Origin of the sequence: Lentzea sp. NPDC059081, assembly GCF_042738015.1 — a bacterium.
GTDB lineage: Bacteria > Actinomycetota > Actinomycetes > Mycobacteriales > Pseudonocardiaceae > Lentzea.
On record NZ_JBHYGW010000005.1, the window covers coordinates 239,973 to 296,953 of the forward strand.

A 56,981-nucleotide genomic window follows, 5' to 3' on the forward strand; every position below is an offset into this window, starting at 1 on the left:
CCGCGCCACCGGAGTGGAACGGCGCGGAGAGCAAGCGGTACGAGGCGGACGCGGTGCCGGAGATCCGCGCCCGGTACGCGGAGGCGGCCCAGAAGTACCTGAACCGATGACCGCCCGGCGATACTGGGCGCGATGACCACCGTCGACCACCTGCGCCAGGTCCGCCTCGGCAACCTGCGGACGGTCCTGCTCGCGCTGGTGGACCGGCCCGGCTCCCGAGCGGACCTGGCGGCGCGGACCGGCCTGACGAAGGCCACGCTGTCCAACCTCACCGAACCGCTGCTCGCGGCCGGCGTCCTCGTCGAGGACCCGGCCACGGGCGCCGGCATGGGCAGGCCGTCCAAGCCGTTGCGGTTCCACCCGGACGGTCCCGTCGCGGTCGGCGCGGAGATCAACGTCAGCCACCTCGCCGTCGAGACCCTGGGCCTCGACGGCGAGACGCTGCGCCGCCACCTGGTGCCGGCGGACATCCGCAAGGCACCGGCGGACGAGGTGCTGGACCGGGTCGCCGAGCTCATCCGCGAGCACACCGGCGGCAAGAAGCTCCTCGGCGCGGGACTGGCCGTGCCCGGCGTCGTGCACGACGGCGTGGTGGTCAGGGCGCCGAACCTGCCGAAGCTCGTCGGCGTCCCCCTCGCCGAGGGTCTCGGCGCGCGCCTCGGCACCGAGGTCGAGCTGGACAACGAGGCCAACCTCGCGGCCCTCGCCCACCTCTGGCCGAAGCACCTGGCGGGCGAGGACTTCGTGCACGTGTCGGCCGACGTCGGCATCGGCGCCGGGGTAGTGCTGCACGGCGAGGTCTACCGCGGTGCCAGCGGGTTCGCCGGCGAGCTGGGGCACGTCGTGATCGAACGAGACGGCGTGCGGTGCACGTGCGGCAGCAAGGGCTGCGTGGAGCGGTACGCCGGCCTGGACGTCATCCTGCGCGAGGCGGGACGGCGCAGGCTCGACTCCCTGCAGAAGGCCCTCGCCGCGGGCGACCCCAGGGCGGTGCGGGCGACGCACCAGGCCGGGCAGGCGCTCGGGGTCGGGCTCGCCACGCTGATGAACCTCTTCGACGTGCCCACGGTCGTGCTCGGCGGCAGCTACGCCGTGCTGCACGACCACCTGAGCGCGGCCATCCAGTCCGAAATGGACACCAGGGTGCTCGCGGGCGGCGAGCGGCACACCCGGCTCGTCGCCTCGCCGCTGGGCGAGTTCGCGGTGGTGCGGGGCGCGGCCGGGCTGGTCACGCGGCGCGCCGTGCTGCAGCCCGAGCGCCTCGTCGGATAGCGGCACAGGCCACCACCAGCGCGGCCACGCCGACCACCAGCGACAGGTAGCCGCCCACGATGCCGTACCCGGTGCCGGGACCGCCCTTGGCCATCAGCACGACGACGGCGCCGAGCACCACCCCGATCACCCCGGAGACCAGCGCGACCACACCGCGCTGTCCCCGTCGCAACGCCCGCACTCCCAGGACCAGGCCGAGCACGCCGAACGCGACGCCGACCAGTGACCACGCACGACCCGCTGTCAGTTCATAGGCAAGTGTCATGCCGAGAAGCGTGGCCACCGGAAGCACGGACGTCGTCGTGCGAGCGCAGACAACGACTACCACGGGCGCAGTAGTCCAAAAGTGGTCCCTGCGCAGGATCTACCAGCGCGAACAGCGGTTTACAGTGCTCCCATGAACGCGCGCCGGCTGGACTGGGCGATCGCCGCCGGGGTGGCGGTGAGCCTCGTCGTGGCCGGTCACGGTGCCACGCCGGTGGGCTACGTCCTGCTGGCCGCGAGCGGGCTCGTGCTCGCGAAACGCCGGGCTGCGCCCATCGCGACACTGGTGGCCACCGGCCTGTTCTCCCTGGCGTACCAGGCGACCGGGGCCGACGTGCCCGTAGTCGCGTTCCTGTTCGCGGTCTACTCGACGATGAAGGCGGGCCACCGGGTCGTCACGCTCGCCGGATCCGTCCTGATGCTGGCGACCCTGCCGGTGGCGGCGATCCTCTCCCCGCGCGACCTCACGACGTACGAGGCGTTCGCGCAGACCCGGGACGTCCTGCAGATCGCCTGGCTGATCGCCGCCGCGGCCGCCGGGGAGGCGCTGCGCCAGGCCGAGCAGCGCGCCGACGAAGCCGAACGCACCAAGGAGGAGGCGGCACTGCGCCGGGCCGGCGAGGAGCGCCTGCACATCGCGCGCGAGCTGCACGACTCGCTCACCCACCAGATCTCCGTGATCAAGCTGCAGGCCGAGGTCGCGGTCCACCTGGCGCACAAGCGCGGTGAGGACGTCCCGGAGGCGCTGCTCGCGATCCGCGACGCCGGCCGCGAGGCCTCGAAGGAGCTGCGGGCGACGCTGGAAGCGTTGCGGGACGACGACAAGACCCCGCCGCACGGCATCGACGACGTCGAGCAGCTCGTCCAGCGGGCCAGGGCCACGGGACTCGACGCGCGGCTGACCGTCGAGGGCCGCAACGACGACGTCCCCGCGGCCGTCGGCCGCACCGCGTACCGGATCGTGCAGGAGTCGCTGACCAACATCGCCCGCCACGCCTCCGCCGCGACCGCCCAGGTCCGCATCGACTACCGGCCCGACGCCCTGCTGATCCGCGTAGACGACGACGGCACGGCCCCGCCCAAGACCACGGCGCCGGGCGTCGGGCTCCTCGGCATGCGCGAACGCGTCACGGCGCTCGGCGGCAGCCTGCAGGCAGCACCCCGCAGCGAGGGCGGGTTCAGCGTGCGGGCCGAGCTTCCGGTGGCGCAGCCGTGATCCGCGTCCTGCTGGTCGACGACCAGCCGTTGATCCGCAGCGGGTTCCGCGCCCTGCTCGACGCGGAGGACGACATCGAGGTCGTGGCCGAGGCGACGAACGGCGACGAGGCGCTCGCGCTGGCCCGCACCCATCTCCCGGACATCGCGTTGATGGACGTCCAGATGCCGTTGGTCGACGGGATCGAGGCCACCACGCGCATCGCCGCCGACCCCGCGCTCGCGGGCGTCCACGTCGTGATCCTCACCAACTACGGCCTCGACGAGTACGTCTTCCACGCCCTCAAGGCGGGTGCCGCGGGGTTCCTCGTCAAGGACGTGCTGCCGGAGGACTTCCTGCACGCCGTGCGGGTGGCGGCCCGCGGCGACGCCCTGCTCGCCCCGTCGATCACGCGGAAGCTGATCGACCGGTACGTGAGCGGGCCGCGGCAGCGCGACGTCGACCTCGCGCACCTCACCCACCGCGAGTGCGAGGCCGTCGTCCTAGTCGCCCGCGGCCTGTCGAACGACGAGATCGCCGCGCGCATGGTGATCAGCCCGCTGACGGCGAAGACCCACGTCAACCGCGCGATGACCAAGCTGCACGCCCGCGACCGCGCCCAGCTCGTGGTGATCGCCTACGAGTCGGGCCTGGTCGTGCCGCAGGCGTCGGACCGCGGGTAGGTCTCCGCGCAGATCCGCGTCTCGGCGTCCGTTGTGGACAGGGACCAGCGGATGATCCTGGCGTCCCCGGCGCCGGACACCAGCTCGTCCTCACGGGTGAACGCGACGGCCCGCACGGGACCGGCGTGACCCGTCAACGTCGTGCCCGTGCGCGTGGCGAGGTCCCACACGACGACGGCGTGGTCCTCTCCCCCGGACGCCAGCGCGTCGCCGGACGGGCTGAACGCCAGCGCCACCACCGGCGCGGAGTGGCCGGTCAGCGTCATCAGCTCGGCCCCGGTGGCCACGTCCCAGACCTTGACCGTGCGGTCCGCGCCCGCCGTCGCGAACCTGGTGCCGTCCGGGCTGACCGCGACCGTGCGGACGTCGCCCTGGCCGGTGCTGACCCGCCGTGCGAGCCTGTCCGCGGTGACGTCCCACAGCAGCGCGCCGCCAGCGGGGTCGGTGGAGATCAGGAGGCGGCCGTCGGGCGTGAACTCGACGGCGCTCGCGATCTGCGGTCCGCCGGCGAACGGCCGTGGCGCGAGGTCCGGCAGGCTCCAGCGGAACCGGCCGAGCGACGCCGTGACGAGCGCGCGCCCGTCCGGCTGGAACGCGATGTCGGTCGAGGCGCCCAGACCGCTGGAGGTGAACGAGGTCAACCGTTCGTGCCGTGGCACGTCCCAGATCGTGACGACGTGGTCGCGGGTCACCGCGGCGAGCCGGGCACCGTCCTGGCTGAAGGCGACCGACTCCACCCTGCCCGCGTGACCGTCCAAAGTGGCCAGAGCGGCGCCGTCGAGGCTCCACAACCGCACGGTGCCGTCGTCCCCGGCGGACGCCACGACGGTCCCGTGCACGGCGATGTCGGTGACGCCGTCGGCGTGGCCGGTGAACGCGGGCACGGCGTCCTCCCGCACCACGACGGTCCGGCCGGAACCCCCGGAGACCAGCAGCGTGCCGCCGCGGCCCAGTGCCAGCGCCTTCGACTCGGTGCGGTCCCGGTCGCGGTAGGAGGTGATCGGGCGGCCGGTGCGGACGTCCCTGATCGTGATGAGCCCGTCCTCGTCCGCCACCGCCATCCTGCCGCCGGCCTGCGCGGAGGCCTCCCACGCGCCCTGCCCCGGCAGCTCCGACAGCAGCCGCCCGCCGAGGTCCCAGAACCGGACGGCTTCGCCGCGCGTCACGGTGACGACCGCGGCAGCGCCGTCGAAGTGGACCGTGCCGACGCCCGGCGCCGGGATCTCGCCGATCTTCGCGCCGGACCGGGCGTCCCAGATCACCGGGCGGTCCTCGCCGTTCGCGGTCACGAGCGCCGTGCCGTCGTCGTTGAACGCCAACGAGGTCACCTCGTGCTGGTGACCGGCGAACACCCGTTTCGTCTTCGGCGCCACGTCCCACACCTCGACCGCTCCCCCGGCGACGCCGACCGCGACCGACGTCGCGGCGGGGTGGAGGGCGAGTCCGGTGGTGAGGACCTCGAAACGTTGCGCGAAAACGGGTTTCGCGGTCTGCAGGTCCCACACGACGACGTCGCCGGGACCGCCGGCCGCGGACGGTGCGGTGGCGGTGGAGGCGAGGAACCGGTCGTCCGCGCTGAACTCGACCTGCCGCGCGTAGCCGCCCTCGGTGAGCGCGGTGTGGTCGGACAGCACGAGTCTGCGGGCACGGGCGCGCAGGTCCCACACCGTCACGGTGCCGTCGCGGTCGGCCGTGGCGATCACGTCGCCCTGGTGCGAGACGGCCACGTCCAGCACGGGCGACCCGTCGGCGTTGAGCTCGATGCGCCGCCTCGGGGCGGACGCGGCGCTCAGCAGCGCGCCGCGGGTGTCGTCGTCGGCGTGCAGCCGGAAGGCGTTGAGCGCCAACGGCCCTGCCACGTCGGGAGCCGTCTCCACGAGGCCGCGCGCGGACAACGCGAGCTGGTGCGCGCGCTCGACCCGTTGTCCCAGCTGGGCTTCGCGCCACTGCCACCACGCCACGCCGGTACCGCCGCCGGCCAGCAGGAGCAGCACGCCCATGATGCTCGCCAGCCGGCCCAGGAACCGGGTGCGGCGCCGGACGCCCGCCTGCTCCGCCTCGTCGCGCTCGCGGCTCGCGGTGAGGAAGGCGTCCTCGGCCGCGTTCAGCTCGCCGGGGTGGTCCTGGGCCCAGGCGGACGCCAGCACGAGCTGCGCGCCCCGGTAGAGCGCGCCGTCGTCGCGCCCCAGCTCGGTCCACGTGTGCGCGGCCGCGGTGAGCCTGCGGTGCACCAGCAACGTCGAGCGGTCGTCGGAGAGCCAGCGCTGCAGCCGGGGCCAGGCCCGGATCAACGCCTCGTGGGCCAGCTCGGCGGTGTCCTCGTCCAGCACCACCAGCCGGTCGGCGACCAGCCGCGCGAGCACGCCGTCGACCACCCCTGCGGCGGCGATCCCGTCGAGCTCGGCGCGGCGGATCGGCCTGCGGGTGTCCTCGGTGCCGTCGCCGAACGCGGTGAGCCGCACCAGGATCCGGCGCATCGCCTGCCGTCCGGCGTCGTCCAGCTCGTCGTGGGCGCGTTCGGCGGTCTGGGCGATCGCACCGCGGACCCCGCCACCGGACCGGTACGCGGCCAGGGTCAGCTCGGTGCCGGACCGCCGCCACGTCTCGGCCAGCGCGTGCGACAGCAACGGCAGCGCGCCCGGTCCGGCCTCGACGTCGGCCAGGACCGTGGCGAGCAGGTCCGCGGCGACGGACACCCCGCTCAGCGCGGCCGGGCGCAGCACGATGTCGCGCAGGTCCGCGCCGGACGGCGGCCCGACGAGCACCGTGGCCTCGTCGGCGAGCGCCTCGACCAGGCCGGGGTGCCGCGTGACGTGGGCGAGGAAGTCGGCCCGCACGCCGAGCGCGACCCGCGTGCGCCGTCCAGGTCCCCTGGCCGCGTCCAGCAGCACGGCGAGGAACTGTGAGCGTTCACCTTCGTCGTCGCACAAGGTGAACAGCTCCTCGAACTGGTCGACGACGAGCAGCACGCGCACGTCGTCGGGACCGTTCGCCAGCTCGTTGCGGACCTCCACGTCGAACGCCTCGGGGTGCGCGCTCAGATCGGGCCGCTGGTTCGTGAGCGTCGCCAGCGCGTGGCTCAGGGCTTCGAGCGGACGCGCGGTCGGCGTGATGACGACCGGTAGCCAGGTCTCGCCGAGGCCGCCCACCACCCCGGCCCTGAGCAGCGACGACTTGCCGCTGCCGGAGGCGCCGAACACGCCCACGACCGGATAGCGGTCGATCCTGCGCGCGACCAGCTCGACGAGGTGGTCACGGCCGAAGAACCGCGAGTGGTCCTCCGGCTGGTACGCCATCAGTCCCCGGTACGGGCAGTCGGCCTTCGCGGTCTTCGCGGGAACGTCCGCCACTTCGCCGCGCAGCATCGTCTCGTGCAGTCCGCGCAGCTCGGGACCGGGCTCGACGCCGAGGTCGCCGACGAGCCGTTCGCGGGCGGCGCGGAACACCTCCAGCGCCTCCGCCTGGCGGTGCGCGCCGTAGAGCGCGGTCATCAGCTTGGCGTGCAGCGGTTCGCGGTACGGGTGCGCCTGCGCGAGCTCGGTCAGCTCGCCGACCACCTCGGCGTGCCGTCCCAGTGCGAGGTCGGCGGTGACCCGAGCCTCGACCACCCGCAGCCGTGCCTCGTCGAGCCGGGCACCGAACTGGCCGGGCAGGTCCGGGTAGGCCGGTCCGCGCCACAGCCCGAGCGCCTCGGCGAGCAGAGCCGCTGCGGTCGCCGGGTCGCCGTCCGCGAGTGAGCGTTCACCCGCTTCCGCCATCTGGACGAACCGGTCCTCGTCCAACTCGCCCACCTCGACCCGGAGCCGGTAACCACTCGGTTCGCGACTTATCCGCTCGCCCAGGTCGAGCGCGCGCTTGAGCTGGTAGACGTGGAGCCGCACGTTGTCCTGGGCGGAGGCGGGCGGGACCTCCCAGAGGACCTCGATCAACCGCCGCGGCGGGACGGGGGTGTTCGCGTGCCGCAGCAGCATCGCCAGCACGATCCGTTGCTTGGCCGACCGCAACGGCCGCTCGTCGCCACCCGCCACCACGACGAGCGGACCGAGCACGCGGAACTCCACACGCCCTCCCCAGGATCGGCGGAACGGTAGCAACGACCAGGTGTTATACGCAGCCGATACGCGGAATTACGGTCCGTTCCCGACCGTGGGCGCGTGCGCAAAATCCACGTCGTGCTGTCGCTGCACAGCACGTTGCTGACCGACAAGATCCTGATGCGCCTGGCAGCCGTCCCGTGGGCGGTCCCCGGCACCCCTGCCGACGTGTCCGTCGTCGACGAGTCCGAGGCGATCGGCCCGCGGACCGTCGCCGTGCTGTCGTCCCCCGACGCCGTGGAGGGCCTGGTGCGGCTCGGCGTGACCGGCCTCGTGCTCGCCGACGACCCCGTGGAGGACGTCGTGCGGGCGATCCACGACGTGCACCGGTTCGGCGGCTGGGTCTCCCCGCGCCTGGTGCCGGCCCTGCTGCCCGGTCCCCCGCCGGCGACGCTCACGTCGCGCGAGCGGGAGACGTTGCGGCTGCTGGCCGAGGGCTGGGAGAACGCCGAGATCGCCGCGGCCATGTTCATCACGGTGAGCGCGGTCAAGTACCACGTGTCGAACCTGCTGCGGAAGTTCGGCTGCCGCGACCGCACACAACTGGTCTCGCGACTAGGGCGGCCGATGTCGGTCCGTTCCTAGCGTGCACGGCATGAGAATCCTCGCTGCCGCCCTGCTGTCGCTCTTCGTCCTGATAGGACTGGTGAGCCCCGCGCAGGCGGCCCTGCCCTCGTGGCCGAACGTCAAGGAGGGCGCCACCGGTGACACCGTGCGCAGCGCCCAGCACCTGCTGCGGCACCGCGGCTACGACATCAGCGCCGACGGCGAGTTCGGCCCGGCCACCGAAGCCGCGGTGAAGCAGTTCCAGAGCGCCAACGGCCTGTCCTCCGACGGCCAGATCGGCCAGAACACCTGGCCGAAGCTGATCGTCAGCGTCAAGCAGGGCAACAACAGCGAGGCCGTCAAGGCCGCCCAGGTGCAGCTCAACCGCTACGGCTACAACCTGTCGGTCGACGGCGACTTCGGCGGCGGCACCCACAGCGCCGCGGTGGCGTTCCAGAGCTCGAAGGGCCTGTCCGCCGACGGTATCGTGGGCCCGAACACGTGGCAGACCCTCGTCGGCGGCTCGGGTTCCGGCGGCGGAGGCGGCACCTACAGCCTGCCGCTGTCGAAGAGCGCCCTGCCCCGCAGCGAGTACGACGACCCGCACCACGACTACCCGGCCATCGACCTGCCGGTGAACAACGTCCCGGCCTACGCCATGGTCACCGGCACCGCCTACCGCATCAGCGAGCCCAGCGGCTGCGGCAACGGCCTGCGCATCGTGAAGAGCGGCGTCGACTACCTCTACTGCCACCTCTCGAGCTGGTCGGTGTCCAACGGCACCTCCGTGACCGCAAGCCAGCGAGTCGCGACGACCGGCAACACCGGCAACTCGACCGGCCCGCACCTGCACATCGCGATCAAGATCAGCGGCACGTCGTACTGCCCGCAGAACTTCCTGCTGGCCCTCTACGACGGACGCACGCCGCCGGCGCCGTCCTCGTTGCCGCGGACGGGCTGCTTCTACTGAGCCGCAGCGGTTTTCGATCGTGGGCGAGCGGTTCACCTGGTTCCAGGGGTGAACCGCTCTGCGCACCGTGAGCGACCACACAGATCAAGTGCGAAACACTTCGGGCCCGGATCCCGTTGTAAGGGTTGGTTGGTGCGGTCCGTGTCCCCCGGGCCTCACCTCAAAGCCTTCGCGGAAGACCGTCCGGCTAGTACCGCGTCGAGCCACTCGCCGAGAGGCGACCGCCGCGCCGACCTCTCCACATTAGCCCTCAGACCGTCTTTCTCCCCCGACGGATGGTCTGAGGGCGTCCTGGTAACGCCCTCGCGCCGCCATTCCCCCGACGGCCGAGGGCGACCCGCCGAACGCCCCCGGGCTGCCGTCCTCCCCCAGGCAGCGTGGGGGCGTTCGCCCAGCTTCCCCTGGCGGGCAAAGCTTTCCGGCCCACCGGCGGTGACGGACCACACAGATCACCTGGAAACACAACGGATCCCCGCGCCGTTGAACAAGACGGTCGGTGCGGAACGAGTCCCCGGGCCCCACCACAAAGCCTTCGCGGAACACCGTTCGGCTGGTACCGCGTCGAGCACCTCGCCGAGAGGCGACCGCCGCACCGACCCCCACACCACGCCCTCAAGCAGTCCACCCCCAGACAGCTTGAGGGCCTTCCCACACACAGCCAAACCCCTTACACCACAAGACCCACACACCCACCACCGGTGACCGACCACACAGACCACCAGGAAACACAACGGATCCCCACACCGTTGAACAAGACGGTCGGTGCGGAACGAGTCCCCGGGCCCCACCACAACGCCTCCGCGGAACACCGCTCACCCGGAACCGCGCAGAGCCACTCGCCGAGAGGCGACCGCCGCACCGACCCCCACACCACGCCCTCAAGCAGTCCACCCCCAGACAGCTTGAGGGCCTTCCCACACACAGCCAAACCCCTTACACCACAAGACCCACACACCCACCACCGGTGACCGACCACACAGACCACCAGGAAACACAACGGATCCCCACACCGTTGAACAAGACGGTCGGTGCGGAACGAGTCCCCGGGCCCCACCACAACGCCTCCGCGGAACACCGCTCACCCGGAACCGCGCAGAGCCACTCGCCGAGAGGCGACCGCCGCACCGGCCACCAATCCTGCCCCCACGCTGCCGCTCTCCCCCGTGCAGCGCGGGGGCTTCCTGCGTCCGGGGGTCAGGCGACGCCGGCGGCGATCAGCTTCTCCCAGATCTCGGCCTGGTCGACGACCTCGACGCCGAGCTTCTCCGCCTTCGTCAGCTTGCTCGCGCCCACGCCCTCGCCGGTGATCAGCAGGTCGGTGGTGGCCGACACCGAGGAGGCGGCGGTGGCGCCGGCTCGTTCGCACATCTTCTGGAACGTCGGGCGCGTCACCTTCTCGCCCGAGCGGGGGTCGCTGATCGAGCCCGTGATCACGACCGACTTGCCCTCCAGCGGGGCGCCGGCCACGACGACCGGGGGCAGGTCCTCGGAGCGGACCTCCAGGGAGACGCCGCGCTCGCGGAGGCGTTCGATCTCCGGGCGCAGGCGGGCCAGGTGGGCGTTCAGCGACTCCGCGACCTTCTGGCCGATGTCCTCGACGGCCACGAGCTTCTCGACGCCCGCGTCGGCCACCTCCTCCAGGGAGCCGAAGCCCGCGCGGCACAGGCGGGCGGCGGTGCCCTCGGAGGCCATCGGGATCGACAGGCCGATCAACGCGCGGCGCAGGCCCACGGAGCGGCTGCGGTCGATCGACTCGATCATGCGGGTCGCGGAGACCTCGCCGACGCGGTCGAACTCCAGCAGGCGTTCCTTGGTGAGCGTGTAGAAGTCCGACGGGTTCACCAGGTCGCCGGTCTCGGCGAGGCGCTCGATCCACACCTGGCCGATGGCGTCGATGTCGGCGGCGGCGCGGGAGGACCAGTGGATCAGGCGGCGCACGGTCTGCGCGGGGCAGACGGCGTTGGTGCAGAAGAGCTCGCGGCTGTTGCCCTGCTCCGTCAACGGTTGCGCGCACGACGGGCACGACGACGGCGGGACGATCTCGCGTTCGTCGCCCGTGCGCTTCGACTCGTCGAGCACGCCCGCCACGAACGGGATCACGTCGCCCGCCCGGCGCACCAGCACGGTGTCGCCGATCTTGATGCCGCGCGAGCGGATGACCTCCTGGTTGGCCAGGGTGGCGCGGGTGACGGTGGTGCCGCCGACGAACACCGGCTCCAGCCAGGCCACCGGGGCGATCTTGCCGGTCTTGCCCACGTCCCACTTCACGTCGAGCAGGACCGTCGTCTTCTCCTCGGCCGCGAACTTGTAGGCGATCGCGCCGCGCGGGGACGACGACCGGGTGCCCGCGGCGGCGAACGCGTCGCGGTTCGCCAGGCGCAGCACGGCGCCGTCGAGGTCGTAGTCGAGCGAGTTGCGGGCCGACTCGATCCCGCCGATGAGCTCCTGGGCCTCGGCAGCGGTGGTGCAGTGCCTCATCTCGGCCACGCTGAAGCCGAGCTTGCGCAGGCCCGCGTCGAGGTCGGAGTCGGCGCTCTCCGGCTCGGTCGTCAGGTCGAACGCGAAGAACTGCATGCGCCTGCCCTCGACCGCCTTGGGGTCCTTGGCGCGCAACGTGCCCGCGGCGGCGTTGCGCGGGTTGATCAACGGCTTGTCCGGGTGCACCTTGTTGTAGGCGTCGAACGTCGAGCGCAGCATCACGCACTCGCCGCGCACCTCGACCCGGCCGGGCGCCTCCACCTTGTCCGGCACGCCGTCGCACAACGCGCGCGTCAGGAACGTGACGTCGTCGCCCGTCGTGCCGTCGCCCCGCGTCACCGCGCGCGCCAGCCGGCCGTTCTCGTACACCAGCGCGAGCGACAGGCCGTCGAGCTTCGGCATGACCACCACGGGCTGGCCGGGGAACCGGGAGAAGAACGACTCGACCTGCTCCGGCTTGTTCGCCTTCTCCAGCGACAGCATCGGCCGCGAGTGCCGCACGGGCGCGTGCAGCACCGACGGCGCACCCACGTGGTCCAGGGGGTTGTCCTCCGGCGCCAGCTCCGGGTGCTCCGCGACCAGCCCGCGGAACTCGTCCTCGATCGCGTCGTACTCGGCGTCCGCCACCAGCGGCTCGCCCTGGTAGTACGCGTCGCGCAGCTCGACGATCCGCGCGGCGAGCTCCTGAATCCGGTCCCCAGCAGCACTCATGGGGAGGACGTTACCTCGCACCCCTGACAATTTTCGTGCAGTCGCGATCGAGCGTCGCTCAAGCCGTCGTGTGCCGCACGAGCGCGTCGACGAAGACCGGCCACACCGGACGCGGCACGTCGTGCCCCACCGAGTCCAGCACGAGCAGCGACGCGCCGGGCACGGCATCCCGCACCGCCTCACCGTGCGCCAAGGGGAACACGGGGTCCAGCGACCCGTGCACCACCAGCACGGGCGCGACGAGATCAGCGAAACCACCGCCAGGAGCGTCGAACTCGATGCAGAAGTGGTTCGTCATCGCCGACTGGATGTTCACCGTCCGTGCGACGTCCTCCACCGCCAGCCGACGCACCGCCTCCTCGTCGAAGTAAGGCGACGAACCCGCGTACGCGCGCAGCACCGTCACGATGTTCTCCACATCGGACGGAGACCGCGCTGAAGAAGCCTCCAGGAACTCAGGAGTCATCTCAGGCAGCGAAGGGTCACCGGTCGTGGTGCACACGAACGTCAGCGATTCCACCCGATCGGGGTGGTCGACGCCGAGCGCCAGCGCGATTGCACCGCTCATCGACCGCCCGACCACATGCGCCCGCGACACGCCCAACGCGTCGAGAATCCCCACGGCGTCGAGGACCATGTCCGCCAGCGAGTACCCCGGCTCCCCTGGCGGGTAGCTGGTCGACAACCCGGTGTCACGGTTGTCGTAACGGATCACGAACCGGCCGCGCGCCGCGATTGCCACGCACAGTTCTTCTTCCCACCACAACATGGACGCGCACGCGCCGTGGATCAGCAACACCGCCGGGTCGGAAGAATCCCCAAACGTCTGAACGCACAACTCCACTCCGTTGACACGCATCACCGCACCGCCGGTCCGTCGCTCAGCACGCCCCGCACGTGGTCCATGGACAGCGATGCCGGCTCAAACGCCGTCAGACACCACGTCGCCCCAGCGGCGGCATACGGCGCGACATCCGCACCAGGTTCGACCTCGCACACGTAGTCGAACGGCCCGTCATCCGACCGCAACGCCTCCACCTGCCCGACGGCGTCCGCGAACTCCTCCGCCGACGACAGGTTCACGGGGAAGAACCCGTCCAGCCGAGCCGCACGGCGCATCGGGCGCACGTTGCCGGGAAACCCCGCCGCCCACACCGGCACACCCGGCCGTTGCACGGGACGAGGCAGGAACGTCACACCGTCCACTGTGTAGTGCTCGCCGCGGAAGCGCACCTCCTCGCCCGACCACGCCGCCCGCAGGACCTCCAGCGACTCGTCGAGCATCCGCCCGCGCACCCGGTCGTCGCACTCCTCGCCGAAGCGGGAGAACTCACCCGCGAACCGGTCGCTGCCGAGCCCCACGCCGAGCACGAGCCGCCCGCCGCCGAGCAGGTCCAGCGACGCCGTCTCGCGGGCGAGCTTCGCGGGCCGGCGCCGGGTGAGCGCCGAGACCATCGGCCCGAACCGCAGCCGCTCGGTGGCGGTCGCGACGGCGGCCAGCGTGATCCACGGGTCGGCCACGTGCGTCACCGGCTCGCGCCAGCGCACGTGGTCCCAGACGAACAGCCCGTCCCAGCCCGCCTCCTCGGCGTCGGCGGCGAGGCGGGCGACGGCCGGCGGGTCGGCGAGGCAGTCGAAGAGCGGCAACCAGAGCGCACGTTTCATGGGTGTGACGCTAGAAAGCACAGAGCATTAACAAAAGCGATAGAATCTGCTCAACTCAACAAGGCACACTTATGTTCATGCTGGACCTCCGCCACCTCGCCACCCTGGAAGCCGTGGCCGCCGAGGGCACGTTCGGCCGCGCCGCCGACCGCCTCGGCTACACGCAGTCGGCCGTGAGCCAGCAGATCGCCGCACTCGAACGCGCCGTCGGCGGCACGGTGTTCGACCGTCCCGGCGGCCCGAAGCCCGTGCGGCTGACCCCGTTGGGCGAGGTGCTGCTCGCCCACGGCCGCGACCTGCTCGCCCGTGCCGCCGCGACCACCGACGCGGTCGAACGGTTCAAGGCCGGCGAGGGCCGCGTCGACATCGGCACCTTCCAGAGCGTCACCAACGTCATCCTGCCGACCGTCGTGCGGCGACTGCTCGACGAACAGCCCACCGCCGACATCCGGCTCTTCGAGGAGGAGACCGACCAGCCCAGCGCCGACGGCCTCGACCTGGTGTTCTTCGACGGCAGGCTGACCGGCGACGTCGAGCAGACCAAGCTCCTCGACGACCCGTACGTGCTGGTCGCCCGGCGCGGCCAGTTCGACGGCGACGTGGTCCCGCTGGCCGCCCTCGACGGACTGACCATGGTCGCCCAGCCGCCGATCTGCGACCAGGCCCGCGTCGAGCGCGTCTACGCCGAGGCGGGCGTGCGGCCGCTGATCGTGTTCCGCACGGCCGACAACCGGGGCGTGGTGTCGATGGTGCGCGCCGGGATGGGCATCGCGGTGATGCCGAGGCTGGCGCTGGACCTGCAGCCCGACGACGTGCTGCGCACGCACGAGCTGGACCCGCCGCCGGACCCCCGCGAGATCTACCTGGCCTGGCAGGCGAACCGGACGCTGTCGCCACTCGCGACGCGTGTCATCCGGCTCACCGAACAGGCGGTGCGCGGCCTTTAGACGCTGCGGGTCTCCGCGAGGCGCAGCACCGTCCGCCTGGGCAGAGCCGCGGCCGCCCGCCCCAGCCACCGGTTCGTGCTGCCGGAGATCACGCTGACCGGCGGCCGCTTCCGGTCCAGTGCGGCGAACGCGGTGCCGACGACCTGGGCCGCGGTCTGGAACCGGACGCCCTCGGTCTCCGTCCCCGAGACCTCGTAGAACTCCGTGCTGGTCGGGCCGGGCGACAGGGCCAGCACGGTGAGGCCGGAGCCACGCGTCTCGTGCGCGAGCGCCTCGGTGAACCGGACGACGAACGACTTCGCCGCCGAGTACACCGCCATGCCCGGCACGGGCAGGTAGCCGGTGAGGCTCGCGACGTTGACCAGCGCCCCGCGGCCGCTCCCGACCAGCCGGGGCAGGAACGCGTGCGAGATGTCGACGACCGCGTCCACGTTCACGCGCAGCTGCACGTGGATCTCGTCCTCGGTCAGCTCGGCGAACGGCTTCGTGTGCGCCACCCCCGCGCAGTTGACGACGGTGTCGACGGCCACGTCGAGCTGCTCGGCCAGGCGCTGCCCGCTGCGCTCGCCGGTGAGGTCGAACGGGACGACGTGCACGGTCCGCCCGGTGTCCGCGCGGATCTCCGCCGCGAGCTCGTCGAGCGCCGACGCCCGCCGTGCGACAAGGACGAGGTCCGCTCCCCGTTCGGCGAACCGCCGCGCGAACTCGGCGCCGATGCCCGAGCTCGCGCCGGTGATGAGCGCAGTGGTTCCCGCGTACCGCATGGAGACCCCGATCCGAGTGTAAGAGGTTCTTACATCGAGGCTACGCGAGCAATGTGAGAGACTGCAACATCGGAGGTGCGGACATGGAGCCGAAGCGCGGCTACCACCACGGCGACCTGCGCAACGCCCTGCTCGTGGCCACCACGGAGCTGGTGCGGGAGCGCGGGGCGCGGGGCTTCAGCGTGTCCGAGGCCGCCCGCCGCGCCGGGGTCTCGACGTCCGCGCCCTACCGCCACTTCAGCGACCGGGACGCGATGCTCGCCGCCGCGGCGCTGCTGGGTTTCCAGGCGCTCGAGGAGCGGTTCGCCGACCTGACGGACGACGCGACGCTCGCCGACCGGGCCGCGGCGATCGCGGTGTCCTACCTCCGCTTCGCCCGCGAGGACCCCGCGCGGTTCGAGACGATGTTCGCCAGCGGCATCGACAAGGAGCGGCACGGGGACCTGGTGCGGCAGGCCGTCGTCGTGCAGGACCTGCTCAACGCGGCACTGCGGCCGTTCCTGGGTGAGGCGGACGTGGTGAGCAGGGCCGCGCAGCTCTGGTCGCTCGCGCACGGCGTCGCGACCCTCTCCCTGGAGGGAAGGCTGCAGCACGTCGTGGACGCGGACCAGGTGGAGGCGGTGGCGGAGAACGCCGCCCGTGCCTGGGCGGCAGGGCAGAGCTAGTCCCGCGGTCCCCGCAACGTCAGCACCACCCGCAGCACGTGCTCGACGGCCGCCGGGAACACCGCTCCCCGCAGCTCGTCGCGGTGCGCCAGCGTCAGGCCCGCGAACTCCAGCATGCGCTCCGGCCCGACCCGGCGGACCACGAGCCCGGCGACCTCCTCCAGGTCGAGACCGGGGTGGTCGAGGCGGGTCAGCGCGAACTCGACGATCAGCTCGTCCTCGGTCACCAGCCACCTCCGCGATTCGTCGAGTTCTCCCACCGGTACACGTCGAGAACGTGCGCTGGACCGATGATCCGCACCACCCGCACGCTGTCGGTCATGATGTTCTCGCAGCCCGGCGCCCGCGACTGGACGTGCCCGCCCGCGCCCACCGGGGTGCGGGAGTTCCACGCACGGCTGCCGGACCACGCGCCCACGCCGTTGCGGGAGCTCCCCGCCCTCGCCGCGGAGCTCGGGGCCGGTCGCCTGTTCGTCAAGGACGAATCCTCCCGCCTCGGCTTGCCCGCTTTCAAGGCTCTGGGCGCCTCTTGGGCCGTTCACCGCGTCCTCTCGGGCCGAACCGGGCAGGTCACGCTCACCACGGCGACCGATGGCAACCACGGCCGTGCCGTCGCACGCATGGCGCGGATGCATGGCCAACGCGCGCACGTCTTCGTTCCCGGCAGTGTGCCTACGCCCGCTATCGATGCCATTCGCAACGAAGGCGCGCAAGTCACGCTCGTCGACGGCACCTACGACGACGCCGTGAAGCAGGCCGCCGCAGCCGACGGTGTTCTCGTCCAGGACATGGGGTGGCCCGGCTACGAGGAGGTTCCTGCCTGGATCGTCGAGGGCTACAGCACGCTCTGCCACGAGATGGACGAGCAGCTGGACGGCGAACCCGGCCTGGTCGTCGTCCCGGTCGGCGTCGGCTCGTTCGCCCAGGCCGTGGTCACCCACTACCGCTCCCGCGCCTCCCGCACGCGGCTGCTCGCCGTCGAACCCGACACCGCCGCCTGCGTGCTGGCGAGCCTCGAAGCGGGCGAGCTCACCACGGTCCCCACCGGCGACACGATCATGGCCGGGCTCAACTGCGGCACGCCGTCGGCCACCTCCTGGCCGTTCCTGCGCCACGGCCTGGACGCCGCGGTGGCGATCTCCGACGCCGACTGCACCAGGGCGATGGCCGACCTGCACGCCCTCGGTGTCCACTCCGGACCGTGCGGCGCGGCATCGCTCGCCGGGCTGCGCGCCGCCCGCGACGAGCTCGGCGACCTCACCACGGTCGTCCTGATCAGCACGGAAGGACGTCCATGACCCCACGTGACCTGCTCGCCCGGCTCGTCGCCATCGACTCGGTCAACCCCGACCTCGTCCCCGGTGGCCGCGGCGAGGGCGAGATCGCCGGCTTCTGCGCCACCTGGTTCACCGAGCGCGGCTTCGAGGTGCACCGCCTGGAACGACGACCCGGCCGACCGTCGCTCGTCGCGGTCAGGAAGGGCAGCGGCGGCGGGCGGTCGTTGATGCTGAACGGTCACCTCGACACGGTCGGCCTCGCGGGCTACGACGGCGACCCGCTGGAGCCGGAGGTCAGGGACGGCAGGATGTTCGGCCGCGGCACGTTCGACATGAAGGGTGGCGTGGCGGCGATGATGGTCGCCGCGGCGAGCGCCGAGAACCTGCGTGGTGACGTCATCGTGGCGTGTGTCGCCGACGAGGAACACGGCAGCTCCGGCACCGCCGAGGTCCTGGAGCACTTCACCGCCGACGCCGCGATCGTCACCGAACCCAGCCACCTCGAAGTCACGTTGGCGCACAAGGGTTTCGTGTGGTTCGACGTCGAGGTGGAGGGCAGGGCCGCGCACGGCTCACGGCCGGAGCTGGGCGTGGACGCGATCGTCAAGGCCGGCCACTTCCTCGTCGCCCTGGAACGGCTCGGCCACGACCTCGCCGCCGGCCCCGGACACCCCCTGCTCGGCACCGGAACCGTCCACGCGTCGTTGGTCAGCGGCGGTGAGGAGGCGTCCACCTACCCGTCGAGCTGCCGGATCACGCTCGAACGCCGCACCGTTCCCGGCGAGTCGCCCCAGCACGTCGAGGACGAGCTGCGCGCCGTCCTCGACCACCTGCGCGCCACCGTCCCGGACTTCCGCGCGACGCTCACCCGCGGCCTCGCCAGGGACCCGTTCGAGGCAGACCCCGAGGCGGAGATCGTCCGCACGCTGATCGCGAACCTGGGCGAGCCAGCGGTGATCAGGGCAGAGCCGTTCTGGACGGACTGCGCGCTGCTCGACGCCGCCGGCATCCCGTGCCTGCTGTTCGGGGTCGACGGCGCGGGCGCCCACGCCGCGACCGAGCACGTCGACCTCGCGTCGCTCGACCGGCTCACCGACGTCCTGACGCGCACGATCACCGGCTTCTGCGGCTGAGGCGGTCAGGGAGCGAGCATCCGCTTGAAGTCGGGGCACTCGACGAGCGGTTCGTGCGTGCACGTGGTGGCGTGGTCGAGGCTGTCGCGCATCCGTTGCAGCCGGGCGATGTCCTCGTCGAGCGCCCGCGCCTTCTCGGCCATCTTGCCGCGGGTCGCGGCGTCCCCCGGCATCGCGACCAGGAACCGGCTGATCTCGGCGATGGTGAACCCGGCCCGGCGGGCGCAGGTGATCATCGTCAGCCGGGGCAGCACCTCCGGGTCGTAGGTGCGGCGCAACCCGTTGCGGCCGCTCGGCGAGAGCAGGCCCCTCTTCTCGTAGAACCGGAGGGCGGACGGTGCCAGCCCCGACTTCTCCGCGACCTCGGCGATGTCCAGCACGACGCCGAGCGTAGCGGCTTGACTTGAACCGCGCTTCAAGTCGCACGATCACCGTCATGCGGATCCACCACCTGAACTGCGGTTCCATGCGCCCCATCGCGCCGACCTACGAGGGTCTGCCGAGCACGGCCGCCGTGAACCACTGCCTGCTCGCCGAGACAGACGACGGCCTCGTCCTCGTGGAGACCGGCCTGGGCCTCGACGACGTGCGCGACCCCGCCGGCACGCTCGACCCGTCCTGGACCGAGATGGTCGAACCGGCGCTCAAAGAAGAAGAGACCGCCATCCGTCAGATAGAACGCCTCGGCTTCAACGCTTCTGACGTCCGGCACGTCGTCGTCACGCACCTGGACGTCGACCACTGCGGTGGCCTCCCCGACTTCCCGCACGCCACCGTCCACGTGCTGGCCGCGGAACTGGAAGCGGCCCTGCACGAGGCTCCGAGCCGCCGTTACCGCCCCGCCCACTGGGCACACGGTCCACAGTGGCGCACCTACGAGTCCACGAACGACAAGTGGTTCGGACTGGACGCCATCAGCCCGTCAGACCTGCCCGGCTTCGTGCTCGTCCCGTTGGGCGGCCACACCGCGGGCCACACGGGAGTGGCGGCGCACAACGGCGACAAATGGCTCTTGCACTGCGGCGACGCCTACTACTACCACCGCGAACTGGACGAGGTCCCCGAACCGCACCCCGTCCTCGACATCGTGCAGACGCGGTCCGCGGTCGACCACGACCGTCGTATCGGCACCCAGGCCGCGTTGCGCACGCTCGCCCGCGACCACTCCGCCGAGGTCACGCTCTTCAGCGCACACGACCCGTGGGAATTCGGCAAGATGACGAGGTGACCCGACTGAGGACGACCTGACGTGCACGCCGCCGGCCTGGTGCTGCACCCGCAACGAGACTCCGCCGCCGCCGTGGAGGCCGTGCTCGGCTGGGCGGCCAACCGCGGTGTCGAGATCCTCGGCATCTCCGACGAGATCCAGCGCCTGCGCTGCGAGGCCACCCCGGTCTCGCCGCAGGAGCTGGGCCGCAGGGCCGACCTGGTCGTGAGCCTCGGCGGCGACGGCACGATGCTGCGCGCGATGCGCCTGGCCGACGGCGCGCACGCCCCGGTACTGGGCGTCAACCTGGGCAAGCTCGGCTTCCTGGCCGAGGTCGACGTGCCCGACCTGCCCGCCGCCCTGTCCGCCATCGACGCCCACGACTTCTCCGTGGAGCCCCGCCTCGCCGTGGACGCGATCTTCGGCGACCAGAAGGTCACCGCCTTCAACGACATCGCCGTGGTCCGCACCCCCGGCGAGGGCAGCGCCCGCGTGGCCGTGCAGGTGGCGGGCCAGCCGTTCGTGAGCTACGCCGCCGACGCCGTAATCGTCGCCACCCCGACCGGCTCGACGGCCTACAGCTTCTCGGCGGGCGGCCCGATCACCAGCCCGTCCGTGGAGGCCCTGCTCGTCACCCCTGCCGCACCGCACTCCGCCTACAGCCGCGGCGTGGTCCTGTCGGTCAACGACGAGGTGGACCTGGACCTCCTCCCGTCGAGCGGCCGCCTGGCCGTGGAGGTCGACGGCATGGTCGCGGGCTACGTCGAACCCGGCCAGCGCGTGTCGCTGCGGGGCCGCGCCGGTGCCGCGCGCGTGGTGCGGCTGGGGATGACGACGTTCTACCAGCGGGCGCGGCGCAAGCTGCGGCTGACGGACTCGGCCGAGCTGGGCTGACCCCAGCTCGTCACCCCACCTCCAGCCGCTCTCGAGCGCCGCTTGTTCGGATGTCCGCGCCGAGCAACGGATGGGGGTAGAGGGGTCATGGAACTGAACAGGCGCAAGGTGTTCGCGCTGGGAGCCGGTGCCGCGCTCGCCGCGACCGCGGGCACCGCCGACGCGGACACCGCCAAGCACGAGGAAGTCGACCTTCCCGGCTTCCGGCACAACTACGCGCAGGTCAACGGGGTGCGTCTGCACTACGTGACCGGCGGCAGAGGCGAGCCGCTGGTGCTCTTACCGGGATGGCCGCAGACGTGGTGGCTGTACAACAAGATCCTGCCCGCGCTCGCGGCGAGGTTCCGCGTCATCGCGGTCGACCTGCGCGGGCAGGGCGGGTCGGACAAGCCCGCGGGCGGCTTCGACAAGAAGACGATGGCCACCGACATCCACGAGCTCGTGAAGAAGCTCGGGTACGACTCGGTGAACATCGTCGGGCACGACCTGGGGAGCATGGTCGCGTTCTCGTTCGCCGCCAACTTCCCCGCGGCGACCCGCAAGGTCGCGGTCATGGACGTGCTGCACCCCGACGAGAGCTTCTACCAGATCCCGTTGCTGCCGCGGCCGGGCGGTTTCAGCGTGTGGTGGTTCGCGTTCAACCAGGTGCTGCAACTGCCGGAGCAGCTGCTGACCGGCCGGTTCCGGTACATGGCCGACTGGCTGTTCGAGCACACGGCGTTCACGCCCTCCGCGATCGACGAGCGGTCGCGGTCCATCTACGCGCGCGCCTACAACTCGTCGGAGGCGATCCGCGCCAGCAACGGGTGGTACCAGGCGTTCCACCAGGACATCGCGGACGGCAAGACCTACGCCAAGCTCGTGCCGCCGGTGCTGGGGCTCGCCTCGGTGTCGTCCTACGACCAGTTCGCGGGGACGTTGCCGAACGTCGCCAACCAGTTCGAGCTCGTGCGGGTCGACGGGTCCGGCCACTGGCTCGCCGAGGAGCAGCCGGACCTCGTCACCCGCGAGATCATCCGCTTCTTCAGCTGACGGGACGACCCGAGGGGATGAAGGCCGCGATCGCCACCGCCGCCATTGCGGTCGCGGCCCCCAGGCCCATGATCAGCTGGAAGCTCGAGGGCGCGGCCACCTGCGTGAGCACGACTCCCGCCACGGCGCTGGAGACCGAGGTGCCGATGGCGCGCGACAACGTGTTGAGGCTGTTGGCCGCGGCCGTCTCCGACGTCGGCACGGCGCCCATGATCAGGGCGGGCATCGCGCCGTAGCCCAGGCCGATGCCGGCCCCGATCACGGCCGAGACGACCACCAGCTGCCAGATCGCGGTCAGCATGAAGACGCCCAGGAGGTAGCCGAAGGCGACCACGAGCGCGCCCAGGATCAGCGTGATGCGCGGGCCGCGGGCGTTCGAGACCCGTGCGGACACCGGCGCCATGAGCATCATGACCAGGCCGGACGGGACCAGCACCAGGCCCGTGACCAGCAGCGACTGGCCGAGGCCGTGCCCGGTCGACGCCGGCAGCTGCAGGACCTGCGGCAGCACCAGCGACTGCGCGAACAGGGCGAACGCGAACGACACCGACGCGATGTTGGTCAGCAGCACCTGGCGCCGGGCCGTCGTGCGCAGGTCGACCAGCGGCTGCGGCGACCTCAGCTCCCACCAGCCCCACAGGCCCAGCGCGACGGCCGCGGCGGCGAACAGTCCCGTCACCTCACCGCCGCTCCACGTCGAGGCCTTGGACACGCCCAGCAGCAGGCACACCAGCGCCACCGAGAGCCCGAGCGCGCCGAGCAGGTCGAACCGGCCGCCGCTGCGCACCGGCGACTCCGGCACCCAGACCAGCACAGCGACCAGGGCGAGCGCACCTGCGGCCGCCGACGTCCAGAACAGCATGTGCCAGTCGCTCTGCTCGACCAGCAACGCCGCCGCGGGCAGGCCGAGCGCGCCGCCGACCCCGAGCGACGCGCTCATCAACGCGGTCGCCCCCGCCAGCCGTTCGCGCGGCAGCTCGTCGCGCATGATGCTGATGCCGAGCGGGATCACGCCGACCGCCATGCCCTGCACGACGCGGCCGACGATGAGCGGCAGCAGCGAGTCGCTCAGCGCTCCGATCACCGAGCCGACGACCACCATGACCAGGCTGACGAGGAGCATGCGGCGCTTGCCGTACATGTCGCCGAGCCTGCCGACGACGGGCGTGGCGACCGCGCTGGCCAGCAGGGTCGAGGTGACGACCCAGGTGGTGTCACCGGGCGACGAACCCAGGAGCTGCGGGAACCTCGGCAGCAGCGGGATGACGAGGGTCTGCATCAGGGAGACGACGATGCCGCCCATCGCGAGCACGGCGACGACGACGTTGGGGCGCGTCACGGGACGCGTCTCTTCGAGGAGCACACCCCGAGTCTAAGTCAGTCACTTGACTTAACCTGGAGCGCGTGGAGGATGTCCGCGATGTCCGGAGCGGCTCCAGGTGGAAGATGGTGGCGTGATGAGCAAGGTCGACAGTCCGTCGAGGACCGAACGGGCCCACGCCACCCGTGAGCTGATCCTGACCGCGGCCGAGCGGCTGTTCGCCGAGCACGGGGTGCTGGCCGTGTCGAACAGGCAGGTCAGCGAGGCCGCCGGGCAGGGCAACAACACCGCCGTCGGCTACCACTTCGGCACCAAGGCCGACCTCGTGCGGGCCATCGCGCGCAAGCACTTCGCCCAGGTCGAGGAGATCCGGCAGCGCATGATCGCCGGCCTCGGCCAGGAGCCCGGCCTGCGCGACTGGCTCAACTGCCTCGTTCGTCCCCTCACCGAACACCTGGAAGCCGTCGGCAGCCCGACCTGGTTCGCGCGGTTCGGCGCCCAGGTGATGACCGACCCGACGCTGCGGACCGTCATCACCGAGGAGACGCGGTCCTCGCCGTCGCAGATGCGGATCCTGGCCGGCCTCAACGCGTGCCTGGCGGACCTGCCGGACGACGTGCGGGCCGAACGCCACGACATGGCCCGGCAGCTGCTCGTGCACATGTTCGCCGAACGGGAACGCGCTCTCGCCGAGAACACCCCCACCCCGCGAGCGAGCTGGCAGGACGCGGCGACGGGCCTGGTGGACGCGCTCGTCGGGCTGTGGCAGGCGCCGGTCAGCGGCTAGGTTCGCTGTCCCGCAACCGCCGCAGCATCAACGCGAGGTGCAGCCGGAACCGCCCCGGCGCCTCGTCGAGCCCGAACCCCAGCACCGCCTCGGCGCGGGCGAGCCGCGTGGTCATCGTGCTGTGGTGCCGGTGCAGCACCACCGCCGCCTTGCGCACCGAACCGGTGGCGCACAACGCGTCCAGCGCCGTGATCATGTCCGGTTCGGCGGCCAGCCGGTCGAGCGCGCGCACGTCCGGCAGCGCCGAGACCTCCGCGGGACCGGTCGAGGCCAGCAGGGTGAGCCCGCCGAGCTTCTCCCACCACACCACCGGTTCGCTGTCCGCGGCGAACCGCAACGCCGCCCGCGCGGCCCGCCACGACTCCGCCGCGTCGATCGCCGGCAGCAGCGGCCCGACGCCCATCCGCCCGGAGGACTCCGGCACCTCGGTGGCCAGCACCGCCCGCACGGAACCCAGCAGCACCGACCGGCCCGGCACGTCCGAGGTCGCCGCCAGCACGCGCAACGGCGTCGTGGCGTTGATGCCGAGCAGGTGCAGCGCACGCGAACGTTCCGCCGTACCCACGCTTTCCGAGAGAACCAGCTCGATCAGCGCGGGGTCACCCAGTTCCGGCAGCGGCACGCTGGAGTGCTCCAGCAGCACGGCGGCGGCGATCGCGAACCGTTCCAGCAGCATGTCGTCCAGCGGCGCGGGAGCACCGGACCTCAGCACCCAGACCTGCACCCCGCCTTCCAGCGCGCGGACCGAGGCACGCGCGGGCACCGGTCCCGTCGTGACGGCGCCGCCCGAGTCCGCGACCAGGCAGAGCCCCTGGCCGGGCGCGTGCAGGCCGACCGGGCACCCGGCGAGCTCGGACGTGCTGCGCACCAACGCGTCCAGGCCCGCGCGCTCGGTGATCAGGCGGTCGAAGAACCCGATCACCCGCACCGCGCCCTCGGCGTCGGCGTCCAGCCCGGACAACCTCAGCAGCAAGCCCTTCATCCCGCCACGATAGCCCTGGCCGGGGTGGGAGAACGCGAAGCCCGGACGGTGGGCAGCGCCGTTTCCGCCCTTCGCGGGTCAGCAAACCGCGTCGGCGATCGGGCCCGCCGCGGCGGCGGTCTTCTGACAACCGGCGTCCAGCTCCGTCGGAGCCTCGACCTCGATGATCCCGCCCGCGGTGGTGTCGAACGCCGCGGTGCAATGCGCTGAGCTACGGACGACCTTGATCTCCACATCTTCGGGACTGCGCACGGTCAAGTCGACACGTCCCAGCGAGCGGGCCCACTGGTCCAGCGACATCGACACGCGACGTGCCACGACCTGAGCGCTCGTGGCTCCCTCGCGCCACACGCATCCCTTGCCGTCCTGATACCGGCCGACGACGGCGCCGACGAGCGTGCGGACCTCCGCCGGCGCGGGATCGTGCTCGCACACGGACCGGAGCCTCTCGTCCAGCGACTGCTGCCGTTCCTGCTCACCACCGCCGAGCAGCAGCCGGAGCGCGGCTCCTGCCAGCACCACGACAGCGAGCGCCACGACGAAGTAGACCGGCCACTTCTGCTTGCGCGGCAACCAACTCGGGTGACTCATCGGCGCCGGTAGGTCTCGTCGCTGAAGTCACCGTCGTCCTCGAGCCCCCACATCTGCAACCACCCACTCGCTCGTCAGCCACACGCCACCCGCACGAATGAGCGCGGCTGTTCGAGGTCTACCACCAGTCGATGAACCCAGGTCACGGAGCAACTCGACCGGGTGACCCCCTGCCGTCGAGAACTCCGTGGCGATGTCGCACAGACGGCCCGCGAGCGACGGCCCCCGACAGGTGGTGGGCGATGGCCTTCGATCCCCCGCCACGTGTCGGATGCCCGCATCCACCACCGCAGGCCAGGATCAGGTCATGAGCTACGACGTCGACCCCGAACTGCTGCCCTGGCTCGACATGCTCCCCCAGCTCGCGCTGCGGGACCGCGAGTCCGTGCTGGCCGCCCGCGACCAGCAGTCGCACATGCAGGAACTCATGCCCACCTACGAGCCGGCCAACCCCGTCGACGTCCGGGACACCACCGTGCCCGGTCCGTCCGACGCGCCGGACGTGCCCGTGCGCGTCTACTCCCCGGCGAACCGGCAGGGTCTCGTGCCCGGCCTGCTCTACATCCACGGCGGCGGCTTCGTCGTGGGCGACTTGGACATGTTCCACGCGCAGGTGCTGCGCTTCGCGGACGAGCTCGGTGTCGTGATCGTGTCGGTGGACTACCGGCTCGCGCCCGACCACCCGTTCCCCGCCCCGGTCGAGGACTGCTACGCCGCGCTGAGGTGGCTCGCGGAGAAGGCCTCCGAGCTGGGTGTCGACCCGGCCCGCATCGGCGTCGCCGGGGAGAGTGCCGGGGGTGGGCTGGCGGCGGCGACCGCGCTGCTGGCGCGCGACCGCGGTGGGCCCGGGCTGTGCTTCCAGCTGCTCGGCATCCCCGAACTGGACGACCGCCTCGCCACCGACTCGATGACGGACTACGTCGACACCCCGCTGTGGAACCGCCCCAACGCGGTCTACAGCTGGACGGCCTACCTCGGCACGGAGCCGGGCGGCGAGGACGTGTCGCCCTACGCCGCGCCGGCCCGCGCCACCGACCTGGCCGGCCTGCCGCCCGCGTTCGTGACGACCTGCCAGTACGACCCGCTGCGCGACGAGGGCGTCGAGTACGCCCGCCGGCTCGCCCACGCGGGGGTGCCGACCGAGCTGCGCCTCTACCCCGGCACGTTCCACGGCTCGTCGCTGGTGGAGAGCGCGGCGGTCTCGCGCCGGATGGCCGAGGACGAGATCGACGCGCTGCGCCGGGGCCTGCGCGTCACGGAGTCCCGGTGACGGTGCTGCCCGACCGGGTGACGGAGTAGGTGGCGGTGGCGCCGCTCCAGTAGTGGAACGTCAGCGTCACCCGCGCGTTGTCGTTGACCTCGGCGAAGAACGCCGGGGTCAGCGTCGTCGCGCCACCGGTGTAGTCCGGCGCGAACGCCACGTCGAACTCCTTGAAGGAAGTCCAGTTGTGCGGTCCGGCGTTCGAGCCGTCCGCGTACTTCGCCTCCATCGTGGCCAGCACGTCGCCGCGGAAGTTCGTCGGGATGGTGAACGCGCTGGTGGTGCCGGAAGCGGCCGACAGCACGGGGACGTCGTAGGTGACCAGGTTGATCCGCCACGGCACACCGGCCGAGAAATGGGCTGTGAGAACGGCGTTCGTGCCGTAGGCGCGTGATCCGCTCAGCCTGGTCAACGCCGACGCGCTCAGCGTGAGCTGGTCGCCCGAAACCGTGTAGTCGGTGCCGCGCACCAGCTCCGTGCCGCCCTGGCGCAGTGCCGAGAACGTGGTTCCGTTGGGGTTCAACGTGATCGTCTTGGCGCTGATGGAGCTCGCCCTGGCGCTGAACACCTGGTCGCTCGACGCGGTGCCGGAGCGGGTGGTCCAGCTCGACCTGATCTGCGCGATCAGCTCGGGATCGCTCCACGCGAACGAGGTGCGGCCGAAGTGCTGGCCGTTGTCCCACAGCATCGTCGTGATCTTCTTCGTGCGCGCGTAGTAGCCGAAGAGCTCGAAGAACTTGAGCTTCTCGCCCTGTTCGATGGTGCCGGTGTGCCGGTCGAAGCCGAGCAGCCCGTACTCGCCCAGGATCACCGGGATGCCCCGCGACACGAAGGTGGCCGAGACGCGGTCGAGCGAGTCCGTGAGGTCCTTCTGCGCGGTCGCGTCGAACCGGAAGCCGCCGGCGACGTTCACGCTGAACGGCCAGTAGCCGTAGTAGTGCACGGTAGCGGCGATGTTCTTGTCGCCGAACCCGCTGATCGACGTCGCCAGCTCGTCGAGGCGCGCCTGGTCCGACGACGTGTGCAGGGTCGGCAGCACGAGGAGGCGGCTCGCGTTGTTGCCGCCCGAACCCCGCACGATGCCGCGGAACGACGCGTTCAGCTCGTGCAACAGCTGGGCGTTCTGGGCGTCACCGGAGCTGCCGGTGAACTGCGGCTCGTTCACGCTCTCGAAGACCAGCTTGGCCGGGGAGTCCTTGAACGCGGCCGCGAGCTGGGTCCAGATCGCGTTGTAGCGGGCGAGGACGGTCGTCCGGTCGGACGGCATGGCCGAGATCCACTGCCACGAGTCGTGGTGGATGTTGATCATCACCTGGAACCCGTCCGCGAGCGCCCAGCCGACGACCTCCCGGACGCGGGCGAGATACGCCGCCTCGATGGTGTAGCTCGGCGCCGAACCCTGGTGCTGGCCCCACGTGACCGGGATGCGGATGCTCTTGAAGCCCTGCGCCTTCACGTTGTCCAGCAACGCTTCCGTGACTCGCGGGTTGCCCCACGAGGTCTCGTCGCCGCCCGTCGAGTCGAGCGTGTTGCCGAGGTTCCAGCCCGGCTGCATCGCGGCGACCTGGGCCATCGCGTCGCTCGGCGGCGGGGTGGTGGTTGTCGTGGTGGTGGTGGTGGTGGTGGTTGTCGTACCAGGGCTACCGGTGCACGTGACACCGTTGAGAGCAAAGGAAGTCGGTGCCGTGTTCGCACCCGACCAGGTGCCGTTGAAGCCGAACGAGACCGTGCCGTTCGTCTCGATCACCGCGTTGTAGCCGACGTTCACCGCCGTGGCCTGGCCGCCCGACGACGTGACCGTCGCGTTCCAGGCCTGGGTGACCTGCTGGCCGGACGGCCACGCCCAGGTCAGCCGCCAGCCGTCGACCCGGTCGCCGACGTTCGTCACGGCGACGCTCGCGGTGAAACCGCCGCTCCACTGACTGGGCACCGCGTAGTCGACCTTGCACCCCGATGCCGCTGCCGCCGGGGCCGCCACCGCGAAGCCGATGCTCGCCGCCATCGAGACGAGAGCCGCCAACAGCGCCGCGCCGCGCCGTCCGCCCATGATCCACCTCCGAAGTCTGGGAACGCTCCCAGGTCGGTTGGGGACTGTAGCCATCCCGTTGCGCCGCAGGAAGAACGCGTCGAATCGGCCGGGACCACCGTCGAACCGTGGTCGAACTCCCGTCGAAGATCTCGTTGCGCCCCTTGCAATTGTGTCGAACTGTCGAACAGGGGCGGATTTTCGCTTACATGACCGTTACAGTCCCCATTCTGGGAGCGCTCCCAGTCTTGCCAAGCCCGGTCTTGCGAACCTCAGCCATCGGAGGCTCACGTGCGCATGTCGAGAGCTGTGCCGGCCGTCGCGGCCGCCTTGCTGGCGGCGTTGTCCGGTCCGCTGGTGTCGCCGTCGGCGGTGGCCGCGCCCGCGTTCAACTACGCGGAGGCGTTGCAGAAGTCGATCTGGTTCTACGACGCGCAGCGGTCGGGAGATCTCACGGAGACCAACCGGGTGAGCTGGCGGGCCGACTCCGCCCTGCGCGACGGCGCGGACGTCGGGCTCGACCTGTCCGGCGGGTTCTACGACGCGGGCGACCACGTGAAGTTCGGGCTGCCGTTCGCGTTCAGCATGTCGATGCTCGCCTGGGGCGCCGTGGAGAACCGGAGCGCGTACGCGACCTCCGGCCAGCTCCCGCACCTGCTGGCGAACCTGCGGCACGGCACCGACTGGATCATCAAGGCGCACCCGTCCGCGAACGTCGTCTACGGGCAGGTCGGCGCGGGCAACCCCGACCACGCGTGGTGGGGCTCGGCGGAGGTCATGCCGATGGCGCGGCCTTCGTACAAAGTGGACGCCTCCTGCCCCGGCTCCGACCTCGCGGGCGAGTACGCGGCGGCGATGGCGTCGGCGTCGATGGTCTTCAAGGAGACCGACCCGACCTACTCGGCGACCCTGCTCACGCACGCCAAGCAGCTCTACTCGTTCGCGGACACCTACCGCGGCAAGTACAGCTCGTGCATCACCGACGCGTCGAACTTCTACAACTCGTGGAGCGGCTACCAGGACGAGCTGGTGTGGGGCGCCATCTGGCTGCACCGCGCCACCGGTGACGCGAGCTACCTGACCAAGGCCAAGACCGAGTACCAGAAGCTCGGCACCGAACCGCAGAGCACCGAACGGTCCTACAAGTGGACCATCGCGTGGGACGACAAGTCCTACGGCGCCTACGTGCTGATGGCGAAGCTCACCGGCGAGCAGACCTACATCACCGACGCCAACCGGTGGCTCGACTTCTGGACGACCGGCTACAACGGCAACCGGGTGCGCTACTCCCCCGGTGGCCAGGCGGTGCTCGACAGCTGGGGTTCGCTGCGGTACACGGCCAACACGGCGTTCGCGGCGCTGACGTACTCGGACTGGCTGTCCACACGCGACAGCACGCGCGCCAAGACCTACCACGACTTCGGCGTCCGGCAGGTCAACTACGCGCTCGGGGACAACCCGCGCAACTCCAGCTACGTCGTCGGCTTCGGCACCAACCCGCCGCGCAACCCACACCACCGCACCGCGCACGGCTCGTGGGCCGACAGCATCCAGGAACCCACCGTCAGCCGGCACGTGCTCTACGGCGCTCTGGTCGGCGGCCCCAGCACCAACAACGACTCCTACACCGACAGCCGCAGCGACTACGTGATGAACGAGGTCGCGCTCGACTACAACGCGGGCTTCACCAGTGCCCTCGCCCGCGTCTACGGCGAGTACGGCGGCACGGCGCTGACGAGCTTCCCGGTGACCGAGACGCCCGACGGTCCCGAGCTCACCGTCCAGGCGTCGGTGAACCAGAGCGCCGCCCAGTTCACCGAGGTGAAGGCGTTCGTGCTGAACAAGAGCGCGTGGCCGGCGCGGACCTTCAACGGCACCCTGCGCTACTACTTCACGCTCGACGGCTCGACCACGCCGAGCCAGATCGCCGTCACCACCAACTACAACCAGTGCAGCGCCGCGAGCGCGCCCGCGCAGTACCGGGGTTCGATCTACTACGTGGAGATCCCGTGCACCGGCGTCGCGCCGGCCGGGCAGTCCGCGTACCGCAAGGAGGTCCAGTTCCGGATCACCAGCTCGGGCACGTGGGACCCGTCGAACGACTGGTCGTACACCGGACTCGGCAGCGGCAACACCGTCGCCCAGACCGACCGGATCGTGCTGCGCCAGGACGGGAGGAACGTCTGGGGCGAGGAGCCCGGCGGCGGCGTCGAGGACAGCCAGCCACCGTCCGTCCCCAGTGGACTGACCGCGGGGACCGCGGCCGCCACGAGCGTCCCGCTGAGCTGGACGGCCTCGACCGACAACATCGGCGTGACCGGGTACGAGATCGTCAGCGGCAGCACCGTCGTCGCGTCGTCCGCCACGACCAGCGTGCAGGTCACCGGCCTCACCCCGGACACGGCGTACACGTTCGCGGTGCGCGCCAAGGACGCGGCGGGCAACGTCTCCTCGCTCAGCTCCGCGGTCACCACCCGGACGATCCCCGGCGCGAGCGGCACGCTGTCCGTGCAGCACAAGGGCAGCGGCCCGGCCACGTCGAACCAGATCGGCGCCACCCTCCAGCTGACGAACCGCGGCACCTCGGCGGTCAGCCTCGCCACGACGACGATCCGGTACTGGTTCACCGGGGACGCCGCATCGCCGACGTACCAGGTGTGGTGCGACTGGGCGCAGATCGGCTGCGCGGGCGTGCAGGTGCGCGTGGTGAGGCTCGCCACAGCGCGGACGGGAGCCGACGCGTACCTGGAGGTGTCGTTCAGCTCCGGGAGCCTCGCCGCCGGGGCGAGCACCGGCGAGATCCAGGTGCGGACAGCGAAGTCCGATTGGTCCACTTTCGACCAGTCCGGCGACTACAGCTACCGCGTGAGCAGCGCTCTCACGGACTTCGACAGGGTCACCGCGCACACCGGCGGCACCCTCGTGTGGGGCAGCGAGCCCTAGAGGTTTCGGGGCGGGACGTTCTGCGCGCTCAGGCGTCCCGCGCCGACCCCAGCCGCGTTCCCGGCACAGCGGCGTGCCGGGAACGCGCTCTCACAGCTCTACGATGAGCGCATGACGGAGATCGACCGGCACCGACGGCCAGGCCCGCGCATCGAGGAGGTGGCGCGACTGGCCGGCGTCTCGAAGTCGACGGTCTCCAGGGTGATCAACGGCGAGCAGTACGTGAGCGCCAGGGCCCGCGACGCCGTCCACACGGCCATCACGAGCCTGCGCTACAGCCCGAACCAGGCGGCGCGCGCGCTCGCGGGCAGCAAGGCCAACGCGATCGCGCTGATCGTCTCCGAGCAGAGCGGCCGCGTCCTCGGCGACCCGTTCTTCGCCGGCGTGCTGCGCGGCGTCCACGCCGAACTGGCCGGGCACCACGTGCAGCTGCTGCTGATGCTCAGCCGCCCGGAGGACCACGACGACCTGATGACCTACCTCGCGGGCGGCCACGTCGACGGCGCGCTGCTCGTGAGCCTGCACGGGGACGACCCGCTGCCGCGCCGGCTGCAGGAGATCGGCCTGCCGGTGGTGGTGGGCGGCCGGCCGCTCGCCACCACGTCCGTCCCGTTCGTCGACTCGGACAACTTCACCGGCGGCCTGGACGCCGTGCGGCACCTCGTCTCGCTGGGGCGCAACAGGATCGCGACCGTGGCGGGCCCGCGCGACATGGCGGCGGGCCTCGACCGGCTCAGCGGCTGGCGCCGGGGCCTGGGCGAGGCGCGGCTGGCCGCGGACCTCGTCGCGGAGGCCGACTTCACCCCGGAGAGCGGCGCCCGCGCGGCGGAAGAACTGCTGGACAGAGCTCCTGACATCGATGCCATCTTCGTCGCGGCCGACATCATCGCCCTGGGCGTGCTGCAGGTGCTGCACGCGCGCGGCCGGCGCGTGCCGCAGGACGTGGCGGTGGTCGGGTTCGACGACTCGCTGCTGGCGTCGACCGCGACCCCGCCGCTCACGACGGTCCGGCAGGACGTGGAGCAGCTCGGCCGCACGATGACGTGGCGGCTGCTGGGCGAGCTGGCGGGCGAGGACGGGCTTCCGCCGTCGTTGTTGCTCCCGACGTCCCTGGTGCGCCGCGCCAGCGCCTGACCGCAGCCCGCCCTCGCGCCTTGCGGGCGCCTGAACCGGGACGAGGCTCACCCGTTCGGCTGCGGCCCCTTCGGGACCACTCCCCCGCGCATTTCCCGCCGGGCGACCTCCGCTCTGCGTGCCGACCTCGGCACGCACTGTTAACCCAAAGGTCACAGTTCCGGGAACGCTCCCAGGTTTCCCAACTGTGACCTGAGCCATGAACCACGAGGTCACCCGGTTTCCGCTGCCCGCAAACGCCTGGTGTACCCCGGAGTGTGTCTTGACACACGTTCGAAGCCAGTACGACACTCCTCCGCATCTGGGAGCGCTCCCAGAACCCGCCGCCGAGACCAGAGGAGTTCTCCCGTGCGACACCGTTGGGTCAGCGTGCTGATCTGTGCCGCCGTGTCCGCCGCCGCCACCACCGCGTGCGGGTCAGGCGGGGCCACCCAGTCGGCAGACGGCAAGACCGAGCTGACGATCGCCACGTTCAACGAGTTCGGCTACGAAGACCTGTTGAAGGAGTACGAAGCCGCTCACCCGGACGTCAAGATCACGCAGCGCAAGACCGGTCAGGGCCAGCCCCACCACCAGAACCTGTTCACCAAGCTGGGCGCGGGCTCCGGCCTCGCCGACATCGAGGGCGTCGAAGAGGGCTACCTCAGCCAGTTCATGTCGAAGTCCGGGCAGTTCAACGATCTCAAGGAGATCGGGCCGAAGGTCGAGGACGGCCGCTGGCTGCAGTGGAAGACCGACGCGATCACCAAGGACGGCAAGCTCTTCGGCTACGGCACCGACATCGGTCCGCTGGCCATGTGCTACCGCAAGGACCTGTTCGCGCAGGCCGGTCTGCCGTCCGACCCGGAGGGCGTGAAGGCGCTCTTCGCCACGTGGGACAGCTACTTCGCCGCCGGTGACACGTTCATCGCCAAGGTTCCGGGCGTCGCGTGGTTCGACAGCGCCGCGCAGGTCTACAACGCGATGCACAACCAGCTCGACACGGGCTACTACGACAAGTCCGACAAGCTGGTCGTCGACTCCAACGCCGACATCAAGAAGAACTGGAACACCGTGACCGCGGCGGTCGGCAAGGGTCAGTCGGCCCGGCTCGCGGCGTTCAGCAACGAGTGGAACACCGGCTTCAAGCTCGGCAAGTTCGCCACCAAGACCTGCCCGTCGTGGATGCTCGGCGTGGTCGAGTCGCAGGCGGGCCCCGAGAACAAGGGCAAGTGGGCGGTCACCGACGCGTTCCCGAACGGTGGCGGCAACTGGGGCGGTTCGTACCTGACCGTGCCGAAGCAGAGCAAGAACGCCAAGAAGGCCGCCGAGCTCGCCGCCTGGCTGACCGCGCCCGAGCAGCAGATCAAGGCGTTCAAGGCCAAGGGCACCTTCCCCAGCCAGGTCAAGGCGCTCGACGCGCCCGAGCTGCTGGAGCAGACCAACGCCTACTTCGGTGACGTCAAGGCCGGCGCGCTGTTCGCCACGCAGGCCAAGAAGATCAAGGCCGCGCAGTACAAGGGCCCGGCCGACGGCCAGATCCAGGAGACCGTGTTCAGCCCGGCGCTGCAGTCGGTCGAGCAGGGCAAGAACTCAGAAGAGGCCTGGAAGGCCGCCGTCGAAGGCGCCCAGAAGGCGGCCAAGTGACCGCCGTTCTCTCCAAGGTCGACCGCGGCCGGGACGAGCAGTCCCGGCCGCGGCCGCCGCGGCGGTACCGGATGTCCGCTGTGGACACGAAGGTCTCGCCGTACCTGTTCGTCGCGCCGTTCTTCGTGCTGTTCGGCACCATCGGGCTCTTCCCGTTGCTGTACACCGCCTACGTCTCCCTCTTCGACTGGGAGGTCGGCGACGACGAGCCGGCGTTCATCGGCCTGGAGAACTACAAGACGCTCTTCCAGGACGACCAGTTCTGGAACGCGTTGTTCAACACGTTCAGCATCTTCCTGCTCTCCAGCGTCCCGCAGGTCATCGTCGCGGTGGTGCTCGCGGCGCTGCTGAACGCCAACCTGCGGGCCCGCACGGGCTGGCGGATGGGCGTGCTGCTGCCCTACGTCGCCTCGCTCGTCGCATTGACGATCATCTTCGGCAACCTGTTCGGCCCGCAGTACGGCCTGGTGAACGACGTGCTCACGGCGGTGGGCATCGGCCCGATCGACTGGCAGGCCAGCACGTTCGGCAGTCACGTCGCCATCGCGTCGATGGTCAACTGGCGCTGGACCGGCTACAACGCGTTGATCGTCCTCGCCGCGATGCAGGCGATCCCCCGGGACATCTACGAGGCGGCGGTCGTGGACGGCGCGAGCGCGCTGCGGCAGTTCTTCAGCATCACGCTCCCGATGCTGAAGCCCACGCTGATCTTCGTGATCATCACGTCGACCATCGGCGGCCTGCAGATCTTCACCGAGCCGAAGCTGTTCGAGCCCGCGGGCGGCAGCGGCGGCGGCACGGAGCACCAGTACCAGACCGTCGTGCTCTACCTGTACCAGTCGGCGTTCCAGGGCCTCGACCTCGGCTACGCCTCCGCCATCGCGTGGGTGCTGTTCCTGGTCGTGATCGCCGTGGCCGCACTCAACTTCCTCATCACCAGGAGGGCCGTTCGATGACGACCCGCAGGCCCTCGTTCGTGATCTACGGCCTCCTGGGCGCGTTCGTGCTCGGCTCCGCGTTCCCGTTCTACTGGTCCTACCTCGTCGCGAGCCGCGACAACTCGGTGCTGACGGGTGACTTCACGCTGATTCCCGGCGGGAACTTCTTCAGCAACGCCATGCGGGTGTTCGACACCATCCCGTTCTGGAAGGCGCTCGGCAACAGCTTCATCGTGTCGGGCACGGTGACGCTGTCGGTCGTGCTGCTGTCGACGCTCGCCGGCTTCGCCTTCGCCAAGCTGCGGTTCCGCGGCCGGGGCGTGCTGTTCCTGTTCGTGGTGGCGACGCTCGCGGTGCCCACCCAGCTCGGCATCATCCCGCTGTACATGGCGATGGCCGAGTTCGGCTGGGCGGGCGAGCTGGAAGCCGTGATCGTGCCCAACCTCGTGACCGCGTTCGGCGTGTTCTGGATGCGGCAGTACCTCCTCGACGCCATCCCCGACGAACTGGTCGAGGCTGCGCGCATGGACGGGTGCAGCCTGTGGCGGACCTTCTGGCACGTCGCACTGCCCGCCGCCCGCCCGGCTGCCGCGATGCTGGGCGTGTTCACGTTCATGCAGTCCTGGAACGACTTCCTGTGGCCGCTGGTCGTCCTCAACGCCGACAACCCGACGTTGCAGGTCGCCCTGGAGAAGCTGCAGAGCGGCTACTACGTCGACTACTCGCTCGTCCTCGCCGGAACGACGCTCGCGACGATTCCGGTGCTCATCGTCTTCCTCGTACTCGGGCGGCAGATCGTCGCCGGTGTCATGCAGGGCGCCGTCAAGGGGTGAAAATGGAGAACATTGCTTTCCCACAGGGTTTTCTGTGGGGATCCGCGACCGCGGCGTTCCAGGTGGAGGGTGCGACCGGAGCAGACGGTCGCACCGACTCCATCTGGGACGAGTTCTGCCGGCAACCCGGCAAGGTGGTGGGCGGCGACTGCGGTGAACCGGCCGCCGACCACTACCGGCGGTTCGAGCAGGACGTCGCCATGATGGCGGACCTGGGGCTGCAGGCCTACCGGTTCTCGATCGCCTGGCCGCGCGTGCGGCCGGACGGCGGCGAGGTCAACCAGAAGGGTCTCGACTTCTACAAGCGGCTGATCGACACGCTGAAGGCGCACGACATCGTGCCGTGGCCGACGCTGTACCACTGGGACCTGCCGCAGGCCCTGGAGGAGAAGGGCGGCTGGGCGAACCGCGACACCGCGTACCGCTTCGCCGACTACGCGGCCGCGACCGTCGAGGCGCTCGGTGACCGCGTCGAGAACTGGACGACGCTGAACGAGCCGTGGTGCTCGGCGTTCCTCGGCTACGCGGCCGGCGTCCACGCTCCCGGCCGCACGGACCCGCGTGCCGCCGTCGCCGCGGTGCACCACCTGCTGCTCGGCCACGGCCTGGCCAACGACACGATCAGGGCCGCCTCGCCGGGTGCCAAGGTCGGCATCACGCTCAACATGTACCCGATCATCCCGGTCGACCCGCGCGACCCCGCCGACCTCGACGTGGCGCGCCGGCTCGACGGCCTGCAGCAGCGGATCTTCCTGGACCCGTTGCTGCGCGGCGAGTACCCGGCCGACATCCTCGCGGACCTGGAGCCGTTCGGGTTCGGCGAGCACATCCGCGACGGCGACCTCGGCATCATCTCCGGGCCGATGGACATGCTCGGCGTGAACTACTACACCGAGCACTACGTCAGCTCGGCGGCCAACGGCAGCGAGCCCGGCCCGTCGCCGTGGGTGGGCGTGCGCCAGGCGTCGTTCCCCCAGCGGGACGCGCCGATCACCGACATGGGCTGGGAGGTCAGGCCGGACGGGCTGACGTCCGTGCTGCTGCGGGTGCACCACGACTACCCGAAGCTCCCGCTGTACATCACGGAGAACGGCGCCGCGTTCCGCGACGACTTCACCGGCAACGGGGCCATCGACGACGTGGACCGCACCGGGTTCATCGCCTCCCACCTGCGCGCCGCGCACACGGCGATCATGGCGGGCGTCGACCTGCGGGGGTACTTCTGCTGGTCGCTGCTGGACAACTTCGAGTGGGCAGAGGGGTACGCGAAGCGGTTCGGCATCGTCCACGTGGACTACGACACCCAGGTCCGCACGCCGAAGATGAGTGCGAGGTGGTACAGCCGGGTGGCGCGGGACAACGCGCTGGTCTCCGTCTCATGACGGAAGGCAGGAGTCGCCGCCCCGGCCCGCGCATCGAGGAGGTCGCGCGCGTGGCCGGGGTGTCGAAGTCGACCGTGTCCAGGGTGATCAACGGCGAGAAGTACGTGAGCGAGCGGTCCCGCCAGTCGGTGCACCGCGCGATCGCGCTGCTCGGGTACAGCCCGAACCACGCCGCCCGCACCCTGGCCGGCAGCAAGGCGAACGCCATCGCGCTGGTGATCTCCGAGCAGGGCAGCCGCGTCCTCGCGGACCCGTTCTTCGCGGGGATCCTGCGCGGGGTGCACGCCGAGCTCGCCGGACGGCACGTGCAGCTCCTGCTGATGATGAACCAGCCGCTCGACGGCGAGGACCAGGTCGCCTACCTCACCGGCGGGCACGTCGACGGCGCCCTGGTCGTCAGTCTGCACGGCGAGGACCCGTTGCCCCGCACGCTGCACGAGACGGGGCTGCCCGTGGTGTCGGGCGGCCGTCCGCTCGCCGGCGGCGGGGCGCCGTTCGTCGACTCGGACAACTTCAACGGCTCCCTCGGGGCCGTGCGCTTCCTCATCGGGCTGGGCCGGCAGCGGATCGCGACGATCGCCGGCCCGCGCGACATGGCGGTCGGCATGGACCGGCTCAGCGGCTGGCGGTGCGGCCTGGCCGAACACGGCATGCCCGTGGAACTGGTGGTGCACAGCGACTTCACGCCGGAGAGCGGCGCGCTGGCGATGGAGGAGCTGCTGCGGCGCGCGCCCACTCTCGACGCGGTCTTCGTGGCCGCGGACATCATGGCGCTGGGCGCCCTGCGGGTGCTGCAGGCGAAGGGCTACCGGATCCCCGACGACGTGGCCGTGGTCGGGTTCGACGACTCGGTGCTCGCCGCGACCGCGACCCCGCCGCTCACGACCGTGCGGCAGGACGTCGAACAGCTCGGCCGCACGATGACGTGGCGCCTGCTGGCCGAGCTGGGTGGCGAGGAGAAGCTGCCGCAGTCGATGCTGCTGCCCACTTCACTCGTGCGCCGCGCGAGCGCATGATCGCGGGATGAGCGGATTCGCGGCCGGCGAGGAGACGTGGCGGGCCCGGCTGGGCACGCTCCGGCAGGTGGTCCGCCAGGAGCTGGTCTCCCGGCAGCTCGCGGCGCACCTGCCCGCGGCGCCGGCGCGGGTCCTCGACGTGGGCTGCGGCCAGGGAACGCAGCTGGTCCGGCTCGCGCGCGCCGGGCACGACGTGACGGGGCTGGACTCGTCCCGGACCCTGCTGGACGACCTGGAACGCTCGCTCGGCGGTGTCCGGGCGCGGACCGTCCACGGCGACCTCGCGCACCTCGGTTCCCTGTTCGGCGCGGGGAGCTTCGACGTCGTGCTGTGCCACGGGGTGCTGATGTACTTCGACGATCCCGCGCCGGTGCTGGCCGACCTGGTCCGGCTGGTGGCGCCGGGCGGTCTGCTGTCCCTGCTGGTGCGCAACGGGGACGCGCTCGCGATGAGGCCCGGCCTGCGGGGTGACTGGGACGCCGCGCGGCGTGCGTTCGACGACCCGGGCTACGCCAACCGGATCGGCGTGACGGCCCGTGCGGACCGCCTCGACGACCTGGTCGGCGCGCTGACGGCCCGCCGGATGCGGGTGCAGGCGTGGTACGGCGTCCGGGTCTTCACCGACACCGCGGCCGACGACGCTCCCCTGCCCGACGCCCACGAGTTGGAAGCGTTGCTGGCGTCCGAAGAACGCGCCGGAGCGACCGACCCGTACCGGCGCGTCTCCGCGCTGACGCACGTGGTCGCCCACCCGAGCGGGTAGGCGACCACGGGTCGTGCCTCGTCAGACGGTCGCGACGGCGCGCGACGCCAATCCCTCGAGCACGCCGGACAGCTTCTCGGTGACCTCGGGGTCGTCGACCGGGTGCAGCTCGGCGAAGCGGACGACGGAGCCCGGGATCGACAGGGTCAGGTCCTCGGCCACCGCGGCACCGGCGATCTTGACGGCCTTGCGGGCCTCGTCCTGCGCCCACACACCGCCGTACTGGCCGTACGCGGTGCCCACGACGGCGACCGGCTTGCCGTTGAGGGCACCGGCGCCGTAGGGGCGGGACAGCCAGTCGATGGCGTTCTTCAGCACGGCGGGGATGGTGCCGTTGTACTCGGGCGAGACGAGCAGGATGGCGTCGGCGTCGCCGGCCGCCTCGCGCAGCCTGGTCGCGGCGGCGGGGACGGTGCCCTCGACGTCGACGTCCTCGTTGTAGAACGGCACGGTGTCCAGGCCCTCGAACACGCCGACCTCGACGTGCTCGGGCGCGATCTGGACCGCGGCCTCGGCGAGCCGGCGGTTGTGCGACCCGGACCGGAGGCTGCCGACGAGCGTGAGGATGCGGACGGCCATGGTGTGACTCCCAGGGTGAAGGCTTCGAGTGGACTGATGGCGTAAACGGGACGCGGCCCGTTTATCTTCCGGTTAGGCTGGTGGAGTGATCGACAGCACACCGCTGCCCCTCGTGGGGCCGGAGAAGCAGCTGCGCGCCGACGCCGTGCGCAACCGGGCGCTGCTGCTCGACGCCGCGGCCCGGCTCGCGGCGCAACGCGGCGCGGCGGCGATCACGATGGAGAACGTCGCCGCGGCGGCCGGCGTCGGCAAGGGCACCGTGTCGCGGCGCTTCGGCGATCGGAACGGCCTGCTCCAGGCCCTGATCGACCGGACGGAGCAGCTGCTCCAGGAGGCGTTCCTGAGCGGTCCCCCGCCGCTCGGTCCCGGCGCGGACCCGGCGGCGCGCCTCCGTGCGTTCGGGCCGGCCGTGATCCGCCACGAGCACGCGAACCTGGACCTCTACCTGGCAGCGGAGCCGTCGCCGGAGCGCCGGTTCTCGGTCCCCGCCAAGCACCTGCGGCACCGGCACGTGGTCCTGCTGCTGCGCGCGGCGCTCCCGGACGCCGACGCCGGGCTGCTCGCCCACACGCTGCTGGCCGCGGTGGACGTCGTGCTGGTCGACCACCTCGTCCGCGAGGAAGGCGTGCCGCTGGAGCGGATCGAGGCCGCGTGGCTCGACCTGGTCGACCGGCTGTTGCACTGATCCCCCAGGGCCTTTCGAGTCGAATCGACCGTCGAAGCCCATCAGTGGCCGACCGGCCCTTGTAGCCGTCACCGGACTCCGCCTACGGTCGCCTGGGAGCGCTCCCAGAAGCCCCGTCGACGAGGACGGAGAACCTCAAGACCATGAGATCGCAACCCCCACGCCTGCTCGCCGCGACCCTGCTCGTGGCGCTCGTCGCGGTTCCTCCCGCGGCCGCCGCGGCGGACTACGAGCGCGTGCTCAACGGAGGGTTCGACACCGGCACCGCCGACCCCTGGTGGAGCGGCGCCGGAGTGACGAACCGCGTGACCGGTGGCGAGCTGTGCGCGTCGGTGACCGGCGGCACGACGAACCCCTGGGACGCGCTGATCGGCCAGAACGGCGTCCCGTTCGAGAGCGGCCAGTCCTACACGTTCTCGTTCGACGCGCACGCCACCACGGCCCAGCCCGTGACGGCCGCGGCGGGTGAGAGCGTCAGCCCGTACCGCGGGATCGCGAGCCAGACCTTCACGCTCTCCCCCACCTCGCAGCACTTCACGTTCACCTTCACGTCCACTCTGGACTTCCCGGACGCGGGCAACGGCCAGGTCGCGTTCCAGCTGGGCGGCCAGACGTTCGACAACACGATCTGCGTGGACAACGTCTCGGTGGTCGGCGGCGTGAAGCCTCCCGGTGGCGTGACGCCCATCCCCACCAAGAAGGTCCAGGTCGACCTGGTGGCGTACGCGCCGAGTCTGCCGAAGCGCGCGACGCTCGTCTCGACCGCGACCTCACCGCAGCCGTGGGCGTTGAAGAACAGCGCGGGCGTCACCGTGGCCACCGGCCAGTCGGTGCCGAAGGGCGCGGACGCGACGTCGGGCGACTCGGTGCACCAGATCGACTTCTCGTCCTACGACACGCCCGGCACCGGCTACACGCTGACCGTCGGCGAGGACAGCAGCTTCCCGTTCGACATCTCGGCGGACGCGTTCAAGCGGCTGCGCTACGACTCGCTCGCGTTCTTCTACCACCAGCGCAGCGGAACGCCGATCGAGGCGCAGTACGTCGGTGCCGAGTACGCGCGGCCTGCCGGGCACGTGAACGTCGCGCCGAACCAGGGCGACAACAACGTGCCGTGCCGCGCCGACCTCGCGTGCGGGTACACGTTGGACGTCCGGGGTGGCTGGTACGACGCGGGCGACCACGGGAAGTACGTCGTCAACGGCGGCATCGCCACGTGGCAGCTCCTCAACGCCTACGAACGCGCCGTCCGGGTGGGCGACGCCACCGCGTACCGCGACGGCGCGATGAACATCCCGGAGAAGTCCAACGGCGTGCCGGACCTGCTCGACGAGGCGCGCTGGGAGGTCGACTTCCTGCTGAAGATGCAGGCGCCCGACGGCATGGCGCACCACAAGATCCACGACGTGAACTGGACCGCGCTGCCCACCCGTCCGGAACTGGACGACCAGGCGCGCCGCCTGTCCCCCACCAGCACCGCCGCGACGCTGAACCTGGCCGCGGTGGCCGCGCAGGCGTCCCGGCTCTGGAAGACCGTGGACGCGACGTACTCCACGACGCTGCTCACGGCGGCCCGCAAGGCCTACGCTGCGGCGAAGGCGAACCCGGCCAAGCTGGCCGACCCCAACGACGGCACGGGCGGCGGCGCGTACAGCGACGACACCGTGAGCGACGAGTTCTACTGGGCCGCGTCGGAGCTGTACGCGACCACAGGGGACGCTTCGTACCGCACCGACGTGACGTCGTCCCCGCACTACAAGGCGGCGTCGCTCAACCGCGGCGGTTTCCACTGGGGCGGAACGGCTCCACTGGGTGACATCACGCTCGCGTTGGCGCCCAACGGCTTGCCCGCGTCCGATGTGGCCGCGATCAAGTCCGCGTTCGCCACCGTGGCGGACCAGCACCTGACCGCGATGTCCTCGATGGGCTACGCCGCGCCGTACGACAACAGCTCGGCGGGCTACGTCTGGGGCTCGAACTCGTCGGTCTTGAACAACGCCACCGTGCTGGCGCTGGCCCACGACTTCACCGGCGCCGCCAAGTACCGCGACGGCGTGTTCGAGGCGCTGCACTACCTCCTCGGCCGCAACCCGCTGAGCACCTCGTACGTGGCGGGCTACGGCGACCAGGCCGTGCGCAACGTGCACCACCGCTTCTGGGCGCACCAGAACGACCCGACCCTGCCCACCGCCCCCGCCGGCTCGCTGGCCGGCGGCCCGAACAGCGCCCTGCAGGACCCGATCGCCCAGCGCCTGCTGGTCGGCTGCCCGCAACAACGCTGCTGGGTCGACGACATCGGCGCGTACTCGGTGAACGAGGTCGCGATCAACTGGAACTCCTCCCTCGCCTGGGTCTCCGGCTGGGCGGCGGAGAAGTCCGCCGTCGTGACCCCGGCCTCGGACTGCCAGGTCGGCTTCACCGCCCACCGCTGGCCGGACGGCCTGTCGGCGCAGGTCCAGATCACCAACACGGGCACGAAGCCCTGGACCGCCTGGACGCTCGGCTTCGCCCTGCCCGGCACGCAGCGGGTCACCGCCGGGTGGTCGGCGACGTGGACCCAGACCGGCCGGGACGTGTCGGCGGCGAGCATGTCGTGGAACGGCAAGGTGGACCCGGGCAAGTCGGTGAGCATCGGGTTCAACGGGTCCGGGAGCGGGGCGGACCCGGCGGCGTTCTCGGTGAACGGGAAGGCTTGCAAGACCGGGTGAGCTGGGGGTTCCAGCGCCCGTCGCCATCCTCGGGGTGGCGGCGGGCGCTTTGCTTTTCGGGGTGGGTCGAGGGGTGCGGGCGGGTCGGGTGGCCACAGGTGGTGGGCGGGTCGGGTGGCGGCGGTGGAGTGGCCGCGGGGCGGCGGGTGGCGGGCTGTGCGCGCAGCAGGCCCCGAGGTGGACGGCCTGGCCCGCGGCCAGCGGGGAGCGCCGAGGTTGGGTGATCCGGGCGGCGGGGTGGGCGCGGTTAAGTCGGGACGATGAGGTCCAGGTGCCGAGGTTCCGGCGGCGAGGTCCCGGCAGCGAGGTCCCGGCAGCGAGGTCCGTGTGCCAGGTGCTTCGCGCGTTGCGCAACTGAGGCGGCAGATGGCGCGCGACGAACGACGCACAACGGACCCAGCGCGTCTCAATTGGACCCGACTCCACCGTCCACCCGGCCCGCCACACCCCGAGAACCAGCCCCGCCTCCCACCACGACGACCGGGCCTGCGGTAAACCAGTCCCCCGCCCAGCCCAGACCCACCGACGAGCCACCCCGGAGCGCCCGCTCAGTGACCTGCACCACTCCCGAACTCCGGGGCGTTTCCCTCCAAATGCAACCTGTGAGCGCTAACAGCTGCAACCTGGCGTTATCGACCTGACACTTGACGGCAAAGTTGTTAGCGATAACACTCGCCGCCTACAGCACTGTTGCCTGTCGGTGACATCGAGGAGAACCAATGAGGCTTGTCCGGATCGCGGTCACGACCGCGCTCGCCGTCTCCCTCGCGGCTTGCGGTTCGTCGGAAAAGACAGTCGATCAGAAAACCGGCTCGGGGGAAGGGTCGCTGGTGGGCGTCACCATGCCCACCCGGTCGTCCGAGCGGTGGGTGCGCGACGGCGACAGCCTCAAGAAGAGCCTCGAGGCCAAGGGGTACAAGGTCGACCTGCAGTACGCGGAAGACTCCATCCCCACCCAGGCCAGCCAGATCGAGAACCAGATCACCAAGGGCGTCAAGCTCCTGATCGTCGCGTCGATCGACGGCAAGTCGCTCAGCTCGCAGCTGCAGCAGGCCGCGGACGCGAAGATCCCGGTGATCTCCTACGACCGCCTGCTCCTCAACACCCCGAACGTCGACTACTACGCGACGTTCGACAACTTCAAGGTCGGTGTGCAGCAGGCGAACTCGCTGCTGGCCGGCCTGAAGACCAGGGGCGAGGGGCCCTTCAACATCGAGCTGTTCGCCGGGTCGTCCGACGACAACAACGCGACGTTCTTCTTCAACGGCGCGATGTCCGTCCTCCAGCCGCTCATCGACCAGGGCAAGCTCGTCGTGAAGTCGGGCCAGAAGGACTTCAACACCGTCGCGATCCTGCGCTGGGACGCGGCCACCGCGCAGAAGCGCATGGAGGACCTGCTCACCTCCACCTACGGCGGCGCCAAGGTCGACGGAGTCCTGTCGCCCTTCGACGGCATCTCGATCGGCATCATCTCCGCCCTCGGGAGCAACGGCTACGGCTCGGGCGGCCAGGCGCTCCCGATCGTCACCGGCCAGGACGCCCAGGTCGCCTCGGTGAAGTCGATCATCAAGGGCGACCAGTACTCCACGATCTTCAAGGACCTCCGCCAGCTCACCGACGTCGCGTCGAAGATGGCCGACGCGGTGCTCAAGGGCACCAAGCCCGAGGTCAACAACACCACGGACTACAACAACGGCGTCAAGGTCGTGCCGTCGTTCCTGCTCCAGCCGATCCCGGTGGACAAGGCCAACTACCAGAAGGAACTCGTCGACTCCGGCTACTACACCGCCGACCAGCTCAAGTAGGTCCCGGTGACCGACGACGTCCTGGTGATGCGGGACATCACCAAGAGGTTCGCGGGTGTCACCGCGCTGCACGAGGTCTCGTTGACCGTGCGGCGCGGTGAGATCCACGCGATCTGCGGGGAGAACGGCGCTGGCAAGTCCACGCTGATGAAGGTGCTGTCCGGGGTGCACCCGCACGGCACGTACGACGGCGAGATCCTCTTCGAGGGCGAGCCGTGCGCGTTCGACGGCGTGCGCGACAGCGAGCGCCGCGGCATCGTGATCATCCACCAGGAGCTGGCCCTGTGCGGGCAGCTCTCCGTCGCGGAGAACCTGTTCCTGGGCAACGAGAGGGCGCGTCGCGGGTTCATCGACTGGAACCGCACCAACCACGACGCCCAGGTGCTGCTCGACCGCGTCGGCCTGCGGGAGAACCCGACGACCCCGGTCGACGACCTCGGCGTCGGCAAGCAGCAGCTCGCCGAGATCGCCAAGGCGCTGTCCAAGGAGGTCAGCCTCCTGATCCTGGACGAGCCGACGGCGGCGCTCAACGACGACGACTCGCAGCACCTGCTCGACCTGCTCGCAGGGCTGCGGGACGAGGGCATCACCTGTGTGATCATCTCCCACAAGCTCGGTGAGGTCACCAGGATCGCCGACACGGTCACCGTGCTGCGCGACGGCAGGACCATCGAGACGCTCCCCGCCGACGGGCTCAGCGAGGAGCGCATCATCGCCGGCATGGTCGGCCGCGACCTCGACGACCGGTTCCCCCCGCGCACGCCGGACATCGGCGAGGAGGTGCTGCGGATCGAGGACTGGACGGTGCACAGCCCGGCCCAGCCCGACCGCAAGGTCGTCGACGCCGCCACGATCTCGCTGCGGCGCGGGGAGATCGTCGGTCTCGCCGGGCTGATGGGAGCGGGCCGCACCGAACTCGCGATGAGCGTGTTCGGCCGCTCCTACGGCGTCGGCATCTCGGGCCGCGTGGTCAAGGACGGCCGCGAGATCGACACGAGGTCGGTCCGCGCGGCCATCGACAACGGCATCGCCTACGTGAGCGAGGACCGCAAGCGCTACGGCCTCAACCTGATCGAGGCCGTGCAGCGCAACGTGTCCGCGGCCGCGCTGGACAAGCTCTCGCGCCGCGGCTGGGTGAACGAGAACGAGGAGAACTCGGTCGCCGAGCGGTACCGGCGGTCGATGGGCATCAGGACGTCGACCGTGGCGACGCCGGTGGGCGTGCTGTCCGGCGGCAACCAGCAGAAGGTCGTCCTGGCGAAGTGGATGTTCACCGACCCGGACGTGCTGATCCTGGACGAGCCCACCCGCGGCATCGACGTCGGCGCCAAGTACGAGATCTACTCGATCATCAACGACCTGGCCGCCCAGGGCCGCGCGGTGCTGGTGATCTCCTCGGAGCTGCCGGAGCTCCTCGGCCTGTGTGATCGCGTGTACGCGCTGTCGGAGGGCCGCATCACCGGTGAGGTGAGCCGTGAAGAGGCCACGCAGGAACGTCTGATGCAGTACATGACGCGAGGACAGAGCTCATGACCACGAAGACCGCGCCCGCCCCTGCCGCAGCCCCGCCCGGCCCGCCCCGGCGGTTCTCGATCAACCTGAGGCAGTCGGGCATCTACGTCGCGTTCGTGTTGATCGTCGCGCTGTTCACGGTGGTCACGGGCGGCGACCTGCTGCAACCGCAGAACATCTCGAACATCATCGTGCAGAACTCGTACGTGCTGATCCTGGCGATCGGCATGATCCTGGTGATCATCGGCGGGCACATCGACCTGTCGGTCGGTTCGACGGTGGCGCTGACCGGTGCGATCTGCGCGGTGCTGACCGTCCAATGGGGAGTGCCGTGGCCGGTGGCCGTGCTGCTGACGCTGCTGTCCGGCGCGTTGATCGGCGCGGCGCAGGGGTACTGGATCGCCTACTTCGGCATTCCCGCCTTCATCGTCACGCTGGCGGGCATGCTCGTGTTCCGCGCGCTCACCATGTCCACGCTGGGCAACCAGGGCATCGGGCCGTTCCCGGACGCGATCAGCAAGCTGTCCAACGGGTTCACGGGCGGCTACCTCGGCAACATCGGGCTCGGCCCGCTGGGTGGCGCCGACCTCCTGAGCCTGCTCGCCGGTCTCGCCTGCGTCGCGGGCTTCGCGTTGTCGCAGTGGCGCAAGCGTTCGGCACGGCTCGGCTACGGGCAGGTGGTCGACCCGATGCCGCTGTTCGTCCTCAAGATCGCGGGCGTCGCGGTGGTCGTGATGGCGATCGTCGTGCAGCTCGCCCGGTTCCGCAACCTGCCGTGGACACTGGTGCTGCTCGCGGCGCTCGTGCTCGGGTACTCGCTGATGGCCAACAACTCCGTGTTCGGGCGGCACGTCTACTCGATCGGCGGCAACCTGCAGGCCGCCACGCTGTCCGGCGTGAAGGTCAAGGCCGTCACGTTCTGGTTGTTCGTCAACATGGGCGCGCTGGCCGCGCTCGCCGGTGTGATCGTCGCGGGGCGGCTCAACCTCGCCGGTCCGACGGCCGGCATGTCGTTCGAGCTCGACGCCATCGCGGCCGCGTTCATCGGCGGAGCGGCGGTGCAGGGTGGCGTCGGCAAGGTCGTCGGCGCCATCACCGGTGGCCTGATCATGGGTGTGATCACCAACGGCATGTCGCTGATCGGCGCGCCCACCGAACGCACGATGCTCGTAAAAGGCCTCGTCCTGCTCGTCGCGGTCGCCTACGACGTCTGGACGAAGCGCCGCGCCTGATCCCCCGCGGGTCTGCTCCACGGCCGCCGCCGGTCCGCTCCCGCGGTCGGCGGCGGTCGCACGAGTGACGCCGGGCACAGTCGTGGCAACGGTGAGGTGCACGTGGCGGGCGCTGAACAGTGGGACGATCTCCTACGATGCGAGGAAGGTCGCGCCGACCTGGAAAGCGTCGCACCACAACGGATCCGGCCGCACCACCGCCGGGCCCGGATCAACTGAGCCAAGGAGTTCGATGTCGCAGCGGGAACCCGAGATCAGCCGGGAGCTCTTCGGCAGGCTCGGTGACACGGACGTGCACCGGTACGTCCTCACGTCACCGGGTGGGACCACCGTGCGCGTGCTGGACTACGGCGGTGTGGTCCAGTCGCTGGACGCACCGGACCGCGACGGCACGCCGGCCAACGTGGTGCTCGGGTTCCCCTCCCTCGACGACTACGTCAAGAACAGCCAGCCCGGCTCGAACCGGGTCTTCTTCGGCGCCCTGATCGGCCGGTACGCGAACCGGATCGCCCGCGGCACCTTCACGCTCGACGGGGTCGTGCACCACGTGCCGGTCAACGACGGCCCGAACAGCCTGCACGGCGGTCCCGCCGGGTTCGACACCGAGGTGTGGTCCGCGACCGAGCTGCGCGACGCGGACGGCGTGGGCCTGCGGCTCGAGCTCGTGAGCCCCGACGGCGACGCGGGCTTCCCCGCCACCGTGTCCGCGGAGGTGACGTACCGCCTCGACCGGGACAACCGGCTGAGCATCACCTACCGCGCCACCGCGGACGCGCCGACCGTGCTCAACATGACCAACCACAGCTACTGGAACCTCGCCGGCGAGGGCAGCGGCGACGTGCGCGACCACTCGCTGGTGCTGCACGCGAGCCGGTACTGCGCGGTCGACGCGACGCTGATCCCGGCGGGCGACCCGGTGCCGGTCGACGGGAGCCCGTTCGACTTCCGGCAGCCGACCCCGATCGGCGCGCGCATCGACGGTCCCGACCCGCAGCTCGAGATCGCGGGCGGCTACGACCACAACTGGGTGCTGGACGAGGGTGCCCCGTTCGCCGCGCGGGCGCACGACCCGGCGTCGGGCCGCGTGCTGACGGTGTGGACGACGGAGCCCGGCGTGCAGTTCTACTCCGGCAACTTCCTCACCGACGAGCTGGTCGGCACCGGCGGCCGTCCGTACGGCCGCCACGGCGGGTTCGCGCTGGAGACGCAGCACTTCCCGGACTCGCCGAACCGCCAGGACTTCCCCAGCACGGTCCTGCGCCCCGGCGAGGTCTACCACCAGGAGACGGTGTTCCGGCTGTCCACTGCGGACTGAGTTTCGAAATGTCTCCGCTGTGCAACGACGTTCGAATCGACAGGTGATTCGAACGAGGACGAAACACGGGCAGGGCACTCTCGGGTCGTGTTCCGGGAATCCGCCCTGCGCGACCTGACTCCCGCCGACCGCGCGCTGTTCCAGGAGTTCGGCGCCGGACCGGTGAGGACCCCGCCGTTCGACCGCGTCCACCACGCGTTCGAGGCGCACGCCGCACGACAGCCGCGGGTGAGGGCCGTCGAGCACCTCGGCGCGTCGCTGACGTACGGGGAGCTCGACTCCAGGGCGTCGCTGCTCGCCGAGCTCCTGGTCCGCCGCGGTGTGCGCACCGGCGACCACGTGGGGCTGTTCCTGTCGCGGTCGGTCTGGATGGTGGTCGGCATCCTCGCCGTGCTCAAGGCGGGGGCGGTCTACGTCCCGCAGGACGCGCGCACCACCCCGGAGCGCCACCTGCGGCACGTCGTGCGCACCGCGCGCATCGACATCGTGCTCACCACGAGCACCGACCCCCTGCCGGACCACCTGGCCACCGTCGTCGCCATCGACGCGCTGCCCGATCTCCCCGCGTTCCGCCGCACCCCCGCCGCGGAGTCGGACGTCGCCGCCGTCAGCTTCACGTCGGCGAACGCCGTGCGGATCTCCCACGCGACGCTGTGCAACCTGGTGCTGACCGCACCGGGTTCGCTGGGCATCGGCCGGGGGACGAGGGTGTCGCAGCTGCTGCCCATCGCCTCGGGCGCGGCTATGTGGGAGGTGTTCGGCGCGCTGGCGAACGGCGGCACGCTCGTGCTGCGCGGCGACGACGCGGGCAGGACCGCGAGCGCCGCGGCCGTCGTGATCGCCACGCCGAGCCTCCTGGAGTCGATCGACCCGGACGCCTGCGGCGGCACGCACACGGTCGCGGTGACGGGCGAACGATGCCCGCTCGCGCTGGCGGACACCTGGTCGCACCGCGCGGCGCTGTACAACGCGTGCGGCAGGACCGAGCTCGGCATCGTCACCACCGTGCGGCGGTACGAACCGGGCTCCGGGCCGCTCACCATCGGCAGGCCGGTGCCGAACACGACCGTCTACGTCCTGGACGAGGACCGGAACCCGTGCCCGATCGGCGAGGTCGGCGAGCTGTGGACCGGCGGGGCGTGCGTCACCGACGCCCACACCGGCCTGACCGGCCCCGAGGCGCGGCGGTACCACCCCGACCCGTTCCTCGGCGGCCACCACGTGATGGCCAGGACCCACGACCTCGTCCGGTGGGCGCCCGACGGGAGTCTGGAGCACCACGGCCGGGGCGAGGACCTTCCGGCAGGACCGGACGGGAGGCGCCGGACGCCGGTGGCGTGATCGGCGGCGTCAAGCGGAGCGGGCCCCGCACAGGCGCATGTGCGGGACCCGCTCCACGTCACGGGGTGGACAGCTCGAACCGCCGCACCGCCACCACGCCCCCCAGCGCCTGCGTGGCGTGGTTGAAGATGCCGAACCGGTAGCCCATGAAGAACTGCCACTCGTTCTTCAACGTGAACCCGGAGCCCAGCGAGGTGAAGTTCACCCCGTCGGTGCTGTAGGAGAACCGGGCCTGCCGTCCGCTGCCGGGCCGGATGTCGGCGTTGGCGCGCAACCAGATCCGGGTGCCGGACAGGGGCGCGCTCGCGACCTCGGTGCCGGTGCCCGTGGTGTTCCAGTTGCTGTCCATGGTGAGGCCGTTGACCACGACGACCCGGTTGACGCCGTTGTCCCGCTTGACCCCGATCCACGCCGACGAGTCGCGCAGCATGGCGAGACCCGTGCGGTCGCCGTCGCGCATCCCGCCCACGTCGAGCGTGACGGTGCCGGTGGAGGTCGGTCCCTGGACGCGGTGGGTGAGGGTGTTGCGGGCGTTGTAGAGGTCATTGGTGACGGTGGCGGTCGACAGGCTCAGTCCGTTGCTGACGCTGAACTTCGTGGTGTCCGGGTTGTGGTTCCACTCCCACTGCGGCCCGAGTCTCGTGCCGTCGAACGTGTCCACACCGGTCATCGGTTTCACCTGACGCGGTGGTGCCGGGAGATTCGGCTTCGGGTAGTTCACGCCCCAGCCGCCGTTGACGGTGGTGATGCGCGGCCAGCCGTCGGAGGTCCACGTGACCGGGGCGAGCACCGGCACGCGTCCGCCGGGGTAGGCGTCGACGAACGCCATGTAGTACCAGTCGCCGTTCTGCGTCTGCACGAGCCCGCCCTGGTGCGGCACTCCCCCGCCCTGGATCGGCGTGGGCATGTTCAGCAGCACCTGCTGCACGGTGTACGGGCCCCACGGGCTGGACGACTTCAGCACGTACTGGCCGTTCGCCGGCCTGGTCAGCCAGATGTAGTAGCTGCCGTTGCGCTTGTAGAACCGGGCGCCCTCGAGGGTGCCGATGTTCGACGGCGTCTGGAACACCTGCTGCGACCGGACTTCCGACTTCCCGTCCGCCGAGAGCTGGGCGACGCTGATCGTGGTGTTGCCGTAGGCGACGTACATCGTGTCGTTGTCGTCGACCAGCATGCCGGCGTCGTAGTAGCACTTGTTGATCGTCGACAGTTTGGACCACTGCCCGTCGACCGCGGTGGCGGTGTAGATGTGCGTCTGGGCGAAGTCGACGCAGCCGCCCCAGTAGAAGGTGTTGTTGCTGCTGCGGTGGTTGAGGAACGACGCCCAGATCCCGCGCACGTACCCGCGGGCGCCGTTGAGGTCGTACTTGGAGCCGAAGTCCAGCCGTGGCACGGAATGCCCGGCGAACTCCCAGTTGACGAGGTCGTACGAACGCAGGACCGGTGCGCCCGGCGAGTAGTGCATGGTCGAGGCCGAGTAGTAGTACGCGTCACCGACGCGGATGATGTCGATGTCCGCGAAGTCCTGCCACAGCACGGGGTTGCTGAAGTTGCCCGTCTGCGGGTTGGTGGTCGTGGTGGTGGTGGTGGTCGTCGTCGTGGTGCTCGTCGGGCCCGTCCCACCGTTGCAGGTGGTGCCGTTCAGGCGGAACGAGACCGGGTCGGCGTTGGCCGAACCGGACGTGGCGTTGAACCCGAACTCGACCTTGCCGCCGGTCGGCACGGACCCGTTGTAGGAGGCGTTGCGCGCACTGACGTCGCCGCCGCTCTGGGTGATCACGGCGTTCCAGTGCTGACCGACCTGCTGGCCGGAGGCGTAGGTCCACTCCAGCGTCCAGCCGGTGAGCGCGTCCCCGGTGTTCGTGATCGACACGGACGCGCCGAAGCCGCCCTGCCACTCCGAGGTCCTGGTGTAGGTGACCGAACAGCCCGGTGCCGCCTGCGCGGTCGTGCTCGCCGCGACGCCCGCGGCCACCAGGGTGAGGGCGGCCAACGCCGCCGGTGCCCACCTCATGATCGCGACCACCTCTGGTTGGCCTGGCCGTTGCAGGTCCACAGCACGAGCCGGGCCCCGTTGCCGGTCGCCGCGCCCTCGACGTCCAGGCACAGCCCGGCGTTGACGTTGCGGACCGTGCCGTCGGAGCCGACCGTCCAGCGCTGGTTCGCCTGGCCGTTGCACTGCCAGACGATCACCCGCGTGCCGTTCGCGGTGCCCTGGTCGTACGCGTCGAGGCACTTGTCGCCGAACACGCGGATCTCGCCGTTGCCCCACGAGGTCCACCGCTGGGAGGCGGGCGTGAGGCAGTCCTGCACCACGACGGCGGTTCCGGCCGCGGTGGAGGCGTTCTCGGTGTCGAGACAGCGGTTCGACCCGGCGCCGCGCAGGCGCGAGGTGGTGTTCTCCAGCAGGCTGCCGCCGGTCACCCGGAACGCCGTGACGCCGTGCGCGGGAACGGAGGCCGAGATCGCGCCGGACGTGGTCGACGTGCCGCCGCTCCACAGGTCGGTCAGCGTGAAACCGCCGCCCGACAGGCCGATCTGGGCCGCGGTGGTGGAGATGGTGGCGGTGCCGCTGCCCCGGTTGAACAGGCCGACCGCGACAGAGCCGTCCGAGAGGGGCTTGGCGAAGACCTCGGTGGCGCCGTCGTCGCGCACCCGCCGGCCGCCGGCGCCGAGGCGGTCCTGGTTCACCGCGATCAGGCGCTGGTTGCGCAGGACCGCGCTCACGTCCGCCGACATCGAGCGGATGTCGTTGCCCGCCATCAGGGGTGCCGCCATCAGCGACCACAGCGTGAAGTGCGAGCGCGACTCGGTGAGCGTGAGACCGGGGCGCCCGACGACCAGCATGTCCGGGTCGTTCCAGTGCCCGGGACCGGCCTGGACGGCGAGCGGGGCGGTGACGTCGACGACGTTGCCCACGCCCATCGGGTAGCTGTTGGTGTTGCCGTTCTGCCAGATGTCGAGCAGGTCCTCGGTGGTGCGCCAGAGGTCGGCGACCTCGCTCCAGTCGTACCGGTCACCGGTCGGCGCGTGGAAGCTGTTGGGGTTGATGCTGTAGACGATCGGCCTGCCGGTGCCGCGCAGCGCGTCGCGCATGATCGAGAACCGGGCGACCTGCTCGTCGCGGGTGCCGCTGCCGGAGCACCAGTCGTACTTCAGGTAGTCCACGCCCCACGACGCGAACGTGCGCGCGTCCTGGACCTCGTGGCCCTTGCTGCCGGTCGCACCGGGGAAGGCGCCGGTGGTCTGCGCGCAGGTCTTCTCGTTGGGCACCTGGTAGATGCCGAACTTCAGGCCGCGTGCGTGGATGTAGTCGCCCAGCGCCTGCATGCCGCTCGGGAACTTCGACGGGTGCGCGCGGAGGTTGCCCGACGAGTCGCGCTGCGGGTCGAACCAGCAGTCGTCGACGACCACGTACTGGTAGCCGGCGTCGCGCATGCCCGACGACACCACCGCGTCGGCCGCCTGGCGGACCTGGGCCTCGGTGATGCCGCAGCCGAAGCTGTTCCAGCTGTTCCAGCCGAGCGGCGGCGTGAGGGCCGGGCTGCCGGGAGCCGCGGGCGCGGCGGGGGTGGGCACGAACGTCGCCGCGAGCAGGAGCGCGGCGAGGAGGGACTTCCTGGACCGGGAGGGCATCGTCGCCCCTTTCTGGCAGGGTCTTCTCTCAGGGTCTTTCTCGCAGGGTCTTCTCCGGGGTGCCTTCTCCGGGGTGCCTTCTCCGGGGTGCCTTCTCCGGGGTGCCTTCGGGGGACGCCGCCGGCGCGCGTGGCCGGCGGCGTCGGGTCCACCGGTCAGCAGGTCGAGTTCGTCTGGGTCAGCAGGCCGAGCCGCCAGGGCAGCCGGTTGTAGTCACCGCCGGCGTCGGGGTCCATGCCCTGGTACAGGTAGCTGAGCTTGCAGGGGCTGATCTCCATCGTCTGGTCGACGTTGGTGCGCACCATCTCGCCGTGGCTGATGTCGCGGGTCCACTGTCCACCCGGGAACGTCACGTTGTTCGCGCGGGCGAACGGGTTCGACTCGGTGTCGGCGAGCGCCGTCCACGGCCCGGTGATCGCGGGAGCGGTCCAGGAGCGGAAGTAGCGACGGCCGTCGGTGCCGATCGCCTCGTGCACCATCAGCCACTGGTTCTTCCCGGCGATCTTGTAGATGTTGGACGCCTCGAAGAGCCGGTAGCGGTCGCTGTCCTGCATGGCGATCACGGTGTTGGTGAAGCCGTTGGGGAACTGCGCCACGGTCGTCTCGGACCGGTAGAGGTGGCCGTTGTCGTCGGAGGAGAACAGGTAGCACTTCGCGGTGTCGCACACCGTCCAGAAGTCGACCCAGTACCCGTTGCCGATGTTGTCGCGGATGATCTGCGGCATGCCGTTGGCGTAGAAGTTCTTCGGCGCCGACCACGACGACGGGGTCGCGATGTCGGTGGTCGTCGAGTACGACGCGTTCGACCCGGTCTGGTAGACGAGGTACCAGAGGCGTTGCGGCGCGAAGTAGAACACCTGCGGGGCCGCGCGATAGCCGCTGCCGATGCCGGAGCGGTCGAGGTAGTAGTGCGGTGCCGCCGACGCCTGCGACCAGTCGCTGAAGCTCGTGTACATCAGGTTGTAGCCGTCGGTGTAGGTCGACGCGAACACGTGGTACTTGCCGTTGTAGTACACGACACTCGGGTCCTTCACCGCGACGTTCGCGTGCGTCGAGTCCGGCTTCGGGCTGATCAGCTGGCCGCTCGAGGACCAGCGGAAGCTCGACGGCAGGTTGCCCACCGGCGGGTTGCCCGTGGTCGTGGTCGTGGTGGTGGTCGTCGTCGTGGTGGTCGTGGGGCCGACGTCGCCGGTGCACAGGGTGCCGTTGAGGGTGAACGCGGTGGGGCTCGGGTTCGACCCGCTGCTGGCGCCGTTGAACCCGAACTCGACCTTGCCGCCGGTGGGGATCGCCGAGTTGTAGGAGACGTTGCGCGCCGTCACCTGCGCACCGGACTGGCTCACCTGGGCGTTCCAGGCCTGCCGCACCTGCTGCCCCGCACCGAAGCTCCAGGTGAGGGTCCAGCCGTCGACCGCGTCACCGAGGTTGGTGACGGCGACGTTCGCGGTGAACCCGCCGTCCCACTGCGACGGTGTGGCGTAGGTGACCGAACACCCCGGTGCGGCCGAGGCGGGCTGCTCGGCCACCGCGGTCAGCGCCGTGACCGCGACGAGCGGGACCGCGGCCAGCGCCGTGAGCCGGGCGCGCCGGGACGTGAACAACCGTGCGAGGAACATGATGACCCTTCGTCGTTGGAGGGATCGGGAGGCAGGGGCGAACGCCAGGGGTCAGGCAGCGGTTCCCGGCGCGGTCGAACCGCCCGGCGGCAGCGCGAGACCGGTCTGGGACTCCACAGTGGACCGGACATCGCGAGCGGGCGGCGCACCGCGCGGCGCTTTCAACGGGCTCGGCATGGTGAGCCTTTCGTCGACGAGGTCAACGGCAGGGGCGGCTCCCAGCAATGTAACGACGCGCTCGCGCCGGGGTCAAAGCTAAATGTGAGCGCTAACTTTTAGCAGTCCGGCTTTCGAGTCAAATAAACCGCCATCTGCCATCTCAGCACTGTTAACGCGAACAACCGCAGGTCAACGGTGCGCCCGCGCCACCGAACCGCCCTCGCGCACCGGCATCGGCACCCGGTGGACCAGTGGCGTCCGGGCACCGCACCCGCGGGCCTCGACGACCTCCACCAGCACCTCCACCGCCCGTGCGCCGAGCTCGTGGCGGGGCTGGGCCACGGTCGTCAGCCGGGGACGCATCCAGGACGCGACGGGGTCGTCGCCGAACCCGAGCACGGACACGTCTCCCGGTACCGAGAGACCGGCGTCGGCGAGCGCCAGGTACGCGCCGAAGGCGAGGCGGTCGTCCAGGCAGACCAACGCCTTCGGGCGGTGGCGGCGCAACAGCCGGGTGGTCGCGTCGTACCCGGCCTCCGGTGTCCATTCCGGACTGTTCCAGGTGGTGACGACGACGTCGGCCGCGTCGAAGACCTCGCGCAGGCCGGTGAGACGCTCCGCGGCGGCACGGACGTCGGTACCGATCAGGTGGACACCGCGGGTGTGGCCCGCTTCGAGCAGCCGGCGCGCCGCGGAGCGGCCGCCCTGCACCTCGTCGGCCACCACCGAGGGGAGGCCGGGGCAGGTGGCGTCGAGCAGCACCACCGGACCGTGCCGCGGGCCGGGCGGCTCGGTGCGCGTCCCCGGCCGGACGGCGGCGAACACCACGCCGTCCACCCGCCTGTCGTGCATCGAGTCGACGAGGGCCCGTCCCCGCACCGGGTCTCCGCAGGACTCCCCGACGAGCAGCAGGAACCCGAGCCGGTGCGCGGCTTCCAGGGCACCCTTGACCACGTCGCCCGGCGCTTCGGCGGCGTCGAGCACGAACCCGAT

Annotated in this window: 47 protein-coding genes (2 of these 47 cut by a window edge); 30 read left to right on the plus strand and 17 right to left on the minus strand. The window is 70.9% G+C overall.

Annotated elements, in window-relative coordinates; translation table 11 throughout:
- Both xylB and ACFWV3_RS14275 read left to right on the plus strand, forming a co-directional pair.
- Window positions 1-110 carry the 3' end of a xylulokinase gene (xylB, locus tag ACFWV3_RS14270; protein WP_382411554.1) on the plus strand. The gene continues 1,267 nt to the left of window position 1, outside the view, so only the last 110 of its 1,377 coding nucleotides appear in the window; its start codon lies beyond the left edge, outside the window; it ends in the stop codon at window positions 108-110.
- A gap of 22 nt (window positions 111-132) precedes the next feature.
- Window positions 133-1,272 (plus strand): ROK family protein, encoded by a 1,140-nt coding sequence (locus tag ACFWV3_RS14275; RefSeq protein ID WP_382411555.1) that lies wholly within the window; start codon window positions 133-135, stop codon window positions 1,270-1,272.
- On the opposite strand, the gene ACFWV3_RS14280 is transcribed toward ACFWV3_RS14275, so the two are convergent.
- A complete protein-coding gene (locus ACFWV3_RS14280; RefSeq protein ID WP_382411556.1) occupies window positions 1,229-1,537 on the minus strand; it encodes a DUF6223 family protein in 309 nt (102 codons plus the stop codon). The genes ACFWV3_RS14275 and ACFWV3_RS14280 overlap by 44 nt on opposite strands.
- 132 nt (window positions 1,538-1,669) lie before the next feature.
- Here ACFWV3_RS14280 and ACFWV3_RS14285 point away from each other — a divergent pair, with 132 nt between their 5' ends.
- Together ACFWV3_RS14285 and ACFWV3_RS14290 are read left to right on the plus strand one after the other, a co-directional pair.
- Entirely contained in the window at window positions 1,670-2,752 is a 1,083-nt protein-coding gene (locus tag ACFWV3_RS14285; protein WP_382411557.1) for a sensor histidine kinase, read from the plus strand.
- Window positions 2,749-3,414, plus strand: a complete 666-nt coding sequence (locus tag ACFWV3_RS14290) for a response regulator (protein WP_382411558.1) — start codon at window positions 2,749-2,751, stop codon at window positions 3,412-3,414. The genes ACFWV3_RS14285 and ACFWV3_RS14290 overlap by 4 nt, the downstream gene beginning before the upstream one ends.
- Here ACFWV3_RS14290 and ACFWV3_RS14295 read toward each other — a convergent pair.
- A complete protein-coding gene (locus tag ACFWV3_RS14295; RefSeq protein WP_382411559.1) occupies window positions 3,369-7,475 on the minus strand; it encodes a BTAD domain-containing putative transcriptional regulator in 4,107 nt (1,368 codons plus the stop codon). The two genes, ACFWV3_RS14290 and ACFWV3_RS14295, sit on opposite strands and share 46 nt — an antisense overlap.
- Before the next feature lie 93 nt (window positions 7,476-7,568).
- Between ACFWV3_RS14295 and ACFWV3_RS14300 the strand changes: the two genes are divergently transcribed.
- On the plus strand, window positions 7,569-8,093 hold the full coding sequence (locus ACFWV3_RS14300; protein ID WP_382411560.1) for a response regulator transcription factor: 525 nt from the start codon (window positions 7,569-7,571) through the stop codon (window positions 8,091-8,093).
- Window positions 8,094-8,103: 10 nt separating this feature from the next.
- Window positions 8,104-9,024 carry a peptidoglycan-binding protein gene (locus ACFWV3_RS14305; RefSeq protein WP_382411561.1) on the plus strand — a complete coding sequence of 307 codons (921 nt, stop codon included), beginning with the start codon at window positions 8,104-8,106 and terminating at the stop codon, window positions 9,022-9,024.
- A gap of 1,194 nt (window positions 9,025-10,218) precedes the next feature.
- On the opposite strand, the gene ligA is transcribed toward ACFWV3_RS14305, so the two are convergent.
- The 3 genes from ligA to ACFWV3_RS14320 are packed head-to-tail and all read right to left on the minus strand — an operon-like array spanning window position 10,219 to window position 13,878.
- Window positions 10,219-12,213: an NAD-dependent DNA ligase LigA gene (gene ligA, locus ACFWV3_RS14310; RefSeq protein ID WP_382411562.1), complete on the minus strand. Its 1,995-nt coding sequence runs from the start codon at window positions 12,211-12,213 to the stop codon at window positions 10,219-10,221.
- Between the two features lie 58 nt (window positions 12,214-12,271).
- On the minus strand, window positions 12,272-13,072 hold the full coding sequence (locus tag ACFWV3_RS14315) for an alpha/beta fold hydrolase (RefSeq protein WP_382411563.1): 801 nt from the start codon (window positions 13,070-13,072) through the stop codon (window positions 12,272-12,274).
- Window positions 13,072-13,878: an LLM class flavin-dependent oxidoreductase gene (locus ACFWV3_RS14320; RefSeq protein WP_382411564.1), complete on the minus strand. Its 807-nt coding sequence runs from the start codon at window positions 13,876-13,878 to the stop codon at window positions 13,072-13,074. The genes ACFWV3_RS14315 and ACFWV3_RS14320 overlap by 1 nt, the downstream gene beginning before the upstream one ends.
- A 77-nt stretch (window positions 13,879-13,955) precedes the next feature.
- Here ACFWV3_RS14320 and ACFWV3_RS14325 point away from each other — a divergent pair, with 77 nt between their 5' ends.
- Window positions 13,956-14,825 (plus strand): LysR family transcriptional regulator, encoded by an 870-nt coding sequence (locus ACFWV3_RS14325; protein ID WP_382411565.1) that lies wholly within the window; start codon window positions 13,956-13,958, stop codon window positions 14,823-14,825.
- On the opposite strand, the gene ACFWV3_RS14330 is transcribed toward ACFWV3_RS14325, so the two are convergent.
- Entirely contained in the window at window positions 14,822-15,589 is a 768-nt protein-coding gene (locus tag ACFWV3_RS14330) for an SDR family NAD(P)-dependent oxidoreductase (protein ID WP_382411566.1), read from the minus strand. The genes ACFWV3_RS14325 and ACFWV3_RS14330 overlap by 4 nt on opposite strands.
- Before the next feature lie 83 nt (window positions 15,590-15,672).
- Between ACFWV3_RS14330 and ACFWV3_RS14335 the strand changes: the two genes are divergently transcribed.
- Complete coding sequence (locus tag ACFWV3_RS14335) at window positions 15,673-16,254, plus strand: TetR/AcrR family transcriptional regulator (protein WP_382411567.1); 582 nt, start codon at window positions 15,673-15,675, stop codon at window positions 16,252-16,254.
- On the opposite strand, the gene ACFWV3_RS14340 is transcribed toward ACFWV3_RS14335, so the two are convergent.
- The gene (locus tag ACFWV3_RS14340; RefSeq protein ID WP_382411568.1) at window positions 16,251-16,481 is read right to left on the minus strand and encodes a hypothetical protein; all 231 of its coding nucleotides are present in this window, start codon (window positions 16,479-16,481) and stop codon (window positions 16,251-16,253) included. The genes ACFWV3_RS14335 and ACFWV3_RS14340 overlap by 4 nt on opposite strands.
- A gap of 63 nt (window positions 16,482-16,544) precedes the next feature.
- On the opposite strand from ACFWV3_RS14340, the gene ACFWV3_RS14345 reads away from it, so the two are divergent.
- Both ACFWV3_RS14345 and ACFWV3_RS14350 read left to right on the plus strand, forming a co-directional pair.
- Window positions 16,545-17,552, plus strand: a complete 1,008-nt coding sequence (locus tag ACFWV3_RS14345) for a pyridoxal-phosphate dependent enzyme (RefSeq protein WP_382411569.1) — start codon at window positions 16,545-16,547, stop codon at window positions 17,550-17,552.
- On the plus strand, window positions 17,549-18,664 hold the full coding sequence (locus ACFWV3_RS14350; protein WP_382411570.1) for a M20/M25/M40 family metallo-hydrolase: 1,116 nt from the start codon (window positions 17,549-17,551) through the stop codon (window positions 18,662-18,664). Before ACFWV3_RS14345 ends, ACFWV3_RS14350 begins: the two co-directional genes overlap by 4 nt.
- A gap of 5 nt (window positions 18,665-18,669) precedes the next feature.
- Here ACFWV3_RS14350 and ACFWV3_RS14355 read toward each other — a convergent pair whose 3' ends face one another.
- A complete protein-coding gene (locus tag ACFWV3_RS14355) occupies window positions 18,670-19,044 on the minus strand; it encodes a MerR family transcriptional regulator (RefSeq protein WP_382411571.1) in 375 nt (124 codons plus the stop codon).
- Window positions 19,045-19,100: 56 nt separating this feature from the next.
- On the opposite strand from ACFWV3_RS14355, the gene ACFWV3_RS14360 reads away from it, so the two are divergent.
- The 3 genes from ACFWV3_RS14360 to ACFWV3_RS14370 all read left to right on the plus strand — a co-directional run bounded on the left by ACFWV3_RS14360 (window position 19,101) and on the right by ACFWV3_RS14370 (window position 21,797).
- The gene (locus ACFWV3_RS14360; RefSeq protein WP_382411572.1) at window positions 19,101-19,892 is read left to right on the plus strand and encodes an MBL fold metallo-hydrolase; all 792 of its coding nucleotides are present in this window, start codon (window positions 19,101-19,103) and stop codon (window positions 19,890-19,892) included.
- A gap of 21 nt (window positions 19,893-19,913) precedes the next feature.
- A complete protein-coding gene (locus tag ACFWV3_RS14365; RefSeq protein WP_382411573.1) occupies window positions 19,914-20,765 on the plus strand; it encodes an NAD(+)/NADH kinase in 852 nt (283 codons plus the stop codon).
- Between the two features lie 87 nt (window positions 20,766-20,852).
- Window positions 20,853-21,797, plus strand: a complete 945-nt coding sequence (locus ACFWV3_RS14370; RefSeq protein ID WP_382411574.1) for an alpha/beta fold hydrolase — start codon at window positions 20,853-20,855, stop codon at window positions 21,795-21,797.
- On the opposite strand, the gene ACFWV3_RS14375 is transcribed toward ACFWV3_RS14370, so the two are convergent.
- Entirely contained in the window at window positions 21,790-23,100 is a 1,311-nt protein-coding gene (locus tag ACFWV3_RS14375; RefSeq protein WP_382411813.1) for an MFS transporter, read from the minus strand. The genes ACFWV3_RS14370 and ACFWV3_RS14375 overlap by 8 nt on opposite strands.
- Window positions 23,101-23,254: 154 nt before the next feature.
- On the opposite strand from ACFWV3_RS14375, the gene ACFWV3_RS14380 reads away from it, so the two are divergent.
- On the plus strand, window positions 23,255-23,905 hold the full coding sequence (locus ACFWV3_RS14380) for a TetR/AcrR family transcriptional regulator (RefSeq protein ID WP_382411575.1): 651 nt from the start codon (window positions 23,255-23,257) through the stop codon (window positions 23,903-23,905).
- On the opposite strand, the gene ACFWV3_RS14385 is transcribed toward ACFWV3_RS14380, so the two are convergent.
- Window positions 23,895-24,887, minus strand: coding sequence for a helix-turn-helix domain-containing protein (locus ACFWV3_RS14385; RefSeq protein WP_382411576.1), 993 nt, complete (start codon window positions 24,885-24,887; stop codon window positions 23,895-23,897). The two genes, ACFWV3_RS14380 and ACFWV3_RS14385, sit on opposite strands and share 11 nt — an antisense overlap.
- A 78-nt stretch (window positions 24,888-24,965) precedes the next feature.
- Window positions 24,966-25,478 carry a hypothetical protein gene (locus ACFWV3_RS14390; protein WP_382411577.1) on the minus strand — a complete coding sequence of 171 codons (513 nt, stop codon included), beginning with the start codon at window positions 25,476-25,478 and terminating at the stop codon, window positions 24,966-24,968.
- Window positions 25,479-25,785: 307 nt separating this feature from the next.
- On the opposite strand from ACFWV3_RS14390, the gene ACFWV3_RS14395 reads away from it, so the two are divergent.
- Complete coding sequence (locus ACFWV3_RS14395; RefSeq protein WP_382411578.1) at window positions 25,786-26,748, plus strand: alpha/beta hydrolase; 963 nt, start codon at window positions 25,786-25,788, stop codon at window positions 26,746-26,748.
- On the opposite strand, the gene ACFWV3_RS14400 is transcribed toward ACFWV3_RS14395, so the two are convergent.
- Window positions 26,732-28,786, minus strand: coding sequence for a cellulase family glycosylhydrolase (locus ACFWV3_RS14400; protein WP_382411579.1), 2,055 nt, complete (start codon window positions 28,784-28,786; stop codon window positions 26,732-26,734). The two genes, ACFWV3_RS14395 and ACFWV3_RS14400, sit on opposite strands and share 17 nt — an antisense overlap.
- Before the next feature lie 276 nt (window positions 28,787-29,062).
- On the opposite strand from ACFWV3_RS14400, the gene ACFWV3_RS14405 reads away from it, so the two are divergent.
- The 8 genes from ACFWV3_RS14405 (at window position 29,063) to ACFWV3_RS14440 (ending at window position 39,400) form a co-directional block, all read left to right on the plus strand.
- On the plus strand, window positions 29,063-31,708 hold the full coding sequence (locus tag ACFWV3_RS14405; RefSeq protein WP_382411580.1) for a glycoside hydrolase family 9 protein: 2,646 nt from the start codon (window positions 29,063-29,065) through the stop codon (window positions 31,706-31,708).
- Window positions 31,709-31,819: 111 nt separating this feature from the next.
- Window positions 31,820-32,842 (plus strand): LacI family DNA-binding transcriptional regulator, encoded by a 1,023-nt coding sequence (locus ACFWV3_RS14410; protein ID WP_382411581.1) that lies wholly within the window; start codon window positions 31,820-31,822, stop codon window positions 32,840-32,842.
- Window positions 32,843-33,190: 348 nt separating this feature from the next.
- Window positions 33,191-34,468, plus strand: a complete 1,278-nt coding sequence (locus ACFWV3_RS14415) for an ABC transporter substrate-binding protein (RefSeq protein ID WP_382411582.1) — start codon at window positions 33,191-33,193, stop codon at window positions 34,466-34,468.
- Entirely contained in the window at window positions 34,465-35,424 is a 960-nt protein-coding gene (locus ACFWV3_RS14420) for a carbohydrate ABC transporter permease (RefSeq protein ID WP_382411583.1), read from the plus strand. The genes ACFWV3_RS14415 and ACFWV3_RS14420 overlap by 4 nt, the downstream gene beginning before the upstream one ends.
- On the plus strand, window positions 35,421-36,239 hold the full coding sequence (locus ACFWV3_RS14425; protein WP_382411584.1) for a carbohydrate ABC transporter permease: 819 nt from the start codon (window positions 35,421-35,423) through the stop codon (window positions 36,237-36,239). The genes ACFWV3_RS14420 and ACFWV3_RS14425 overlap by 4 nt, the downstream gene beginning before the upstream one ends.
- Window positions 36,240-36,241: 2 nt before the next feature.
- On the plus strand, window positions 36,242-37,621 hold the full coding sequence (locus ACFWV3_RS14430) for a GH1 family beta-glucosidase (RefSeq protein WP_382411585.1): 1,380 nt from the start codon (window positions 36,242-36,244) through the stop codon (window positions 37,619-37,621).
- Window positions 37,618-38,637 carry a LacI family DNA-binding transcriptional regulator gene (locus ACFWV3_RS14435; protein WP_382411587.1) on the plus strand — a complete coding sequence of 340 codons (1,020 nt, stop codon included), beginning with the start codon at window positions 37,618-37,620 and terminating at the stop codon, window positions 38,635-38,637. Before ACFWV3_RS14430 ends, ACFWV3_RS14435 begins: the two co-directional genes overlap by 4 nt.
- 7 nt (window positions 38,638-38,644) lie before the next feature.
- Window positions 38,645-39,400, plus strand: coding sequence for a class I SAM-dependent methyltransferase (locus ACFWV3_RS14440; RefSeq protein ID WP_382411588.1), 756 nt, complete (start codon window positions 38,645-38,647; stop codon window positions 39,398-39,400).
- A 21-nt stretch (window positions 39,401-39,421) separates the two neighbouring features.
- On the opposite strand, the gene ACFWV3_RS14445 is transcribed toward ACFWV3_RS14440, so the two are convergent.
- Complete coding sequence (locus ACFWV3_RS14445; RefSeq protein WP_382411589.1) at window positions 39,422-39,979, minus strand: NAD(P)H-dependent oxidoreductase; 558 nt, start codon at window positions 39,977-39,979, stop codon at window positions 39,422-39,424.
- Between the two features lie 85 nt (window positions 39,980-40,064).
- On the opposite strand from ACFWV3_RS14445, the gene ACFWV3_RS14450 reads away from it, so the two are divergent.
- From ACFWV3_RS14450 to ACFWV3_RS14480, 7 genes are all read left to right on the plus strand, one after another.
- Window positions 40,065-40,664 (plus strand): TetR/AcrR family transcriptional regulator, encoded by a 600-nt coding sequence (locus ACFWV3_RS14450; RefSeq protein ID WP_382411591.1) that lies wholly within the window; start codon window positions 40,065-40,067, stop codon window positions 40,662-40,664.
- Between the two features lie 143 nt (window positions 40,665-40,807).
- Window positions 40,808-43,372: a glycoside hydrolase family 9 protein gene (locus ACFWV3_RS14455; protein ID WP_382411592.1), complete on the plus strand. Its 2,565-nt coding sequence runs from the start codon at window positions 40,808-40,810 to the stop codon at window positions 43,370-43,372.
- A 719-nt stretch (window positions 43,373-44,091) separates the two neighbouring features.
- A complete protein-coding gene (gene chvE, locus ACFWV3_RS14460) occupies window positions 44,092-45,177 on the plus strand; it encodes a multiple monosaccharide ABC transporter substrate-binding protein (RefSeq protein WP_382411593.1) in 1,086 nt (361 codons plus the stop codon).
- Between the two features lie 27 nt (window positions 45,178-45,204).
- Entirely contained in the window at window positions 45,205-46,710 is a 1,506-nt protein-coding gene (mmsA, locus tag ACFWV3_RS14465) for a multiple monosaccharide ABC transporter ATP-binding protein (protein ID WP_382411814.1), read from the plus strand.
- Window positions 46,707-47,921 (plus strand): multiple monosaccharide ABC transporter permease, encoded by a 1,215-nt coding sequence (gene mmsB / locus ACFWV3_RS14470; protein WP_382411595.1) that lies wholly within the window; start codon window positions 46,707-46,709, stop codon window positions 47,919-47,921. The genes mmsA and mmsB overlap by 4 nt, the downstream gene beginning before the upstream one ends.
- A 232-nt stretch (window positions 47,922-48,153) precedes the next feature.
- Window positions 48,154-49,236 (plus strand): aldose epimerase family protein, encoded by a 1,083-nt coding sequence (locus ACFWV3_RS14475; protein WP_382411597.1) that lies wholly within the window; start codon window positions 48,154-48,156, stop codon window positions 49,234-49,236.
- An 87-nt stretch (window positions 49,237-49,323) separates the two neighbouring features.
- Window positions 49,324-50,577, plus strand: coding sequence for an AMP-binding protein (locus tag ACFWV3_RS14480; protein ID WP_382411598.1), 1,254 nt, complete (start codon window positions 49,324-49,326; stop codon window positions 50,575-50,577).
- Window positions 50,578-50,635: 58 nt separating this feature from the next.
- Here the strand turns inward: ACFWV3_RS14480 and ACFWV3_RS14485 are convergent, their stop codons facing one another.
- From ACFWV3_RS14485 to ACFWV3_RS14500, 4 genes are all read right to left on the minus strand, one after another.
- Window positions 50,636-52,591 (minus strand): family 43 glycosylhydrolase, encoded by a 1,956-nt coding sequence (locus tag ACFWV3_RS14485; protein WP_382411599.1) that lies wholly within the window; start codon window positions 52,589-52,591, stop codon window positions 50,636-50,638.
- Complete coding sequence (locus ACFWV3_RS14490; RefSeq protein WP_382411601.1) at window positions 52,588-54,213, minus strand: glycoside hydrolase family 27 protein; 1,626 nt, start codon at window positions 54,211-54,213, stop codon at window positions 52,588-52,590. The genes ACFWV3_RS14485 and ACFWV3_RS14490 overlap by 4 nt, the downstream gene beginning before the upstream one ends.
- Window positions 54,214-54,368: 155 nt before the next feature.
- On the minus strand, window positions 54,369-55,829 hold the full coding sequence (locus tag ACFWV3_RS14495) for a non-reducing end alpha-L-arabinofuranosidase family hydrolase (RefSeq protein WP_382411602.1): 1,461 nt from the start codon (window positions 55,827-55,829) through the stop codon (window positions 54,369-54,371).
- Between the two features lie 348 nt (window positions 55,830-56,177).
- A protein-coding gene (locus ACFWV3_RS14500; protein WP_382411603.1) for a LacI family DNA-binding transcriptional regulator crosses the window boundary here: on the minus strand, window positions 56,178-56,981 show its 3' portion. It continues 273 nt past the right edge of the window; the window shows 804 of its 1,077 coding nt (coding positions 274-1,077); its start codon lies off the right edge, out of view; the stop codon is at window positions 56,178-56,180.

Excerpts from the sequence above, each read along its gene's own strand:
- ACFWV3_RS14320 (WP_382411564.1), bottom strand. The coding sequence starts at position 13,878 with ATGAAACGTGCGCTCTGGTTGCCGCTCTTCGACTGCCTCGCCGACCCG.
- ACFWV3_RS14445 (WP_382411589.1), bottom strand. The coding sequence starts at position 39,979 with ATGGCCGTCCGCATCCTCACGCTCGTCGGCAGCCTCCGGTCCGGGTCG.
- ACFWV3_RS14435 (WP_382411587.1), top strand. The coding sequence starts at position 37,618 with ATGACGGAAGGCAGGAGTCGCCGCCCCGGCCCGCGCATCGAGGAGGTC.
- ACFWV3_RS14395 (WP_382411578.1), top strand. The coding sequence starts at position 25,786 with ATGAGCTACGACGTCGACCCCGAACTGCTGCCCTGGCTCGACATGCTC.
- ACFWV3_RS14370 (WP_382411574.1), top strand. The coding sequence starts at position 20,853 with ATGGAACTGAACAGGCGCAAGGTGTTCGCGCTGGGAGCCGGTGCCGCG.
- ACFWV3_RS14380 (WP_382411575.1), top strand. The coding sequence starts at position 23,255 with ATGAGCAAGGTCGACAGTCCGTCGAGGACCGAACGGGCCCACGCCACC.
- ACFWV3_RS14485 (WP_382411599.1), bottom strand. The coding sequence starts at position 52,591 with ATGAGGTGGGCACCGGCGGCGTTGGCCGCCCTCACCCTGGTGGCCGCG.
- ACFWV3_RS14490 (WP_382411601.1), bottom strand. The coding sequence starts at position 54,213 with ATGCCCTCCCGGTCCAGGAAGTCCCTCCTCGCCGCGCTCCTGCTCGCG.
- chvE (WP_382411593.1), top strand. The coding sequence starts at position 44,092 with ATGAGGCTTGTCCGGATCGCGGTCACGACCGCGCTCGCCGTCTCCCTC.
- ACFWV3_RS14410 (WP_382411581.1), top strand. The coding sequence starts at position 31,820 with ATGACGGAGATCGACCGGCACCGACGGCCAGGCCCGCGCATCGAGGAG.
- ACFWV3_RS14280 (WP_382411556.1), bottom strand. The coding sequence starts at position 1,537 with ATGACACTTGCCTATGAACTGACAGCGGGTCGTGCGTGGTCACTGGTC.
- ACFWV3_RS14275 (WP_382411555.1), top strand. The coding sequence starts at position 133 with ATGACCACCGTCGACCACCTGCGCCAGGTCCGCCTCGGCAACCTGCGG.
- ACFWV3_RS14305 (WP_382411561.1), top strand. The coding sequence starts at position 8,104 with ATGAGAATCCTCGCTGCCGCCCTGCTGTCGCTCTTCGTCCTGATAGGA.
- ACFWV3_RS14455 (WP_382411592.1), top strand. The coding sequence starts at position 40,808 with ATGAGATCGCAACCCCCACGCCTGCTCGCCGCGACCCTGCTCGTGGCG.
- ACFWV3_RS14375 (WP_382411813.1), bottom strand. The coding sequence starts at position 23,100 with ATGGGCGGCATCGTCGTCTCCCTGATGCAGACCCTCGTCATCCCGCTG.
- ACFWV3_RS14430 (WP_382411585.1), top strand. The coding sequence starts at position 36,242 with ATGGAGAACATTGCTTTCCCACAGGGTTTTCTGTGGGGATCCGCGACC.
- ACFWV3_RS14360 (WP_382411572.1), top strand. The coding sequence starts at position 19,101 with ATGCGGATCCACCACCTGAACTGCGGTTCCATGCGCCCCATCGCGCCG.
- ACFWV3_RS14330 (WP_382411566.1), bottom strand. The coding sequence starts at position 15,589 with ATGCGGTACGCGGGAACCACTGCGCTCATCACCGGCGCGAGCTCGGGC.
- ACFWV3_RS14425 (WP_382411584.1), top strand. The coding sequence starts at position 35,421 with ATGACGACCCGCAGGCCCTCGTTCGTGATCTACGGCCTCCTGGGCGCG.
- ligA (WP_382411562.1), bottom strand. The coding sequence starts at position 12,213 with ATGAGTGCTGCTGGGGACCGGATTCAGGAGCTCGCCGCGCGGATCGTC.
- mmsB (WP_382411595.1), top strand. The coding sequence starts at position 46,707 with ATGACCACGAAGACCGCGCCCGCCCCTGCCGCAGCCCCGCCCGGCCCG.
- ACFWV3_RS14400 (WP_382411579.1), bottom strand. The coding sequence starts at position 28,786 with ATGGGCGGACGGCGCGGCGCGGCGCTGTTGGCGGCTCTCGTCTCGATG.
- ACFWV3_RS14440 (WP_382411588.1), top strand. The coding sequence starts at position 38,645 with ATGAGCGGATTCGCGGCCGGCGAGGAGACGTGGCGGGCCCGGCTGGGC.
- ACFWV3_RS14315 (WP_382411563.1), bottom strand. The coding sequence starts at position 13,072 with ATGCGTGTCAACGGAGTGGAGTTGTGCGTTCAGACGTTTGGGGATTCT.
- ACFWV3_RS14285 (WP_382411557.1), top strand. The coding sequence starts at position 1,670 with ATGAACGCGCGCCGGCTGGACTGGGCGATCGCCGCCGGGGTGGCGGTG.
- ACFWV3_RS14325 (WP_382411565.1), top strand. The coding sequence starts at position 13,956 with ATGCTGGACCTCCGCCACCTCGCCACCCTGGAAGCCGTGGCCGCCGAG.
- mmsA (WP_382411814.1), top strand. The coding sequence starts at position 45,205 with ATGCGGGACATCACCAAGAGGTTCGCGGGTGTCACCGCGCTGCACGAG.
- ACFWV3_RS14345 (WP_382411569.1), top strand. The coding sequence starts at position 16,545 with ATGATCCGCACCACCCGCACGCTGTCGGTCATGATGTTCTCGCAGCCC.
- ACFWV3_RS14390 (WP_382411577.1), bottom strand. The coding sequence starts at position 25,478 with ATGAGTCACCCGAGTTGGTTGCCGCGCAAGCAGAAGTGGCCGGTCTAC.
- ACFWV3_RS14385 (WP_382411576.1), bottom strand. The coding sequence starts at position 24,887 with ATGAAGGGCTTGCTGCTGAGGTTGTCCGGGCTGGACGCCGACGCCGAG.
- ACFWV3_RS14405 (WP_382411580.1), top strand. The coding sequence starts at position 29,063 with ATGTCGAGAGCTGTGCCGGCCGTCGCGGCCGCCTTGCTGGCGGCGTTG.
- ACFWV3_RS14475 (WP_382411597.1), top strand. The coding sequence starts at position 48,154 with ATGTCGCAGCGGGAACCCGAGATCAGCCGGGAGCTCTTCGGCAGGCTC.
- ACFWV3_RS14335 (WP_382411567.1), top strand. The coding sequence starts at position 15,673 with ATGGAGCCGAAGCGCGGCTACCACCACGGCGACCTGCGCAACGCCCTG.
- ACFWV3_RS14495 (WP_382411602.1), bottom strand. The coding sequence starts at position 55,829 with ATGTTCCTCGCACGGTTGTTCACGTCCCGGCGCGCCCGGCTCACGGCG.
- ACFWV3_RS14350 (WP_382411570.1), top strand. The coding sequence starts at position 17,549 with ATGACCCCACGTGACCTGCTCGCCCGGCTCGTCGCCATCGACTCGGTC.